The sequence below is a fragment of the Metapseudomonas cellulosilytica genome, from assembly GCF_049334135.1.
Lineage (GTDB): Bacteria > Pseudomonadota > Gammaproteobacteria > Pseudomonadales > Pseudomonadaceae > Metapseudomonas.
Genome location: NZ_JBHZGN010000007.1, coordinates 1 through 54180 on the forward strand (window position 1 = coordinate 1; position 54180 = coordinate 54180).

At 65.6% G+C, this 54180-nt stretch carries 56 protein-coding genes and 1 riboswitch (1 of these 57 only partly in view); of the genes, 38 read left to right on the top strand and 18 right to left on the bottom strand.

Translation table 11 applies throughout. The features are described from left to right. Positions 1 to 267: 267 nt before the first annotated feature. Positions 268 to 1593, bottom strand: coding sequence for a prephenate-dependent tRNA uridine(34) hydroxylase TrhP (gene trhP, locus ACFW0H_RS10660; RefSeq protein WP_422913872.1), 1326 nt, complete (start codon positions 1591 to 1593; stop codon positions 268 to 270). A gap of 184 nt (positions 1594 to 1777) precedes the next feature. Further along, positions 1778 to 3202, bottom strand: a complete 1425-nt coding sequence (zwf, locus tag ACFW0H_RS10665) for a glucose-6-phosphate dehydrogenase (RefSeq protein ID WP_422914095.1) — start codon at positions 3200 to 3202, stop codon at positions 1778 to 1780. Positions 3203 to 3399: 197 nt separating this feature from the next. Here zwf and hexR point away from each other — a divergent pair, with 197 nt between their 5' ends. Then, entirely contained in the window at positions 3400 to 4266 is an 867-nt protein-coding gene (gene hexR, locus ACFW0H_RS10670) for a transcriptional regulator HexR (RefSeq protein WP_422913873.1), read from the top strand. 166 nt (positions 4267 to 4432) lie between these two features. Beyond that, positions 4433 to 4654, top strand: coding sequence for a PA3496 family putative envelope integrity protein (locus ACFW0H_RS10675; RefSeq protein ID WP_422913874.1), 222 nt, complete (start codon positions 4433 to 4435; stop codon positions 4652 to 4654). On the opposite strand, the gene ACFW0H_RS10680 is transcribed toward ACFW0H_RS10675, so the two are convergent. Beyond that, entirely contained in the window at positions 4596 to 5558 is a 963-nt protein-coding gene (locus ACFW0H_RS10680; RefSeq protein ID WP_459077296.1) for a LysR family transcriptional regulator, read from the bottom strand. The genes ACFW0H_RS10675 and ACFW0H_RS10680 overlap by 59 nt on opposite strands. A 186-nt stretch (positions 5559 to 5744) precedes the next feature. On the opposite strand from ACFW0H_RS10680, the gene ACFW0H_RS10685 reads away from it, so the two are divergent. Both ACFW0H_RS10685 and oadA read left to right on the top strand, forming a co-directional pair. Beyond that, positions 5745 to 7160 carry an acetyl-CoA carboxylase biotin carboxylase subunit gene (locus tag ACFW0H_RS10685; RefSeq protein ID WP_422913875.1) on the top strand — a complete coding sequence of 472 codons (1416 nt, stop codon included), beginning with the start codon at positions 5745 to 5747 and terminating at the stop codon, positions 7158 to 7160. Between the two features lie 16 nt (positions 7161 to 7176). Then, positions 7177 to 8982: a sodium-extruding oxaloacetate decarboxylase subunit alpha gene (oadA, locus tag ACFW0H_RS10690; protein WP_422913876.1), complete on the top strand. Its 1806-nt coding sequence runs from the start codon at positions 7177 to 7179 to the stop codon at positions 8980 to 8982. 204 nt (positions 8983 to 9186) lie between these two features. Here the strand turns inward: oadA and ACFW0H_RS10695 are convergent, their stop codons facing one another. Then, on the bottom strand, positions 9187 to 10170 hold the full coding sequence (locus tag ACFW0H_RS10695) for an asparaginase (RefSeq protein ID WP_422913877.1): 984 nt from the start codon (positions 10168 to 10170) through the stop codon (positions 9187 to 9189). Between the two features lie 96 nt (positions 10171 to 10266). Next, complete coding sequence (locus ACFW0H_RS10700) at positions 10267 to 11715, bottom strand: alanine/glycine:cation symporter family protein (RefSeq protein ID WP_422913878.1); 1449 nt, start codon at positions 11713 to 11715, stop codon at positions 10267 to 10269. 178 nt (positions 11716 to 11893) lie between these two features. Between ACFW0H_RS10700 and ACFW0H_RS10705 the strand changes: the two genes are divergently transcribed. Continuing rightward, positions 11894 to 12712 (top strand): helix-turn-helix transcriptional regulator, encoded by an 819-nt coding sequence (locus ACFW0H_RS10705; protein ID WP_422913879.1) that lies wholly within the window; start codon positions 11894 to 11896, stop codon positions 12710 to 12712. Positions 12713 to 12917: 205 nt separating this feature from the next. Here the strand turns inward: ACFW0H_RS10705 and ACFW0H_RS10710 are convergent, their stop codons facing one another. Further along, positions 12918 to 13916 carry an AraC family transcriptional regulator gene (locus ACFW0H_RS10710; protein WP_422913880.1) on the bottom strand — a complete coding sequence of 333 codons (999 nt, stop codon included), beginning with the start codon at positions 13914 to 13916 and terminating at the stop codon, positions 12918 to 12920. A gap of 324 nt (positions 13917 to 14240) precedes the next feature. On the opposite strand from ACFW0H_RS10710, the gene ACFW0H_RS10715 reads away from it, so the two are divergent. From ACFW0H_RS10715 to ACFW0H_RS10730, 4 genes are all read left to right on the top strand, one after another. Continuing rightward, positions 14241 to 15539, top strand: a complete 1299-nt coding sequence (locus ACFW0H_RS10715; RefSeq protein ID WP_422913881.1) for a dicarboxylate/amino acid:cation symporter — start codon at positions 14241 to 14243, stop codon at positions 15537 to 15539. Positions 15540 to 15837: 298 nt separating this feature from the next. Then, complete coding sequence (locus ACFW0H_RS10720) at positions 15838 to 16977, top strand: acyl-CoA dehydrogenase family protein (protein WP_422913882.1); 1140 nt, start codon at positions 15838 to 15840, stop codon at positions 16975 to 16977. A gap of 137 nt (positions 16978 to 17114) precedes the next feature. Beyond that, positions 17115 to 17942: an amidohydrolase family protein gene (locus tag ACFW0H_RS10725; protein WP_422913883.1), complete on the top strand. Its 828-nt coding sequence runs from the start codon at positions 17115 to 17117 to the stop codon at positions 17940 to 17942. A gap of 22 nt (positions 17943 to 17964) precedes the next feature. Next, the gene (locus ACFW0H_RS10730; protein WP_422913884.1) at positions 17965 to 19146 is read left to right on the top strand and encodes a CaiB/BaiF CoA transferase family protein; all 1182 of its coding nucleotides are present in this window, start codon (positions 17965 to 17967) and stop codon (positions 19144 to 19146) included. A gap of 127 nt (positions 19147 to 19273) precedes the next feature. Here the strand turns inward: ACFW0H_RS10730 and ACFW0H_RS10735 are convergent, their stop codons facing one another. The 3 genes from ACFW0H_RS10735 to ACFW0H_RS10745 form a co-directional block, all read right to left on the bottom strand. Continuing rightward, on the bottom strand, positions 19274 to 19765 hold the full coding sequence (locus ACFW0H_RS10735) for a SprT family zinc-dependent metalloprotease (RefSeq protein ID WP_422913885.1): 492 nt from the start codon (positions 19763 to 19765) through the stop codon (positions 19274 to 19276). A 126-nt stretch (positions 19766 to 19891) separates the two neighbouring features. Continuing rightward, a complete protein-coding gene (locus ACFW0H_RS10740; protein ID WP_422913886.1) occupies positions 19892 to 20491 on the bottom strand; it encodes a Yip1 family protein in 600 nt (199 codons plus the stop codon). Positions 20492 to 20646: 155 nt separating this feature from the next. Beyond that, a complete protein-coding gene (locus ACFW0H_RS10745; protein WP_422913887.1) occupies positions 20647 to 21246 on the bottom strand; it encodes a DNA-J related domain-containing protein in 600 nt (199 codons plus the stop codon). Between the two features lie 100 nt (positions 21247 to 21346). Between ACFW0H_RS10745 and ttcA the strand changes: the two genes are divergently transcribed. From ttcA to ACFW0H_RS10785, 8 genes are all read left to right on the top strand, one after another. Continuing rightward, complete coding sequence (gene ttcA / locus ACFW0H_RS10750; protein WP_422913888.1) at positions 21347 to 22171, top strand: tRNA 2-thiocytidine(32) synthetase TtcA; 825 nt, start codon at positions 21347 to 21349, stop codon at positions 22169 to 22171. Between the two features lie 90 nt (positions 22172 to 22261). Beyond that, positions 22262 to 22933, top strand: coding sequence for a DNA-3-methyladenine glycosylase I (locus ACFW0H_RS10755; protein WP_422913889.1), 672 nt, complete (start codon positions 22262 to 22264; stop codon positions 22931 to 22933). Positions 22934 to 22998: 65 nt separating this feature from the next. After that, positions 22999 to 23763, top strand: coding sequence for an NAD-dependent deacylase (locus ACFW0H_RS10760; RefSeq protein WP_422913890.1), 765 nt, complete (start codon positions 22999 to 23001; stop codon positions 23761 to 23763). 79 nt (positions 23764 to 23842) lie between these two features. Then, complete coding sequence (locus ACFW0H_RS10765) at positions 23843 to 24469, top strand: C40 family peptidase (RefSeq protein WP_422913891.1); 627 nt, start codon at positions 23843 to 23845, stop codon at positions 24467 to 24469. Between the two features lie 141 nt (positions 24470 to 24610). After that, complete coding sequence (locus ACFW0H_RS10770; RefSeq protein WP_422913892.1) at positions 24611 to 25132, top strand: C40 family peptidase; 522 nt, start codon at positions 24611 to 24613, stop codon at positions 25130 to 25132. A gap of 7 nt (positions 25133 to 25139) precedes the next feature. After that, a complete protein-coding gene (locus tag ACFW0H_RS10775) occupies positions 25140 to 25790 on the top strand; it encodes an O-methyltransferase (RefSeq protein ID WP_422913893.1) in 651 nt (216 codons plus the stop codon). Between the two features lie 10 nt (positions 25791 to 25800). Further along, on the top strand, positions 25801 to 26121 hold the full coding sequence (locus ACFW0H_RS10780) for a hypothetical protein (RefSeq protein WP_422913894.1): 321 nt from the start codon (positions 25801 to 25803) through the stop codon (positions 26119 to 26121). Further along, positions 26122 to 26874 (top strand): SIR2 family NAD-dependent protein deacylase, encoded by a 753-nt coding sequence (locus ACFW0H_RS10785; protein ID WP_422913895.1) that lies wholly within the window; start codon positions 26122 to 26124, stop codon positions 26872 to 26874. Here ACFW0H_RS10785 and ACFW0H_RS10790 read toward each other — a convergent pair. Continuing rightward, a complete protein-coding gene (locus ACFW0H_RS10790) occupies positions 26856 to 27197 on the bottom strand; it encodes a type II toxin-antitoxin system RelE/ParE family toxin (RefSeq protein ID WP_422913896.1) in 342 nt (113 codons plus the stop codon). The two genes, ACFW0H_RS10785 and ACFW0H_RS10790, sit on opposite strands and share 19 nt — an antisense overlap. Continuing rightward, a complete protein-coding gene (locus ACFW0H_RS10795) occupies positions 27181 to 27468 on the bottom strand; it encodes a type II toxin-antitoxin system Phd/YefM family antitoxin (protein WP_422913897.1) in 288 nt (95 codons plus the stop codon). The genes ACFW0H_RS10790 and ACFW0H_RS10795 overlap by 17 nt, the downstream gene beginning before the upstream one ends. 120 nt (positions 27469 to 27588) lie before the next feature. Further along, positions 27589 to 27800: riboswitch (cobalamin riboswitch) on the top strand. A 66-nt stretch (positions 27801 to 27866) separates the two neighbouring features. On the opposite strand from ACFW0H_RS10795, the gene btuB reads away from it, so the two are divergent. Genes btuB through ACFW0H_RS10850 form a run of 11 tightly spaced genes read left to right on the top strand, consistent with a single transcriptional unit; the run spans position 27867 to position 38575 of the window. Further along, complete coding sequence (gene btuB, locus ACFW0H_RS10800) at positions 27867 to 29732, top strand: TonB-dependent vitamin B12 receptor (RefSeq protein WP_422914097.1); 1866 nt, start codon at positions 27867 to 27869, stop codon at positions 29730 to 29732. A 15-nt stretch (positions 29733 to 29747) separates the two neighbouring features. Next, positions 29748 to 30359, top strand: coding sequence for a cob(I)yrinic acid a,c-diamide adenosyltransferase (gene cobO, locus ACFW0H_RS10805; protein ID WP_422913898.1), 612 nt, complete (start codon positions 29748 to 29750; stop codon positions 30357 to 30359). 57 nt (positions 30360 to 30416) lie between these two features. Then, complete coding sequence (locus tag ACFW0H_RS10810; protein WP_422913899.1) at positions 30417 to 31715, top strand: cobyrinate a,c-diamide synthase; 1299 nt, start codon at positions 30417 to 30419, stop codon at positions 31713 to 31715. Next, positions 31712 to 32362 carry a 5,6-dimethylbenzimidazole synthase gene (bluB, locus tag ACFW0H_RS10815; protein WP_422913900.1) on the top strand — a complete coding sequence of 217 codons (651 nt, stop codon included), beginning with the start codon at positions 31712 to 31714 and terminating at the stop codon, positions 32360 to 32362. Before ACFW0H_RS10810 ends, bluB begins: the two co-directional genes overlap by 4 nt. Then, positions 32359 to 33267, top strand: a complete 909-nt coding sequence (cbiB, locus tag ACFW0H_RS10820) for an adenosylcobinamide-phosphate synthase CbiB (RefSeq protein ID WP_422913901.1) — start codon at positions 32359 to 32361, stop codon at positions 33265 to 33267. The genes bluB and cbiB overlap by 4 nt, the downstream gene beginning before the upstream one ends. Further along, positions 33260 to 34252 carry a threonine-phosphate decarboxylase CobD gene (gene cobD / locus ACFW0H_RS10825; RefSeq protein WP_422913902.1) on the top strand — a complete coding sequence of 331 codons (993 nt, stop codon included), beginning with the start codon at positions 33260 to 33262 and terminating at the stop codon, positions 34250 to 34252. The genes cbiB and cobD overlap by 8 nt, the downstream gene beginning before the upstream one ends. Continuing rightward, positions 34249 to 35718, top strand: coding sequence for a cobyric acid synthase (locus ACFW0H_RS10830; RefSeq protein WP_422913903.1), 1470 nt, complete (start codon positions 34249 to 34251; stop codon positions 35716 to 35718). The genes cobD and ACFW0H_RS10830 overlap by 4 nt, the downstream gene beginning before the upstream one ends. Further along, complete coding sequence (gene cobU / locus ACFW0H_RS10835) at positions 35711 to 36232, top strand: bifunctional adenosylcobinamide kinase/adenosylcobinamide-phosphate guanylyltransferase (RefSeq protein WP_422913904.1); 522 nt, start codon at positions 35711 to 35713, stop codon at positions 36230 to 36232. Before ACFW0H_RS10830 ends, cobU begins: the two co-directional genes overlap by 8 nt. Further along, on the top strand, positions 36229 to 37287 hold the full coding sequence (cobT, locus tag ACFW0H_RS10840) for a nicotinate-nucleotide--dimethylbenzimidazole phosphoribosyltransferase (protein ID WP_422913905.1): 1059 nt from the start codon (positions 36229 to 36231) through the stop codon (positions 37285 to 37287). Before cobU ends, cobT begins: the two co-directional genes overlap by 4 nt. Next, the gene (cobC, locus tag ACFW0H_RS10845; protein ID WP_422913906.1) at positions 37284 to 37850 is read left to right on the top strand and encodes an alpha-ribazole phosphatase family protein; all 567 of its coding nucleotides are present in this window, start codon (positions 37284 to 37286) and stop codon (positions 37848 to 37850) included. The genes cobT and cobC overlap by 4 nt, the downstream gene beginning before the upstream one ends. Next, entirely contained in the window at positions 37847 to 38575 is a 729-nt protein-coding gene (locus ACFW0H_RS10850) for an adenosylcobinamide-GDP ribazoletransferase (RefSeq protein WP_422913907.1), read from the top strand. Before cobC ends, ACFW0H_RS10850 begins: the two co-directional genes overlap by 4 nt. Before the next feature lie 136 nt (positions 38576 to 38711). Here ACFW0H_RS10850 and ACFW0H_RS10855 read toward each other — a convergent pair whose 3' ends face one another. After that, positions 38712 to 39080, bottom strand: coding sequence for an endonuclease domain-containing protein (locus tag ACFW0H_RS10855; RefSeq protein ID WP_422913908.1), 369 nt, complete (start codon positions 39078 to 39080; stop codon positions 38712 to 38714). 216 nt (positions 39081 to 39296) lie between these two features. Between ACFW0H_RS10855 and ACFW0H_RS10860 the strand changes: the two genes are divergently transcribed. From ACFW0H_RS10860 to ACFW0H_RS10875, 4 genes are all read left to right on the top strand, one after another. Then, the gene (locus ACFW0H_RS10860) at positions 39297 to 39710 is read left to right on the top strand and encodes a MarR family winged helix-turn-helix transcriptional regulator (RefSeq protein WP_422913909.1); all 414 of its coding nucleotides are present in this window, start codon (positions 39297 to 39299) and stop codon (positions 39708 to 39710) included. A 43-nt stretch (positions 39711 to 39753) separates the two neighbouring features. Then, positions 39754 to 40959, top strand: a complete 1206-nt coding sequence (locus ACFW0H_RS10865; RefSeq protein ID WP_422913910.1) for an MFS transporter — start codon at positions 39754 to 39756, stop codon at positions 40957 to 40959. A gap of 170 nt (positions 40960 to 41129) precedes the next feature. Continuing rightward, complete coding sequence (locus tag ACFW0H_RS10870; RefSeq protein WP_422913911.1) at positions 41130 to 41684, top strand: glutathione peroxidase; 555 nt, start codon at positions 41130 to 41132, stop codon at positions 41682 to 41684. Positions 41685 to 41958: 274 nt separating this feature from the next. Then, on the top strand, positions 41959 to 43263 hold the full coding sequence (locus tag ACFW0H_RS10875) for a Wzz/FepE/Etk N-terminal domain-containing protein (RefSeq protein WP_422913912.1): 1305 nt from the start codon (positions 41959 to 41961) through the stop codon (positions 43261 to 43263). A gap of 84 nt (positions 43264 to 43347) precedes the next feature. On the opposite strand, the gene ACFW0H_RS10880 is transcribed toward ACFW0H_RS10875, so the two are convergent. From ACFW0H_RS10880 to ACFW0H_RS10900, 5 genes are all read right to left on the bottom strand, one after another. Continuing rightward, the gene (locus ACFW0H_RS10880; RefSeq protein ID WP_422913913.1) at positions 43348 to 44616 is read right to left on the bottom strand and encodes an OmpP1/FadL family transporter; all 1269 of its coding nucleotides are present in this window, start codon (positions 44614 to 44616) and stop codon (positions 43348 to 43350) included. A gap of 190 nt (positions 44617 to 44806) precedes the next feature. Continuing rightward, the gene (locus ACFW0H_RS10885) at positions 44807 to 45286 is read right to left on the bottom strand and encodes a hypothetical protein (protein WP_422913914.1); all 480 of its coding nucleotides are present in this window, start codon (positions 45284 to 45286) and stop codon (positions 44807 to 44809) included. Between the two features lie 244 nt (positions 45287 to 45530). Further along, entirely contained in the window at positions 45531 to 46385 is an 855-nt protein-coding gene (locus tag ACFW0H_RS10890) for a sulfurtransferase (protein ID WP_422913915.1), read from the bottom strand. Between the two features lie 104 nt (positions 46386 to 46489). Continuing rightward, on the bottom strand, positions 46490 to 47665 hold the full coding sequence (metC, locus tag ACFW0H_RS10895) for a cystathionine beta-lyase (RefSeq protein ID WP_422913916.1): 1176 nt from the start codon (positions 47663 to 47665) through the stop codon (positions 46490 to 46492). Positions 47666 to 47869: 204 nt separating this feature from the next. Continuing rightward, the gene (locus ACFW0H_RS10900) at positions 47870 to 48346 is read right to left on the bottom strand and encodes an Lrp/AsnC family transcriptional regulator (protein WP_422913917.1); all 477 of its coding nucleotides are present in this window, start codon (positions 48344 to 48346) and stop codon (positions 47870 to 47872) included. 93 nt (positions 48347 to 48439) lie between these two features. Here ACFW0H_RS10900 and ACFW0H_RS10905 point away from each other — a divergent pair, with 93 nt between their 5' ends. Next, complete coding sequence (locus ACFW0H_RS10905) at positions 48440 to 48634, top strand: hypothetical protein (protein WP_422913918.1); 195 nt, start codon at positions 48440 to 48442, stop codon at positions 48632 to 48634. A 284-nt stretch (positions 48635 to 48918) separates the two neighbouring features. Here the strand turns inward: ACFW0H_RS10905 and ACFW0H_RS10910 are convergent, their stop codons facing one another. Further along, positions 48919 to 49980 carry an SMP-30/gluconolactonase/LRE family protein gene (locus ACFW0H_RS10910; protein WP_422913919.1) on the bottom strand — a complete coding sequence of 354 codons (1062 nt, stop codon included), beginning with the start codon at positions 49978 to 49980 and terminating at the stop codon, positions 48919 to 48921. A 415-nt stretch (positions 49981 to 50395) separates the two neighbouring features. Between ACFW0H_RS10910 and dapA the strand changes: the two genes are divergently transcribed. The 5 genes from dapA to ACFW0H_RS10935 form a co-directional block, all read left to right on the top strand. Further along, positions 50396 to 51250 (top strand): 4-hydroxy-tetrahydrodipicolinate synthase, encoded by an 855-nt coding sequence (gene dapA, locus ACFW0H_RS10915; protein ID WP_422913920.1) that lies wholly within the window; start codon positions 50396 to 50398, stop codon positions 51248 to 51250. Between the two features lie 111 nt (positions 51251 to 51361). Continuing rightward, a complete protein-coding gene (gene rnd, locus ACFW0H_RS10920) occupies positions 51362 to 52489 on the top strand; it encodes a ribonuclease D (protein ID WP_422913921.1) in 1128 nt (375 codons plus the stop codon). Between the two features lie 47 nt (positions 52490 to 52536). After that, the gene (locus tag ACFW0H_RS10925) at positions 52537 to 52830 is read left to right on the top strand and encodes a YcgL domain-containing protein (protein WP_422913922.1); all 294 of its coding nucleotides are present in this window, start codon (positions 52537 to 52539) and stop codon (positions 52828 to 52830) included. Then, positions 52830 to 53759 carry a D-2-hydroxyacid dehydrogenase gene (locus tag ACFW0H_RS10930; RefSeq protein WP_422913923.1) on the top strand — a complete coding sequence of 310 codons (930 nt, stop codon included), beginning with the start codon at positions 52830 to 52832 and terminating at the stop codon, positions 53757 to 53759. The genes ACFW0H_RS10925 and ACFW0H_RS10930 overlap by 1 nt, the downstream gene beginning before the upstream one ends. A 95-nt stretch (positions 53760 to 53854) precedes the next feature. Next, on the top strand, positions 53855 to 54180 hold the 5' portion of the coding sequence (locus ACFW0H_RS10935; RefSeq protein WP_422913924.1) for a YcgN family cysteine cluster protein. 124 nt of this gene lie beyond the right edge of the window; only the first 326 of its 450 coding nucleotides appear in the window; it begins with the start codon at positions 53855 to 53857; its stop codon lies off the right edge, out of view.

Here is a 54180-nt window from a genome sequence, read left to right on the forward strand (position 1 = left end):
GGCCGGAGCACTATCTACGTCGCAAGCTCGAGGCCTAAGGGTGGATACGGCTTCCTGACCCTCCCCCGATGATCAGTCGGGGACTATCGCTCTTTGAAAGGACGCTAGTCGAGATACAAGGGTGGATCGCGCTTTTCTGATCCACCAACGAGGCCCGGCATGACTCCGATGGTGGACCGGTGAAGCGTGGTCCACCCTACGGGACTCCGCATTGATGGGTATCGCTTCGCTCCACCCATCCTACAGGAGAGAATGCGAAGCGGTCCGTCAGGCGCTCGCGGCGGTGCGGCTGTTGCCGGTGCTGAACCAGCGCAGCAGCAGGGCGTTCTCCAGGGGCAGGTCCGCCGGCAGCGGCAGATAGAGAATGTGGCCATCCCCTGGGGCCACCACCTTGCGCTCACCGAAGCGGTTCTCCAGCGCCTCCAGGCGGAAGTCCAGGTTGCCCCGGGGCGTCATCAGCTGCACGCGGTCGCCCACCGCGAAGTGGTTCTTCACCCGCACTTCCGCCAGCCCCTGGCGTACGACTCCGGTCAGCTCGCCGACAAACTGCTGGCGCTCTGCGATGGAGTAGCCGTGTTCGTAGTTCTGGTACTCGTCATGCACGTGGCGGCGCAGGAAGCCCTCGGTGTAGCCGCGATTGGCCAGGGACTCTAGGTCGTCCATCAGGTCGCGGTCGAAGGGCCGCCCGGCGCGGGCGTCGTCGATGGCCTTGCGGTAGGCCTGGGCGGTGCGCGCCACGTAGAAGTGCGATTTGGTGCGGCCCTCGATCTTCAGCGAGTGCACCCCCATCCGCAGCAGCCGCTCGACATGGTGCACGGCACGCAGGTCCTTGGAGTTCATGATGTAGGTGCCGTGCTCGTCCTCCCAGGCGGACATCAGCTCGCCGGGGCGATTGGCCTCCTCCAGCAGGAACAGCCGCTCGCTCGGCGTGCCGCAGCCGAGGGTAGGCACCAACTGGCCCAGTTCGTCCTGCTGCGCGGGCGTGGCCCCGTACTGCCAGCGGCAGGCGTTGGTGCAGGTGCCCTGGTTGGGGTCGCGGTGGTTGAGGTAGCCCGACAGCAGGCAGCGCCCGGAATAGGCCATGCACAGGGCGCCATGGACGAAGACCTCCAGCTCCATGCCGGGTACCTCGCGGCGGATTTCGCCGATCTCCTCCAGGGACAGCTCGCGGGACAGGATCACCCGACTCAGCCCCTGCTGCCGCCAGAACTTCACGCTGGCCCAGTTCACCGCGTTGGCCTGCACCGACAGGTGGATGGGCATCTGCGGGAAATGCTCGCGAACCAGCATGATCAGCCCCGGATCGGACATGATCAGCGCATCCGGTCCCATGGCCACCACCGGTTCCAGGTCCTTGAGGAAGGTACGCAGCTTGGCGTTGTGCGGGGCGATGTTCACCACCACGTAGAAGCGCTTGCCGGCGGCGTGGGCCTCCTTGATGCCGAGGGCCAGGTTGGCGTGATCGAATTCATTGTTGCGCACCCGCAGGCTGTAGCGCGGCTGGCCGGCATAGACGGCATCGGCACCGTAGGCGAAGGCATAGCGCATGGCCTTGAGGGTACCGGCGGGGGAGAGCAGTTCGGGGCTGTGCATGGCGCGGCTCGCGGTGGGTGGGCGACGGACGCGCGATTCTAGGGAGGAGGCGGATGCGCTTTATTGCTCCAGAGCAATGGGCACGCCTCCCCACGGTGGAAATCCGCCACGCGGATTTCCACCCTACGCAGGTATGGGGATCATGTAGGGTGGAAAGCGCTTTTCTTTCCACCGTCGGGGCCTATCAGTCGTGCCAGGCCCGTCCGTGCAGCTCCAGCAGGCTGTGGGCCTGCTCCGGGCCGGTGGAGCCGGCGGGGTAGGGGCGCGGGCTCTGGTAATGCTCGTGCCAGCCGGCAAGGATCGGGTCCACCCAGCGCCAGGCGGCTTCCACCTCGTCGCGGCGCATGAACAGGGTGGAGTCGCCTTCGATCACGTCCAGCAGCAGGCGTTCGTAGGCATCCCAGCGGCGCTGATGGCTGAAGGCCTTGGCCAGGTTGAGATCCAGTTCCACCGGTTCGAGGTTCATGCCCTTGCCTGGGCTCTTGGCCATCAGCTGCAGGCTGATGCGCTCCTCCGGCTGCAGGCGGATCAGCAGGCGGTTGGCCTCGCCGTCGACGAACAGGCGGTGGGGCACCGGCTTGAACTGGATGACGATCTCCGAGTACTTGCGCGCCAGGCGCTTGCCGGTGCGCAGGTAGAAGGGCACCCCGGCCCAGCGCCAGTTGTCAATCTCTGCCTGGACGGCGACGAAGGTTTCGGTGTCGCTGTCGTTGTCCACGTTCTTCTCGAAGTAGTAGGCCGGCACGTCCTGGCCGCCGATCTTTCCGGCGCTGTACTGGCCGCGCACCGTCTTGTCGCGCACGTCCTGTCCGGAAATGGGTTTCAGGGCTTCGAGAATCTTCACCTTCTCATTGCGCACCGCCTCGGCATCGAAGCGCACCGGCGCCTCCATGGCCACCAGGCAGAGCAGCTGCAGCAGGTGGTTCTGCACCATGTCGCGCATGGCGCCGGAGCGGTCGTAGTAGGCGCCACGGTTCTCCACGCCCAGGGTCTCGCAGACGCTGATCTGCACATGGTCGACGTGTCCGGCGCGCCAGATCGGCTCGAACAGTCCGTTGGCGAAGCGCAGGGCCATAAGGTTCTGCACGGTTTCCTTGCCCAGGTAGTGGTCGATGCGGAACACCTGGGATTCGTCGAAGACCCGGCCGATGGCGGCATTGATCGCCTGGGCCGATTCCAGCGAATGGCCGATGGGCTTCTCCAGCACGATGCGTGAATGCGGGCCCGCCAGTCCGGCGATGGCCAGGTGCGCGGCGATGTCCTCGAACAGATCCGGCGCGGTGGCCAGGTAGTGCACCCGCCCACAGTCCGGCGCCGGCCCGAGGTGGCGGGCGAGGCGGCCGAAGTCGGCGCTCTGGGACACGTCCATGGCGAAGTAGTCCAGGCGTTCGGAGAAACCGCGCCAGGCCTCGCTGGTGAAGTCGGCGCGGGCCACCTGGGCCCGGCAGCGGCGCTCGGCGAGGGCGCGGTAGCCATCGCGGTCGAGGGTGTTGCGGGCCAGGGCGAGGATGCGCATCTTCGGATGCAGGCGCCCCTCGCGGTGCAGGTGGTAGAGGGCCGGGAGCAGCTTGTGCAGGGCGAGATCGCCGGTACCGCCGAAGACAAGCATGTCGCAGGAGCTGGTCAAGGATTCGCTCTCCCTTCCTTGCAGTCTGGTAAAGGTTGGTTCAACTGGGCGGAAAAGCGGCTCATGTAGTATAACTACAAGATCACTACAGCCTGGTTTTCCCGATCATAACCGACTCAGGTCCGGTCGCATGATGGAAGAATCCGGCGCAAACCCCCTTTCCAGACAGAGCCTGCCCTGTGAATCTGCTGCAACATATCGCCCAGTCGCGCCATCTGCTACGCAAGTCGGAACTGAAAGTCGCCGACCACGTCCTGCTCGATCCCGCCGCGGTCATGCACAGCTCCATGGCCGATCTGGCCCAGGGGGTCGGCGTCAGCGAGCCCACCATCGTCCGATTCTGCCGCGCCATCGGCTGCGGCGGCTTCCAGGACCTCAAGCTGAAGCTGGCGCAGAGCCTGGCTGCAGGCGCCAGCTTCGGCCAGTTCGCGATACACGAGGACGACTCGGTAGCGGACTTCAGCCTGAAGATCTTCGACACCACCCTGCACACCCTGATGGAAGTGCGCGAGAAGCTCGATCCGGAAGCCCTGCAGCGCGCCATTGGCGCCTGCGCCCACGCCCAGCGCGTGGAGTTCTACGGCTTCGGCGCATCAGGCGCGGTGGCGGCCGACGCCCAGCACAAGTTCTTCCGCCTGCTGCTCACCGCGGCGGCGTATTCCGACCCGCACATGCAGGCGATGTCGGCGGTGACGCTCAAGCCCTCCGACGTCGCCATCTGCATTTCCCAGTCGGGTCGTTCCAAGGACCTTCTGATCACCGCCAATCTGGTGCGCGAGGCCGGCGCCACCCTGATCACCCTCTGCCCGAGCCAGACGCCGTTGGCGGACCTGGCCACGGTGAATCTGGCCATCGACGTGCAGGAAGACACCGAGATCTACACCCCGCTGACCTCGCGTATCGCCCACCTGGTGGTCATCGACGTGCTGGCCATGGGCGTGGCCATGGCGCGTGGCCCGAGCCTGGTCAACCACCTCAAGAGCGTGAAGCGCAGCCTGCGCAGCCTGCGACTGTCGCCGAAGTCGGTGAAGGCGGCCGAGGACTGAACCCGCCGGCCACCCTCCTGCAAGAAATCCTCAGGCCTGCCGCGTCCGCGCGTGGGCGCGACAGCCTGACACCCCGTCTTCACCACAGATTCACCGCGTTGCCGCGAAAGCGTCATAGGCCTGGGAGATGCTCCGCCTACCGGACCCCACCCCAGGGAGAGATGCCATGCAACGCTTTCACGATGAACCGACCCATCTGGACAGCAAGACCCGGCGCAAACTGGAGGACCAGCGGCGTATGCAATTCCGCCGCGCCATCGAAGACCGGGTCGAGCAGCGCCGCCTGCAGGTGGAGTGTTCGGACTATCCCTACCCTGAATTGATCGCGGTTAACTACCTGTTGTCGTCAAAGGCAGCGCACCGGAAAATCGGTGGGAAAGTGCGCTGATCTGCGCGCGTTCTTCGCGGATAAAGGCTAGAAACGCCTGGGCGACCGGCGACAGCCGCTTGCCCTTGGCGTGCACCGCGCACCAGCTCCGGTAGAGCGGCAATTCTTCCACCGGCAGCTCGCGCAACAGGCCCGTGGCCAGTTCCAGACTCACCGCATGGCGCGGAATCAGGGCTATCCCCAAGTCCGCCACCACGCATTCCTTCTGCGCGTCCAGCGAGGCCACTTCCATGGTCTGGGCGAAGTGCGCGCGCTTCTGCTGGAAGTATTCCTCGCAAGCCTTGCGGGTGCCGGAGCCGGCCTCGCGCACCAGCAGCGTGTAGGGCTCCAGGTCCTTCAGGGTGAGCTTGGCGACATTGCTCAGGGGGTGGCCGGGGGGCGCCACGGCGACTATCGGGTTGTTCAGGAAGGGCAGGAACTCCAGCGCCATGTCCTGGGGCACCAGGGACATGATCACCAGGTCGTCGCGGTTGTCGGAGAGGCGCTTGATCACCTGGGCGCGGTTGGTCACCACCAGGTGCAGGCTGACGTCCGGGTGCTGTTCGCGGAAGGCGGCGAAAAGGTGCGGAACGAAGTACTTGGCACTGGACTCTACCGCCAGGTTGAGCTGGCCCTGCAGCGAGCCCTGGAGATCGGAGAGCTGCATGTCGAGGCTGGCCAGGCGCTGGAAGATGTCGTTGCTGGCGCGCATCAGCGCCTCGGCGGCGTCGGTCACGTAGAGCTTCTTGCCGACGTACTCGAACAGCGGCTGGCCCACCAGCTCTTCGAGCTGGCGGATCTGCAGGCTGACGGCCGGTTGGGTCAGTGCCATTTCCTCGGCGGCGCGGCTGTACGAGCGGCTTTCGAAGACCGCACGGAATACCTGGAGCTGGCGCAGGGTCATGCGCAGCAGGGTCTTGCGCATCGGTTTGGGCCTCACGGGACGGGGCAGGTGGCTGACTATAAGCTGATCCTAATGGATATCCCAATAATTATTGATTGGGGTTATTCCCGATCGCGGCGTAGGGTAATGACGCGACCGCAACACGATCAGCGGTCACTCAACGACCGGCCCAGCCGTTCGCCTGTTCACTTGGTCGAGGGAAAACTCGTGATCAAGAAAATCCTGATCGCCAACCGTGGTGAGATTGCCGTCCGCATCGTGCGCGCCTGCGCCGAGATGGGCATCCGCTCGGTGGCCATCTACTCCGATGCCGACCGGCACGCCCTGCACGTCAAACGCGCCGACGAAGCCCACAGCATCGGCGACGATCCCCTGGCCGGCTACCTGAACCCGCGCAAACTGGTGAACCTGGCGGTCGAGACCGGCTGCGATGCCCTGCACCCGGGCTATGGTTTCCTCTCCGAGAACGCCGAGCTGGCGGAAATCTGCGCCGAGCGCGGGATCAAGTTCATCGGCCCAAGCGCCGAAGTGATCCGCCGCATGGGCGACAAGACCGAAGCCCGCCGCAGCATGATCAAGGCCGGCGTGCCGGTCACCCCCGGTACCGAAGGCAACGTCGCCGACCTGGAAGAAGCCCTGCGCGAAGGCGAGCGCATCGGCTACCCGGTGATGCTCAAGGCCACCTCCGGCGGTGGCGGTCGCGGCATCCGTCGCTGCAACAGCCGCGAAGAACTGGAACAGGCGTATCCCCGCGTGATCTCCGAGGCCACCAAGGCCTTCGGCTCGGCGGAAGTCTTCCTCGAGAAGTGCATCGTCAATCCGAAGCACATCGAGGCGCAGATCCTCGCTGACTCCTTCGGCAACACCGTGCATCTGTTCGAGCGCGACTGCTCGATCCAGCGCCGTAACCAGAAACTCATCGAGATCGCCCCGAGCCCGCAGCTCACCCCCGAGCAGCGTGCCTACATCGGCGACCTCGCCGTGCGCGCGGCCAAGGCCGTGGGCTACGAGAACGCCGGTACCGTGGAGTTCCTGCTCGCCGAGGGCGAGGTGTACTTCATGGAGATGAACACCCGGGTTCAGGTGGAACACACCATCACCGAGGAAATCACCGGGATCGACATCGTCCGCGAGCAGATCCGCATCGCCTCCGGCCTGGAGCTGTCGGTCAAGCAGGACGACATCATCCACCGCGGCTTCGCCCTGCAGTTCCGCATCAACGCCGAGGACCCGAAGAACAACTTCCTGCCGTCCTTCGGCAAGATCACCCGCTACTACGCCCCTGGCGGCCCCGGCGTGCGCACCGACACCGCGATCTACACCGGCTACACCATCCCGCCGTACTACGACTCCATGTGCCTGAAGCTGATCGTCTGGGCACTGACCTGGGAAGAGGCCCTGGACCGTGGCCTGCGCGCCCTCGACGACATGCGCGTGCAAGGCGTGCGGACCACCGCGCCCTATTACCAGGAAATCCTGCGCAATCCCGAGTTCCGTAGCGCCGAGTTCAACACCAGCTTCGTGGAAAGCCACCCGGAACTGACCCAGTACTCGATCAAGCGCAACCCGTCGCACCTGGCCATCGCCATCGCCACCGCCATCGCCGCCCACGCCGGCCTGTAGGGGAAGGATTCAGAACATGAGCAAGAAGATCACCGTCACCGATACCATCCTGCGCGACGCGCACCAGTCCCTGCTGGCCACCCGCATGCGCCTGGAAGACATGCTGCCGATCTGCGACAAGCTCGACAAAGTCGGCTACTGGTCGCTGGAAGTCTGGGGCGGCGCCACCTTCGACTCCTGCGTGCGCTTCCTCAAGGAAGACCCGTGGGAGCGCCTGCGCAAGCTCAAGGCCGCGCTGCCCAACACCCGCCTGCAGATGCTTCTGCGTGGCCAGAACCTGCTCGGCTACCGCCACTACAGCGACGACGTGGTGCGTGCCTTCGTCGCCAAGGCGGCGGTCAACGGCATCGACGTCTTCCGCATCTTCGACGCGATGAACGACGTGCGTAACCTGCGTGTCTCCATCGAGGCGGTGAAGGCCGCCGGCAAGCACGCCCAGGGCACCATCTGCTACACCACCAGCCCGGTGCACACCATCGAGGCCTTCGTGAAGCAGGCCAAGGAAATGGCCGCCTTGGGCGTGGACTCCATCGCCATCAAGGACATGGCCGGCCTGCTGACCCCGTTCGCCACCGGCGAACTGGTGAAGGCGCTGAAGGCTGAACTGAGCCTGCCGGTGTTCATCCACTCCCACGACACCGCTGGCGTGGCGAGCATGTGCCAGCTCAAGGCCATCGAGAACGGCGCCGACAACATCGACACCGCCATCTCCAGCATGGCCTGGGGCACCAGCCACCCGGGCACCGAGTCCATGGTCGCCGCCCTGCGTGGCACCGAGTACGACACCGGCCTGGACCTGGAGCTGATCCAGGAGATCGGCGTCTACTTCTACGCCGTGCGCAAGAAGTACCACCAGTTCGAGAGCGACTTCACCGGTGTCGACACCCGCGTACAGGTCAACCAGGTGCCGGGTGGCATGATTTCCAACCTGGCCAACCAGCTCAAGGAGCAGGGTGCGCTCAACCGCATGAATGAAGTGCTGGAAGAGATCCCGCGCGTGCGCGCCGACCTGGGCTTCCCGCCCCTGGTGACCCCGACCTCGCAGATCGTCGGTACCCAGGCGTTCTTCAACGTGCTGGCCGGCGAGCGCTACAAGACCATCACCAACGAAGTGAAGCTCTACCTGCAAGGCCGCTACGGCAAGGCAGCGGGCCAGATCAACGAAGCGCTGCGTCGCCAGGCCATCGGCAACGAAGAGGTGATCGACGTGCGCCCGGCCGACCTGATCAAGCCCGAGCTGGACAAGCTGCGCGCCGACATCGGCAGCCTGGCCAAGTCCGAGGAAGACGTGCTGACCTTCGCCATGTTCCCGGACATCGGCCGCAAGTTCCTCGAAGAGCGCGCCGCTGGCACGCTGAAGCCGGAAGAACTGCTGCCGATTCCGACCGGTAACGGCGCGGCCCCGGTCGGTGGCCAAGGCACCCCGACCGAGTTCGTGGTGGACGTGCACGGCGAGAGCTACCGCATCGACATCACCGGCGTGGGAGTGAAGAGCGACGGCAAGCGTCACTTCTACCTGGCCATCGACGGCATGCCGGAAGAAGTGGTGTTCGAACCGCTCAACGAGTTCATCGGCGGCAGCGGCAGCAAGCGCAAGAGCGCCAGCGCCCCGGGCGATGTCAGCACCACCATGCCGGGCAATATCGTCGACGTGCTGGTGAAGGAAGGCGACCAGGTGAAAGCCGGCCAGGCCGTGCTGATCACCGAGGCGATGAAGATGGAAACCGAGGTCCAGGCGCCCATTGCCGGTACCGTCAAGGCCATTCACGTGGCCAAGGGCGACCGCGTGAACCCGGGCGAGGTCCTGATCGAAATCGCCTGATTGCTCCGGCGATAGTCCCCTGGGGGAGCCGCAAGGCTCCCCTTTTTTATGCCGGCTCGATTTGCAGGTGTAGGGGCGAATTTATTCGCCAAGCAGGCCGAAGGCCTGCCTTTCGGGTTCCCAAGGGGGCCGCTTCGCGACCCTTGGCGAATGAATTCGCCCCTACAAGAAAAAGCGCCCGCCGGATAGTGGGTGGCAGCAGGATCAGTCCACGAGCTCCCCGCACAGGTCCACCGCGAACCACTGCTCCGCCTCTTCCTGCCGGAGTCCGGCGCCGAGCAGGGCGAAGAGCTTGCCCAGGGCCGCCTCGCGGGTCATGCCGCCGGCGGGCACCAGGCCGGTGGCGAGCAGTTGGCTGCCAGCGGCGTAGACACCGGCCTGCACATGCCCGGCCGGGCACTGGCTGGTGGCAGCCAGCACCACGCCGCGCTGGTGGGCGGTGCGCAGGGTGTCCAGCAGGGCTTTGTCATCCGAGGGGCCGGTGCCGCTGCCGTAGCATTCCAGCACCAGCGCCTGCACGCCGCTGTCGAGCAGGGCTTGGACATGGCTGGCCTGAATTCCGGGGAAGAGCGGCAGCACGGCGAGGTTCACCGGTTGGCGCGTAGTGCGGTAATCGAGGCCGGCCGCAATGGTCGCGGCACGTTCGCCCTCGCGCAGGCGCGGCAGTTCGGCGAAGGCATCGAAGGCCTCCGAGCGCAGCTTGCTGGCGCGGGCGCCATGCAGCAGTTGGTCATTGAAGAAGAGGTGCACGCCGGGCGCGACGCCGCCTTGCAGCGCATCGATGGCGCCCAGCAGGTTCGGCCAGGCATCGCTGCCTTCGCTTCCGGCCGGCAGCATGGCGCCGGTCAGGACCACGGGCACCGGCAGGCCGAGCAGCAGGAAGCCCAGGGCTGCCGCGCTGTAGGCCAGGGTGTCGGTGCCGTGCAGCAGCAGCACGCCGTCATGGCCGCGTTCCACTGCCTCGACTATGGCGTCGCGCATGGCCAGCCAGTTGGCCTGGCGCATGTTGGCGCTATCGATCAGTGGCAGGAGCTCCTCGAAGTGCCAATCCAGTGCCATTGCCCGGCTCGCCAGCTGCTCGCGCATGCGTGACTCGAAGCCGCTGGCCGGGGCCAGGCCTTCCGGGGTCTGCAGCATGCCGATGGTGCCGCCGGTGTAGAGCACGAAGAGGTTCTTCACAGCATTCATGGTGCGCATCACATAAGAAAGTCAGGGTGCAGAAACGACGGTGCCGCTCCCCGCGTCAGCGGAGGGAGCGGCACCAGGTACTACCGGAACCCGCGATCAGCGGTGGCTTTGCGCCAGGCCGTGGGAGACGGTGACGGTGGGCGCATCGGCTGCCGGGTTGGCCGGCCAGGCGTCGCGGTCCAGGTTCAGGTCGGCGAACTTGGCCGAGTCGAACACCGGTTGGTCGATGCCGGCCTTGCGCTGCTCGTCGTAGTCGCCCATCACCCGCAGGCCGACCTTGATCAGCAGGGCCAGGGCCACCAGGTTGACGAAGGCCAGGCAGGTCATGGTGATGTCGGCGAAGGCGAACACGGTGCCCAGGTTCTGCATGGAGCCCCAGCAGATCAGCGCCAGCACCAGGCCACGGTAGCCCAGCAGGGCGGCACGGCTGCGGCCGACGAGGAACTGCAGGGCGTTCTCGCCGAGGTAGTAGTTGTAGAGGATGCAGGTGAAGACGAACAGGCTCAGCGCCACGCTGACGAAGATCCGGCCCCAATCGCCCACTACAGCGGCGAGGGAGTTCTGGGTCAGGACGATGCCGTCACCTTCGAAGCCCGGGGTGTAGAAGCCGGAGAGCAGGATCAGCAACGCGGTGCAGGTGCAGATCACGAAGGTGTCGAGGAACACGCTGAAGGCCTGCACCACGCCCTGCGCGGCCGGGTGCTTGACGGCGGCCACGGCGGCCACGTTGGGCGCGCTGCCCAGGCCTGCTTCGTTGGCGAACACGCCGCGCTTCACGCCCATCACGATGGCGCTGCCGAGCAGGCCGGCGAAGGCGGGCTCGAGGCCGAAGGCGCTCTTCACGATGGTCACCAGCATGCCGGGCACCAGCTCGATCTGGGTGAAAATCACGTAGAGGGTCACGCCGATGTAGACCAGGGTCTTGACCGGTACCAGCAGGTCCGACACCGAGGCGATGCGCTTGATGCCGCCGATGAATACCAGGCCCAGCAGCACGGCCAGGCCGATGCCGGTGTACTGCACCGGGAGGCCGAAGGCGTTCTCCAGGGAGTGGGTCACGGTGAAGGACTGCAGGCCGTTGAAGGCGAAGCCGTAGGTCACCAGCAGCAGGACGGCGAAGACCATGGCCATCCAGCGCAGCTTCAGGCCGTGCTCGATGTAGTAGGCCGGGCCGCCGCGGTACAGGCCGTCGCCGTCGGCGCGCTTGTAGACCTGGGCCAGGGTGCACTCGAAGAAGCTGCTGGACATGCCGACCAGGGCGGTCACCCACATCCAGAACACCGCACCCGGGCCACCCAGGGTCACGGCAATGCCCACACCGGCGATGTTGCCGGCGCCGACGCGGCCGGCGAGGCTCAGCATCAGGGCCTGGAAGGAGCTCAGCTGGCCAGCCTGGCCACGGATGGATTCCTTGAACACGCCGAACATGTGGCCGAAATGGCGGAACTGGACGAAGCGGGAGCGGAGGGTGAAATAGGTGCCGAGCCCGACGATGAGCACGATGAGCACTTTCCCCGAGAGGAAATCGTTGATCACTTCAAGCATGAGTGAGACCTCGATTCTTATTTTGTTCGCGTGATGGACGAACGGCTTCGAGCGGGCAGGGCTCGGCCGTGGCGCGCAGGGTGGGGGAACAGGGCGCGGATAACAATTTCGCGGGTTGCACCTAGGTGGCGCTACTTGGCGCTATAATCGCGCCACTAGCATCACGCAGGGCGGTGGCATGGCAGAGTATCTCGGCAACAATCTCAAGCTGCTTTGCGGCCACTACCGCTCTATCGCGGAGGTCTGCCGCAAGCTTTCGATCAATCGCGCCCAGTTCAACAAGTACCTGAACGGCCAGAGCCGACCGACCGCCTACAACCTCAAGCGCATCTGTGATTTCTTCGGCGTCGAGGATTACGAGATCCGCCTGCCGCCGGAGCAGTTCGCCCGCCTGCTGGGAACCCGCGCACCGGACCAGATAGACGGTGTTCGCAGCGACCCGCTGCTGGAACTGCTCGCCCCCTTGCGCGAGCAGTCCGTCAGTCTGTCGCGCTATTGCGGCTTCTATTTCGAGTACTCCAACTGCATGTCGGTACCCGGCACCGTCCTGCTGTCCCTGGTGCGATTGTGGGAGGAAGACGGCAATTTCTTCCTGGAGCGCCAGGAGCGCCAGGAACGTTCCAGCAGCACCAACGTCGAGGCCGAGGACTGGGTGCGCTGCTGCTACCGGGGGGTGGCCTTCCAGCTGCAGGACCGCTTGTTCCTGGTGGACTACGAATCGCTCACCCTCAACGAGATGAGCCAGACCATCCTCATTCCCAGCTACAAGAGTCGCATCACCCGCCTCAATGGCCTGAAGACCGGCGTTTCCAGCGGTGACCGGCGCAACCCCGCTTGCACGCGGGTGGTCTGGGAGTACCTGGGCCCGGAGATCAACCGCGTCGCCGCCTACCGCCAGGTGCGGCTCTACCGCCCGGACGACCCACGCATCGACGACGACGTGCGCCAGCGCCTGAATGTGGCGCCGCTGAAGAATGGACTGTTCGAGATCGAGTGAAGGGTTGGGCAGGCCTGCGGCCTGCTTGGCGAATGAATTCGCCCCTACAGGAGCTGCCCTGCCGTTGTAGGGGCGAATTCATTCGCCAAGCAGACCGCAGGTCTGCCCTGCAAGCCTGAAGGGGGCAGCTGCGCTGCCCTTGGCGAATGAATTCGCCCCTACAAGTTCATTCTCCCCTTATGGTGTTCTCCCATGCCGGGACCGATCAGGCCTCCTGCGCCCGATACGCCCCCGGGGTCAGCCCTGTCCACTTCTTGAACGCCCGATGGAAGGCCGAGGGCTCGGAGAAACCGAGCTGCTCGGCGATGTCCTGGATCGACAGCTCGTCCCGTCCCAGGTGGTAGATGGCCAGGTCGCGGCGCAGATGATCCTTCAGTTCCTGGAAGCTCGAACCTTCTTCCCGCAGATGCCGGCGCAGGGTCTGCGGGCTGATGTGCAGTTGCTGCGCCACGGTTTCCAGGTCCGGCCAGGTGCGGCAGTCGCGCCCGAGCAGGCGGCGGATCTGGCTGGTCAGGCTGTCGCCGCCATCGGGGCGGGCCAGCAGGTCGGCCGGGGAATCTTCGAGGAAGTGCTTGAGGGTGCGCTCGTCCTGCAGCAGCGGCATGGCCAGGTAGCGGGCGTGGAAGCGCAGTCCGGTACGGGGCGCGTTGAAACGGCGGGCGGTGGGGAAGAGCAGTTCGTACTCGCTGGCGTGGGTCGGTTCCGCGTAGTCGAAGGTGGCTTCCTCCAGGCGGATGCGCTGGCCGATCAGCCAGCTGCCCAGGCGGTGCCAGATCATCAGCAGGCTTTCCACCAGGAAATGGTCGGGGTCCAGGAGTGCGGAGTCATTCAGCGTCAGCATGACGAAATCGCCGTCCCGTTCCAGTCGGATATCCGGTGGGTAGGGGAACAACCCATAGAAGAGGGCGCCCCGCGTCAGGGCCTTTTCCAGGGTGCGGCAGTGGATGATGGCGTGGCACATCATGGCGAAGGTGCCGCGCTTGCTGGGTTGCCGGGCCAGCCCCATGAATTCGTCGTCCAGGGTTTCCCAGATCAGCTGCATGAGCCGCGCGAACTGCTCCGGGGCGACCCGGGCCCGGGGCTCTTCCAGCAGCGCCGGCTGGATCCCGGCGCCTCGCAGCAGGGCCCCGCAATCCACGCCATTGCGTACGGCGCCACGCAGGGCGGCCCGGACGAAATGACTGGCGATGGTGCGTTCGCGCATGGGCTCTGATCCGTGGTCGGGGAGGCCGATGGTAGGGCGGCGATTGTGGCGGCCACAAGGGCGCAAGTGGCGGAAATCCCCCTGGGGGCGTGGCGGAAATCCGCCCGAGCAGGGATGAAAGGCAAGCCTGCTATCTATTTAAGTGTTTGAAAAATAAGGATTTATTTGATTTTTATGACTTGGCACAGCGACTGCTATAGGAACAGTGCCGTCCATTCGACTGGATCGCACAACAACAAAAGTCTCCCGGAAAGGGAGATATGTCGATCACGGTGACGCCGGACCTTACGGAACAGGTCGGGATCACTAGAAAGGAACACTGCCATGTCCCGCCAACCGTTCTACAAGAGCTTGTACGTCCAGGTCATTGTCGCCATCGCCATCGGCATCCTCCTGGGCCACTTCTATCCGGAAACCGGCGTCGCGCTCAAACCCCTGGGTGATGGCTTCGTCAAACTGATCAAGATGGCGATCGCGCCCATCATCTTCTGCACCGTGGTCAGTGGCATCGCTGGCATGCAGGACATGAAGGCAGTGGGCAAGACCGGCGGCTACGCGCTGGCTTACTTCGAAATCGTCTCCACCGTGGCCCTGATCATCGGCCTGGTGGTGGTCAACATCGTCCAGCCGGGCGTCGGCATGCATGTCGACCCGTCCACTCTGGACACCAAGGGCATCGCCGCCTTTGCCGCCGCCGGCGAGCAGCAGAGCACCATCGCCTTCCTGCTCAACGTGATCCCCAGCACCATCGTTGGCGCCTTCGCCACTGGCGACATCCTGCAGGTACTGTTCTTCTCCGTGATCTTCGCTTTCGCCCTGCAGCGCATGGGTGACTACGGCAAGCCGGTGCTGGAGTTCATCGACCGCATCGCCCATGTGATGTTCGGCATCATCAACATGATCATGAAGGTCGCCCCCATCGGTGCCTTCGGCGCCATGGCCTTCACCATCGGCCAGTATGGCGTCGGCTCGCTGGTGCAGCTCGGCCAGCTGATGCTGTGCTTCTACATCACCTGCGTGTTCTTCATCCTCGTGGTCCTGGGCGGCATCGCCCGTGCCCACGGCTTCAGCATCCTGCGCTTCATCCGCTACATCCGCGAAGAGCTGCTGATCGTGCTCGGCACTTCCTCTTCCGAGTCGGCCCTGCCGCGCATGCTGAACAAGATGGAAAAGCTGGGCGCGAACAAGTCCGTGGTCGGCCTGGTCATCCCCACCGGCTACTCCTTCAACCTGGACGGCACCTCCATCTACCTGACCATGGCCGCGGTGTTCATCGCCCAGGCCACTGACACCCCGATGGATATCACCCACCAGCTGACCCTGCTGGCCGTACTGCTGGTCGCCTCCAAGGGCGCTGCTGGCGTCACCGGCTCCGGCTTCATCGTGCTGGCCGCCACCCTGTCCGCCGTCGGCACCCTGCCGGTCGCCGGCCTGGCGCTGATCCTCGGCATCGACCGCTTCATGTCCGAGGCCCGCGCCCTGACCAACCTCATCGGCAACGGTGTGGCCACCATCGTCGTCGCCAAGTGGTGCAAGCAGCTGGACGAGAGCACCCTGCAGAGCGAACTGGCTTCTGGTGGCAAATCCGCCGAGCAGCCTGCAGCTCCGCAGACGGCTGCCTGATCGACTAAAGCGTTCTCCTCCTGCTGAGGAGGATTTCTCAAGCCCGGCCCCCGTAGCCGGGCTTTTTTTGTCCGCGATTTCCCCCCTGTAGGAGCGAATTCATTCGCGAAGCGGACCGAAGGGCCGCCCATGGCTCCCAGTGGAGGCCACCATCCCTCACCCCAACCCTTCTCCCGGAGGGAGAGGGGCTTTTCAGCCCTGACCGATTGCGTCAATTCCCCTGAGCGCTCGCGTCATTGAGGGCGTGCGGCGCTGGCGCCTAACCTGCGGCACGACTTCGGCCCAGGGAGGCAACGCGATGCAGCGCATTCATTTCGAGACCGAGCACAACCTGTTTCGCGAGGCCTTCCGCGCCTTCCTGCAGAAGGAGGTGGTGCCGCACCAGGAAGCGTGGGAGGACGCCGGGGTGGTCGACCGAAGCGTCTGGAAGACGGCGGGTGACATGGGCTTCCTGCTGCCCTGGGCGGACGAGGCGTACGGTGGCGCCGGGCTCAAGGACTTCCGCTACGAACAGATCATGGCCGAGGAACTGGCCTACATAAACGAGCCGGGCTTCATGATCCCGCTGCATTCCGCCCTCTGCGGCCCCTATATCGCCGAGTACGGCAACGCCGAGCAGAAGGCGCGCTTGCTGCCGGGGATCATCCGTGGCGAGACCATCCTCGCCGTGGCCATGACCGAGCCTTCGGCAGGGTCCGACCTCGCGGGCATGCGCACCACGGCGGTGGACAAGGGCGATCATTTCCTGCTCAACGGCTCCAAGGTGTTCATCTCCAACGGCCTGCTGGCGGACGTGGTGATAGTTGCCGCCAAGACGGACCCATCGAACAAGCACGCCATGGGCCTGTTCCTGGTGGAGCGGGGCATGGAGGGCTTCGAACGCGGGCGCAATCTGAAGAAGCTGGGCATGAAGAGCCAGGACACCGCCGAGCTGTTCTTCAATAACGTCAAGGTGCCGAAGGAAAATCTGCTGGGCGATGCCAAGGGCGGCTTCTTCTACCTGATGAACATGCTCGCCCAGGAGCGCCTGACCAATGCCTGCGGCGCGGTGGCTGGGGCTGAGGCGGCGCTGCGGACCACTATCGATTACGTGAAGGAGCGCAAGGCCTTCGACCGGCCGGTGGTGCAGTTCCAGAACACCCGCTTCAAGCTGGCCGAGATGCGTACCCAGATCGACGTGGCCCAGGTCTTCACCGACCGCTGCGTGATGGACCACAACCAGAAGCAGCTCACCCCGGAGGTTGCGGCCGAGGCCAAGCTGTTCACCACCGAACTGCTGGGCAGGGTGGTGGACGAGGGCGTGCAGCTGCACGGTGGCTGGGGCTACATGTGGGAATACCCCATCTGCAAGATGTACGCGAACGCGCGCATCCAGCGTATCTTCGCCGGCACCTCGGAGATCATGAAAGAGATCATCAGCCGTGGGATGAAGCTCTGAGGCCATTGCCAGCCACCTGATGGTGGATCGATGAAGCGTGATCCACCCTACGCAGGGCCGCTTCCCGTAGGGTGGAAATCCGCGTGGCGGATTTCCACCGCAACCACAGCGCAGATGAACCAACGGAGGAGTTGACCATGTCCAGAACCGGCGCCATCGACGCCTGGGCCCAACTGGCCACCGGCCGCACCCGCGAGCTGATTCCCGAAGCCGTGCGCTTGTTCGAGAAGTCCGGGACCACGGCTCTGCTCGACAAGGGCCTGAGCCCGGAGGAAACCGTGGCCGAGATGGACAAGGCCGGTATCGACAAGCTGATGGTCAGCGCCTGGTGCCGGCCCGAGCGCTGGGTCAGCACCAACGACGAAGTGGCCGAATACACCCGCGCCTATCCTGACCGTTTCGTCGGTGTCGCCGCGGTGGACATGAGCAAGCCCATGGCTGCCGTGCGCGAACTGGAACGGGCGGTGAACGAGCTGGGCTTCAAGGCGCTGCGGGTGGTGCCCTGGCTGTGGAGGCTGCCGCCCAATCACCGGCTTTACTACCCGCTCTATGTGAAGTGCATCGAACTGGACATACCGTTCTGCACCCAGGTCGGCCACACCGGCCCGCTGATGCCGTCGGAAACCGGCCGGCCCGTGCCCTATCTGGACGAGGTGGCGCTGGACTTCCCCGAGCTGCGCATCGTCGCCGGGCATATCGGCCATCCCTGGACCGAGGAAATGATCGGTGTCGCCTGGAAGCACGACAACATCTATATCGATACGTCCGCCTATTTGCCGCGCTACTACCCCCAGGCCCTGCTGCAGTACATGAGGAGCTACGGCCAGGACAAGGTGCTGTTCGGCAGCAACTTCCCGCAGCTGTCGCTTTCCCGCTGCATGGAGCAGGTGACAGAACTGGGCCTGTCGGATCAGGTGCGGGAGAAGTTCCTGCATGCCAACGCGCGCAGAGTGTTCAAACTCTAGGGGCACGATTCAAGGAGTTGCCATGAAAGGCCCGCTGTCTTCGCTGAAAATCCTCGATTTCTCCACTTTGCTGCCGGGGCCGTTCGCCTCGCTGCTGCTGGCCGACATGGGCGCCGACGTGCTGCGGGTGGAGTCCCCCTCGCGCATGGATCTGGTGCGCGTGCTGCCGCCCCATGACGGTGGTGTCTCCACCAGCCACGCCTACCTCAATCGCAACAAGCGCAGCATCGCCCTGGACCTGAAACAGCCGGAGGCGGTGGAGCTGGTCAAGCAGTTGGTGGGCGAATACGACATCGTCCTGGAACAGTTCCGTCCCGGCGTGATGGACAGGCTGGGTCTGGGCTACGAGGCGCTGAAGGCGGTCAATCCGAAGCTCATCTATGTCTCCATCACCGGCTATGGCCAGACCGGTCCTTACCGTGACCGTGCCGGGCATGACATCAATTACCTGGCCCTGGCTGGCATCGCCAGCTACACCGGGCGCCGCGACAGCGGACCGCTGCCGCTGGGCGTGCAACTGGCGGATATCGGCGGCGGTTCGTTGCACGGGGTGATGGGCCTGCTGGCAGCGGTGATCCATCGCCAGGCCACGGGGGAGGGGCAGCAGGTGGATGTGAGCATGACCGACTGTGCCTTCGCCCTGCACGGCATGGCCGGCGCGGCCTACCTGGGGGCCGGTGTGGAGCCGGACATGGAGAACCAGGTTCTCAATGGCGGCAGCTTCTACGACTACTACCGTACCCGCGATGGCCGCTGGTTCTCGGTGGGCAGCCTGGAGCCGCAGTTCATGCAGCAGTTCTGCGCGGCGATCGGCCGGCCGGAGCTTGCGGCCAAGGGGTTGTCACCCAAGGGTGAGGACCAGCGTGAGCTCAAGCGCGCCATCGAGATCGAGTTCGAGACGCGCGACTTCGCCGAGTGGCTGGATCTTTTCGCTGCGCTGGATGCCTGCGTGGAGCCCATGCTGCCGCTTTCCGAGGCGGTGGAGCATCCGCAGATCAAGGCCCGCGGGCTGGTGGTGGAGGTCCCGCGGGACGGGCTGCCGCCGCAGAAGCAGATCGCCTGTCCGATCCGGTTCTCATCCGGCCTGCCGGCGCCGCGTCATGCCGGTGGGGCGGTGGGGTCGCATACGGCCGAGGTGCTCGCCGAACTGGGATTGAGCCCTGAACGGATAGCGGCGCTGATGGCGGCGAAGGTGGTGGGATAACGCGTGGGGAAACCCTGTAGGGGCGAATTCATTCGCCAAGGGTTGCGCAGCGACCCCTTTCAGCCTGGCAGGGCAGACCTTCGGCCTGCTTGGCGAATGAATTCGCCCCCACTGAAGAGCGCAGATCTCACACCTGCCTCTGTTCCCCACTGAACACCAGGGTCACCCGGCAGCGCCGGCAGTAGTAGCGGCGGCCGCGGGCCACCAGGGCGTGGCGCTGGGCCGAAAAGGGGTGGCCTTCGGGGCAGGCGCAGCGATAGAGGTAGCGGGTGACCTTGCGCCGATTCACTTCATAGTTGTGGCAGCGGTTGGGCGGCAGCTCATAGACCCCGCGCATGATCAGCTGCCATTCCTCGCCATGGGGCTGGATGCGCGGGCCGAACAACTGGTGGGCCACCAGGTGCGCCACTTCATGGGCCACCGTCTGGCGCAGGAAGTCTTCGCGGTTCTCACGGTAGAGCTGCGGGTTGAAGCGCAGTTTGTTTTCGTCGAGATGGGCGACGCCGGCCTTCTGCCCGCGCAGCTTGAAACTGACTTCGGGGCGGGGGAACCGGCATTTGAAAAAGTCTTCGGCCTGCTGGTAGCAGGATTCGACACGGGCAAGTAGCTGCTCGGGCATAGGGCACTCCGTTGGCGCGGAATTATGCCGCAAAGCCAGGGCGGGCCGGTGCGGATGACGCCGAGTGGTCATTGCCGGCCAAAACAAAAGGCCGCCCGCAGGCGGCCTTGTTTTCAGCGAGTGTTGTCAGCTGGTGTACACCGGTCCCAGGCCGAAGCCCCAGAGAATGACCGCCGAGGCGATCATCGCCACCAGCACCACCAGGCCCACCGCCAGCACCGAGCTGGAGAACAGGAAGCCTTCGTCCCTGGGAATGCTCATGAACGTCGGTATGCCTACGTAGAGCAGATAGACCGTGTAGCAGATGGCCAGGGTGCCTACCGTCGCGCCGAACCAGAGGTGCGGGTAGAGCGCCGCGAGGCCACCGATGAACAGCGGGGTCGCACAATAGGCGGCGAATACGATGCACTCGGTGACGCTCGGACTGGCGTCGTAGGTGCGTGCCATCCAGTGGATGAAACCACCCATCACCGCTACGCCGGCCAGCATCGCCAGGTAGGACATGATGGACATCTGCAGGGCGCTGGCCTGGGTGAGCATGACGGGATCGCTCTTGCCCAGGACCCAGCCCACCTGGGTAGTGCCGATGTAAGCGGAGATCACGGGAATTGCAGCAAGGATCAGGACGTGGGTTAGGTACATGTGGCTGACGCTTTCCTCTTCGCCACGAATCTCCTGCCACTCTTGATCGGGATGGGTGAAGAGCCCCCAAACGTGGTGGATCATGCTGAACACCTCCTCATTATTATGAGGCCGCCCCCCAGCGAAGTGCCCGCAGCGCGTGGACAGCGCTGACCGGTACCCGACCGACCTATGCGACCTTATGTCGCAGTATAGGCAGGCTGTCCGGCGAAGCCTTAGAGCGAATCGAAGAATCGGCCTCAGCTGTAATAGCGTTGAAGTATTTCCATGGCTTTGTTGATCGATTGCAGGCGCGAGGTGCTGCCACCGCGATCGGGGTGGTGCTGGCTCACCAGTTGGCGATAGCGCTGCTTGATCACGGCCAGGCTGAGGGGCTGGTTGCCGTTGTGCAGGCCGAACAGTTCCAGCGCCGCGAGTTTCTCTTCACCGCCTTGCATGCGCGTCCAGAAGCTCGCCAGCAGCCGTTCCACGTCCTCTTCCGTGGTGTCCCGCAGGTTCTTCAGGTCCAGGTAGTACGCCCGCAGCGGGTCCAGTTCGCTGAGGGTCGTCGCCGTGCCCGCTTCGTACGGCAGCAATTGCACGCACAGCGGGCTGATGGCGAGCAGGGCCACGCCTTCGCCGTTGAGCTGGTCGCGCAGGCGGTACAGGGCGTTGAACACGAGGAAATGGGTGCGGAACAGCACCAGCTTGTCGGTGAGTTCCAGGTGGGGGATATGAGTGGAGTGGCGGGCCTTGAGAGCCTGGATCAGCTGATGCTCGCTCAGCCCCTGGGGCGCTCCACGCAAGAGTTCGTGGAGTTGTGCGCTGAGGTCCAGGGAAGGGTCAAGGTCGCTGTTCATGCGGCGGAGACTAGCACAGGCTGACGATGGGGCTGGGGCCGCGCGCGCTTTGTGCGTAAAATAGCCAGCTTTTCGCATCTCCCCCGGATTTCAGAGCACCATGGGCACCCTTTCGGTCAACCAGAACAAACTGCAGAAACGCATCCGCCGCCTGGCCGGCGAGGCCATCGCCGACTTCAACATGATCGAGGACGGCGACAAGGTCATGGTCTGCCTGTCCGGCGGCAAGGACAGCTACACCATGCTGGACGTGCTGCTGTACCTGCAGAAGGTCGCGCCGATCAAGTTCGAGATCGTGGCCGTGAACATGGACCAGAAGCAGCCCGGTTTCCCCGAACACGTGCTCCCGGCCTACCTGGAGTCCATCGGCGTGGCGTACCACATCATCGAGAAGGACACCTACTCGGTGGTGAAGGAGAAGATCCCGGAAGGCAAGACCACCTGCTCGCTCTGCTCGCGCCTGCGCCGTGGCACCCTCTATACCTTTGCCGACGAGATCGGTGCCACCAAGATGGCCCTGGGACACCACCGCGACGACATCTTGGAGACCTTCTTCCTCAACATGTTCTACGGCGGCACCCTCAAGGCGATGCCGCCCAAGCTGCGCGCCGACGACGGCCGCAACGTGGTGATCCGCCCGCTGGCCTACTGCAACGAGGCCGATATCGAGGCGTACTCCATCCTCAAGGAGTTCCCGATCATTCCGTGCAACCTCTGCGGTTCCCAGGAGAACCTGCAGCGCCAGGTGGTCAAGGAAATGCTCAACGAGTGGGAACGCAAGTCGCCGGGCCGTACCGAGATCATGTTCCGCGCCCTGCAGAACGTGGTGCCCTCGCAACTGGCCGACCGCAACCTGTTCGATTTCGTCAACCTGCGTATCGACGAAACCGCCGCGCCGCGCACCCTGGACGTGGTCAATATCTGATCCTGCCCTTGTGGGAGCGAGCTTGCTCGCGAAGGTTCGCCAGCAAGCCGACTCCTACCGGGAACCGCCTCCGCATCGAAAGGACACCGCATGCGCGACTACCGCTGGCTTCACGAATATTGCCTGAACCGCTTCGGCTCGGCCGAGGCCCTGGAAGCGCGCCTGCCGCAGCCGCGCAGCGATGCCGAACTGCGCGACCTGAGCGATGACCGCTACCTGTCGCTGATGGCCCTGCGGGTGTTCCGCGCCGGCCTGAAGCACAGTCTGGTGGATGCCAAGTGGCCGGCCTTCGAAGAGGTGTTCTTCAGCTTCGATCCGCAGAAGGTGGTGCTGATGAGCGCCGAGCACCTGGAGCGGTTGATGCAGGACACTCGGCTGATCCGTCACCTGGGCAAGCTCAAGAGCGTGCCGCGCAATGCCCAGTTCGTGCTGGACGTGGTGCGCGAGCATGGCAGCTTCGGTGCGCTGATCGCCGACTGGCCGGTGACCGACATAGTCGGACTATGGAAATTCCTCGCCAAGCGTGGCAACCAGTTGGGCGGGCTGTCGGCGCCGCGCTTCCTGCGCATGGTCGGCAAGGACACCTTCATCCCCACCGACGACATGGTCGCCGCGCTCAAGGCCCAGGACGTCATCGACAAGGCGCCCACCAGCCAGAAGGACCTGGCCCAGGTCCAGGCCGCATTCAACCAGTGGCACGCCGAAAGCGGCAGGCCCCTCTGCCAGCTGTCGGTGATGCTGGCACACACCGTCAATCACTGATCACACGGTTGCGCCGGTCTTTGCCGTGGGCGGACACTGGGTGCCGTCAGGAACGGGGGTGGCAAATGTCGGACATTCAGCGTGTGGCGGCGGTGCTCAAGGCCGCCGAGAGAATTCTGGTCATCACCGGGGCGGGTCTGTCGGCAGACTCCGGCCTGCCCACCTACCGCGGGCTTGGCGGGCTCTACAACGGCGTGACGGAGGAGGGGCTGCCCATCGAAGAGGCGCTCTCCGGGCCCATGCTGCGGCGCAACCCGGCGCTTTGCTGGAAATACCTCGCCCAGTTGGGGCGCGCCTGCATGGGCGCCCGGCCGAATGCCGGCCATGAAGCCATTGCAGAGCTGCAGCGGCAGAAGCCCGGCTGCTGGGTGCTGACCCAGAACATCGACGGCTATCACCGTCAGGCGGGCTCGCCGCCGGAGCGGCTGATCGAGATCCATGGCGAGCTCTCGCCGCTGTATTGCCAGTCCTGCGGGGCGGAAAGTTCCGACCTGGTCCGACATCTGGCAGGGGAAATGCCTCCCAAATGTCATGAGTGTGGTGGTATTCTCCGTCCGCCCGTGGTGCTGTTCGAGGAAATGCTCCCTGAGCAGGCCATCGACAGCCTCTACGCCGAGCTACGCAAGGGATTCGATGCGGTGATCTCGGTGGGAACCACGGCGAGCTTTCCCTACATCATCGAGCCTGTCATCCGCACCCGCGCAGCCGGCGGTTTCACCGTAGAAATCAATCCGGCGCGCACCGACCTCAGCCCCGTGGTCGATGTTCATCTGCAAGGAAAGGCCTTAGATGTCCTGCAAGGACTGCTAAGTCACATTTCGGGCGATTAAATTTGCAAATGAGGATGATAGAAGGCATAGTCGCGCCTTCTTCATTTTTCATTCCATTTAATTCGACACGGTCGTGCCCATGCTGAAGCGCTTCGCACCCCTCGTGCCTGTCACTTTCGCCCTGTTTCTCGCCGCTTGCGCAGGCAATGTGCAGCAGCAATCCCAGTTCCAGTCCCAGGTCCCGATTGCCGATGGCGCCCCCGATTCGCTGCTGAATGAGCGCGAACCCACCGCCCTTGACCTCGCCAACCTCACTGACGACGAGCCCTACCAGATGCCCTCCCTGGCCGATGGCCTGCTGGAGCGCGGTTTCGAACTGGTGGGTACGCCTTACCGCTTCGGCGGCCGTTCGCTGAAGACCGGCTTCGATTGCAGCGGCTTCGTCGGTTACCTGTTCAAGGAGGAGGCGGGCATCCAGTTGCCGCGCTCCACCCGCGAGATGATCAACCTGGATGCACCGGTGATCGCGCGCAGCGAGCTGAAGCCCGGCGATATCGTCTTCTTCAACAACCGTGGCCGCGGCCGCGTCAGTCACGCCGGCATCTATATAGGCGATGACCAGTTCATCCACTCCAGCAGCAGCCGTAGCGGCGGCGTACGCGTCGATAGCCTCGACGATCGCTACTGGAACGCCAGCTACATGGAAGCCAAGCGCGTCCTGGCAATGAACACCGCCACTTCGAGTCGCCATCAGTTGCATCGCTGATCGGGCGGGTTTAATCGAAAAGCCGAGGCCGTCTCAATGACCGCCTCGGCTTTTTTCTGCCCGGCCCTGCAGCTTTCGCTTGCAATATCACCGTGAGATCAGCAAATTAGCGTGCATTCCTCAAGTCAGGACTGACTTGCCATGCTCGCACCGGAACGCCTCGCCATCCTTGCCCTGGCTGCGCTGCTCACCGCTTGCGCGAGCAAGGCGCCGCCACCCCCTCCCGTCGTCACCGCCCCCATTCCGCAGTTCTCACCTGCTGCGGATGATGTGCTGTTCCGCGCCCTGGGTCTGGTCGGCACGCCTTACCGCTGGGGCGGCAACACGCCGGACAGCGGTTTCGATTGCAGCGGCCTGATCGGCTACGTCTATCGCGATGCTGCGGGCATCAGCCTGCCGCGTTCCACCCGCGAGATGATCGTCATGGGCGCGCCCAGCATCGGCATCGATGCCCTGCAAAGCGGCGACCTGGTGTTCTTCGCCACCAACGGTGGCGGGCAGGTCAGCCATGCGGGCATCTATGTGGGTGAAGGGCGCTTCGTCCACGCGCCACGTACCGGCGGAACGGTGCGTCTGGACAGCCTGTCCAACAGCTACTGGCAGAGAAGCTACCTGAGCGCCAAGCGCGTACTATTCGATCCACGCCTGGCCCGCACCCCCTGAGGTCTCCATGACCAACCGCACGCTGAACCTCGACGATGCCCTCTACGGCTACCTGCTCGATGTCTCGCTGCGGGAAACCCCGCTGCTCGAACGCCTGCGTGCGGAAACCCGGGTCATGCCCATGGCCCGCTGGCAGATCGCCCCGGAGCAGGGGCAGTTCATGGCGCTGCTGGTGAAGCTGACCGGCGCTCGGCGCATCCTCGAAGTGGGCACCTTCACCGGCTACAGCGCGTTGTGCATGGCGGCGGAAATGCCCGAGGACGGCCGCATGATCTGCTGCGACCTGCCCGGCGACTACAACGCCGTCGCCCGGCGCTACTGGCAGGAAGCCGGCCTTGCCGAGCGCATCGAGCTGCGGCTGGCGCCGGCGCTGGAGACCCTGGCCGGCCTCGAATCCGGCAGCTTCGACCTGATCTTCATCGACGCCGACAAGGCCAACTACCCGGCCTATCTCGAAGAGGCCCTGCGCCTGGCGCGCCAGGGCGGACTGATCCTCTTCGACAATGTGCTCTGGAGCGGCCGTGTGCTGGAGGCCGAACCGGACGATCCCGATACCCGCGCCATCCAGGCCCTGAACCGCGCCCTGAAGGTCGATCCGCGCCTCGACCTGTCGCTGCTGCCGGTAGGCGATGGCCTGACCCTCTGCCGCAAACGCTGAAGGGCAGGGTATGCCCGAGCCGATTCGCCTGCCGCCCCAGCCCGACGCCTGCGAGCTTTGCGGTCGCGCGTCGCTGCTGACCCGCCATCACCTGATCCCCAAGGCGCTGCATGACAAGCCCTACGTGCAGAAGCGCTTCGCCAAAAGCGAACGCATCACCGCCACCCTCTGGGTCTGTCGGCCCTGCCACAACCAGATCCACAAGCTGTTCAGCGAGAAGGAGCTGGCCCTGACCTACAACAGTCGTGAGGTCCTGCTGGGCGACGAGCGCCTGCGCAGCTTCGTCGACTGGCTGGCCGGCAAGCCGGCGGGCTTTACTCCGAGGCACTGAATGGCGAGCATCCCCGACGACTTGATCCGGCGCCTGCAGGGCGCCCGCCACCTGGTGATCTTCACCGGCGCCGGCGTTTCCGCGGAAAGTGGCATTCCCACCTTCCGCGATGCCCAGACCGGCCTCTGGGCCAAGTACCGTCCCGAAGAGCTGGCCAGCCCGGAGGGTTTTCGTGCCGCTCCCCAGACTGTCTGGGACTGGTACGCCTGGCGCCGTGAATGGTGCCTGGCGGTGCAGCCCAACCCCGCGCATCTGGCCATCGCTGAGCTGGAGCGGCGTCTGCCGCGGGTGACCCTGATCACTCAGAATGTCGACGGCCTTCACCAACGCGCCGGCAGCCGTGCGCCCCTGGAGCTGCACGGTAGTATCCATCGGCTGAAATGCTTCAAGTGCCGCCGTGATGTCGGCGACTGGCCCGCCGACGCCAGCGACATTCCAGTCTGCGAATGTGGCGGCCTGCTGCGCCCCGCCGTGGTCTGGTTCGGCGAAAGCCTGCCCGAGGCGGTGCTGGATGCGGCAGCCGGTGCCAGCCAGGATGCCGACCTCTTCCTCAGCGTCGGCACTTCCAGCCTGGTCTATCCGGCGGCCGAGTTGCCCTTCCTGTCCAAGCGCTGTGGCGCCTTCGTGGTGGAGATCAACCCGCAGCCGACACCCCTCAGCGCGCGGGCCGACCTGTGCCTGCAAGGGGCGGCGGGGGAGGTGATGGGGCGACTGATTGGAAGCGGCTGGGGAAATCAGCGCATCAGGCAGTAGTTGATCAGCTGCTCTTCGATGCTCTGGCGCTGGCGCAGGAACAACGCAACCATCACCAGGTCCGCGGGCTCATCGAAGCGGTAGAGAACGCGGTATTCCCCAAGGTGCAACTCCCGGTAACCGACTACGCCCAGCAAGGCGGCCTGTTCGCAGACAGGCGCGGCCAATGGATGGGATTTCAAGCGCTTCTCTGCGCTCCTGACCAGCTCGATCAGGCTGGCCTGGGCCTGTTCGACGCCAAGGTAGGGCGCCAAGTGGTGAATCTGCGAGATCAGGCTTTCCTCTGCCGTGCTCGCATAGGCGATTTCAATCGTCCTGCTCATCGGGCGTGGCTCCTGCCGTGCCGTCGGTCATGGGGCTGCGTTGCTTGAGGCGTTCCAGCAAGGTCGTGCCGGAAATCAGGCGCCCCTCGGCCTTGTCTCGCTCGGCGAAGGACAGCAACTTGATCAGTGCCAGCGCCTCGTCGCGTCGTTTGCGCTCGGCGTAGGACTCGACCACGTAGGCCGGCACACCGTTCTGCGTGATGACCATGGGTTCGCTCAGGTCCAGCGAGGCTGCGTGCTGCTTGAGGTAGCTGATGGTTTGGACTTTCATCGCCAGCTCCAGTGGGAAAGGGGAAATGGTACTCGGCGGTGGTCTGTATATAGTCCGAATTCAGACCGATGGCAATCCGGGATGCTGGCCGCAGTTTGACGCTCCCCCGGCAACCCTCTAACCTTCGCCGCTGCCTCAGGTGCCCCTTGGCTTCGGTCCAAGGGGTGAAACAGGGAAGCCGGTCCATTCGAACGAAGAATCCGGCGCTGCCCCCGCAACGGTAGGCGAGTAGAACGCCGCAATCGGCCACTGTGCCCAGGCATGGGAAGGCGCGGCAAGGGAGCGAAGCTCCACTCGCAAGCCCGGAGACCGGCCTGGCGCGTACAGCGCACGCGGAGCCTTCCGCATGCAGTTCCCACAGATGTCGCGCGGGTGGCACGACGGAGATCGAGACTTTGATTCGCAAGCCTTTCATCGGGCCAGCGGCGTTTGCGCTGCTCGGCACTTCAGCCCTTTCCTCCAACGTGGCCGCTGCGGCCCTGACCCTCGACGAGCAGGCGGTCACCGCCACTCGCAGCGAGCATCCGGTGCGTGCCAGCCTGGCGGCGACCAGCGTGATCGACCGCGAAGAAATCGAGCTCAGCCAGGCGCGCTCGGTACCGGAACTGCTGCGCAAGGTGCCGGGCGTGACCGTCAGCAATAACGGTGGTCCGGGGAAGCAGACCACGGTGTCCATTCGCGGGACGGAATCCGATCACGTGTTGGTGCTGATCGACGGCGTCAAGGTGGGGTCGGTCAGCAATGGCCTTACCGCGTTCCAGGACTTGCCGATTGAGTTGATCGAGCGCATCGAGGTCGTTCGCGGCCCCCGGTCGAGCCTCTACGGCTCGGAAGCCATCGGCGGCGTGATCCAGATCTTCACCCGCAAGGGCGGGCAGGACGGCGCCAAGCCCTGGTTCTCCGCCGGGTACGGCACCCACGACAGCTATGACGGCAGCGCCGGTGTTTCCGGCGGCGACGGCAAGGGCTGGTACAACCTCGGCCTCAGCAGCCAGGACACCGACGGCATCGACGCCCTCAATGCACGGAGCAGCTACCACGAGCCCGATGCCGACGGCTACCGCAACCTGTCCGGCAGCCTGGGCGCCGGCTATCGCTTCGACAATGGCCTGGAACTCGACGGCACGCTGATGCGCGTCAAGGCCCACAACGACTACGACCTGGTCAGTCCGTACAATCCCGGGGGAGGGCGGAACGCCAACGCCGACAACGAGCAGCGGCTCATCGGCGGGCGTGCTCGCTTCAGCCCGCTGGAGCTTTGGGATGTGACCTTGCAGGCTGGCCAGAGTGAAGACCTTAGCCGCGAAGAAACGGGCGGGCAGTTCTCCTCACGCTTCGATTCGCAGCGGAACTCGGCTTCCTGGCTGAACGACGTGACCCTGGCCGAAGGCCATGTGCTGACCCTGGGCTACGACTGGCAGCGGGACGAAGTCAGCAGCTCCACCGTCTTTGACAAGGACTCACGGCTGAATAACGGCTGGTTCGCCCAGTACCTCGGCGAGGCTGGTCGCCAGGACTGGCAGCTCAGCCTGCGCCGCGACGACAACGAGCAGTTCGGCACCCACGACACCGGCAGCGCCGCCTGGGGATACGCACTGACCGACGCCGTGCGCTTCAGCCTTAGCTACGGCACCGCGTTCAAGGCGCCGACGTTCAACGAGCTGTACTTCCCCGACTACGGCAACCCCAACCTGGACGCGGAAACCTCCGAGACCTTTGAAGTCGGCCTGGCCGGAGAGCATGACTGGGGGCGCTGGTCGGCAAATGCCTTCCGTACCGACGTGGATGATCTGATCGTCCATGACGCGAACTCCGGGCTCGGGCCCTTCGGCAGCCCCAACAACATCGGCAAGGCGCGCATCGATGGCCTCGAGCTGGTGCTGGGCAGCCGGTGGCTGGGCTGGGACTGGCAGGCCAACGCCACCTTGCTCGATACCGAGAACCGGGCGAACGACGCCAATCACGGTAATGAGCTGCCGCGCCGTGCCCGGCAGGTGTTCAACCTCGACCTGGATCGGCGCATCGGCCGGTTCGGCGTGGGCGCGACCCTGCACGCGGAAGGACGGCGCTTCGACGATATAGAAAATGATCAGCGCCTTGCCGGCTACGCCACCGTGGACCTGCGCGGCGAGTACTGGCTGACCGAGGAATGGCGCCTGCAGACCAAGGTGACCAACCTGCTGGACGCCGATTATGAAACCGCACTGGACTTCAATCAGCCCGGACAGGCAGTGTTCTTCACTGTCCGCTATCAGGCCATTTGACCCCGAGGAATTCCCATGAGCGAATCCGCCGAACGCGACGCCCGCCACAAGGCCCGCATGCAACGCAAGAAGGCCGTGATCGACGAAAAGATCGCCCAGGCCCAGGACGAATACGGCCTGCTGCTGGTGCACACCGGCAATGGCAAGGGCAAGAGCAGTTCGGCCTTCGGCATGGTGGCCCGCGCCCTGGGCCATGGCCTCAAGGTGGGGGTGGTGCAGTTCATCAAGGGCGGCATGTCCACCGGCGAAGAGAATTTCTTCAGGCGCTTCCCCGAAGAGGTCAGTTACCACGTGATGGGCGAGGGCTACACCTGGGACACCCAGGACCGCCAGCGCGATATCGAGAAGGCCCGCGCCGCCTGGGCCGTCGCCCGCGCCCTGCTGGACGACCCGCAGGTGGGCCTGGTGGTGCTGGACGAGCTGAACATCGCTCTCAAGCATGGCTACCTGGAGCTGGACGAAGTGCTGCGCGATATCGAATCCCGCCCCGAGCACCAGCATGTGGTGGCCACCGGCCGTGGCGCCCCCCAGGGGCTGATCGACGCCGCCGACACCGTCACCGAGATGACCGTGGTCAAGCACGCCTTCAAGGCCGGCGTGAAAGCCCAGAAGGGTGTGGAGTTCTGATGGCTCTCCCACATTCCCCCTCTCCCTTCAGGGAGAGGGCTGGGGAGAGGGCTTCCCATGGCTGAGCGCGCCAGACACTGCCCCGCGCTGCTCATCGCCGCCCCCGCTTCCGGCCAGGGCAAGACCACCGTCACCGCAGCGCTCGCCCGCCTGCACGCCCGCAAGGGCAAGCGGGTGCGGGTGTTCAAGTGCGGGCCGGATTTCCTCGATCCGATGATCCTCGCCCGCGCCTCCGGAGCGCCGGTCTACCAGCTGGACCTGTGGATGGTGGGCGAGGCGGAAAGCCGCCGCCTGCTCTGGGAAGCGGCGGGGGAGGCCGACCTGATCCTGATCGAGGGCGTGATGGGCCTGTTCGACGGCGCGCCCTCGGCCGCTGACCTGGCGCGGCGCTTCGGCGTACCGGTGCTCGGCGTGATCAATGGCGCGGCGATGGCCCAGACCTTCGGCGCCCTGGCCGTGGGCCTGGCCACCTACCAGCCGGACCTGCCCTTTGCCGGCGTGCTCGGCAACCGTGTCGGCAGCCAGCGCCACAGCGACCTGATCCGCGGCAGCCTGCCCGACTGGATTCGCTGGTACGGCTCCTTGCCGCGCAGCGCGGAGGTCGAGCTGCCCAGTCGCCACCTGGGACTGGTGCAGGCCGATGAGCTGGCCGACCTGGACGCACGCCTGGACGCCGCCGCCGACGCCCTGGTCGCCAGCGCGGAAGTGGCGTTGCCGCCGGCGGTGCCTTTCGCCGCGCCGGAGCCGCAGCAGCTGGGCGACTGGCTGGCCGGTGTGCGCATCGGCGTGGCGCGGGATACCTCCTTCGCCTTCCTCTACCAAGCCAACCTCGACCTGTTGCAGCGCCTGGGTGCCGAACTGGTGTTCTTCTCGCCATTGTCCGATGAGCAACTGCCGGCGGTGGACAGCCTTTACCTGCCCGGCGGCTACCCCGAGCTGCACCTGCGCCAGCTCTCCGGCAATCGCGCCATGGCCCAGGCCATCCGTACCCACCACGAGGCCGGCAAGCCGGTCCTCGCCGAGTGCGGTGGCATGCTTTACCTGCTGGACGCCCTGACCGACGCGGGCGGCGAAACCGCCGAGCTGGTCGGCCTCCTGCCCGGTCGCGCCACCCTGCAGAAACGCCTGGCGGCCCTGGCGCTGCAGGAAGCGCCGTTGCCGGAGGGCAGCCTGCGTGGGCACACCTTCCACCATTCCCTGCTGGATTCTGCACTGGAGCCCCTGGTTCGAGGGCTCTGCCCGAACGACAAGCCGGTGGCCGAAGCGGTGTTCCGCATCGGCCGGCTGACGGCTTCCTACATTCACTTCTACCTGCCGTCCAATCCCCGGGCGGCCGCGGAGCTGTTCCGACCATGAGCGAACACGCCTTCAGCATCGAGGAGCGCGCGGCGGTCTACCGCGCCATTGCCGAGCGTCGCGACATGCGCCATTTCAGCGGCGGCGAAGTAGCCCCCGAATTGCTGGCGCGGCTGCTGGAGGCCGCCCACCAGGCACCCAGCGTCGGGCTGATGCAGCCCTGGCGTTTCATCCGCATCGCATCGCAAGAACTGCGCGATGGCATCCATGCCCTCGTGGAAACCGAGCGCGTGCGCACCGCCGAGGCGCTGGGCGAGCGCTCGGACGCGTTCATGCAGCTCAAGGTGGAGGGCATCCGCGACTGCGCCGAATTGTTGGTTGCGGCCCTGATGGACGGCCGCGAGGCTCATGTATTCGGCCGTCGTACCCTGCCGGAAATGGACCTGGCCTCGCTCTCCTGCGCCATCCAGAACATGTGGCTTGTGGCCCGGGCCGAAGGGTTGGGCATGGGCTGGGTATCGCTGTTCGATCCCGTCGCACTGGCCGACCTGCTGGGCATGCCCGCAGGCAGCAAGCCCCTGGCAGTGCTCTGCCTGGGGCCGGTCACCGAGTTCTACCCGGCGCCGATGCTGGCCCTGGAAGGTTGGGCCCAGCCGCGACCGCTGGCCGATCTGGTGTTCGAGGACCAGTGGGGGCGGCGCCGATGAGCCTGGGATTCCTGACTATCGGCGCTGTGGCGCTGGATGCCCTGTTCGGCGAACCCAAGGGTTGGCACCCGCTGGTGGCCTTCGGCAAGCTCGCCACCCGCCTGGAGCAGCGCTTCAACCCCGGCGGCCGAGGCTGGCGCAGCCATGGCGCGAGCGCCTGGGCGCTGGCGGTGCTGCCGCTTACGCTGCTGGCCTGGTTGCTGTCGGAGCTGCCCTATGTCGGTTGGCTGGTGGGGGTAATCGCCCTCTACGCCGCCATCGGCCTGCGCAGCCTCAACGAACACGCCGAGCCCGTGGCCAATGCCTTGCAGGCAGGCGATCTGCCGGAGGCGCGCAAGCGCGTGGGCTACATGGTCAGCCGCGAAACCCGCGAACTGGACGAATCCGCCGTCGCCCGCGCCGCCACCGAATCGGTGCTGGAAAACGGCAGCGACGCGGTATTCGCCGCGCTCTTCTGGTTTGCCGTGGCCGGTGCGCCGGGGGTGGTGCTCTATCGGCTGTCCAACACCCTGGATGCCATGTGGGGCTATCGCAACGAGCGCTTCGAGCGCTTCGGCTGGGCTGCTGCGCGAATCGACGACGTCCTCAATTTCATCCCGGCCAGACTGGTGGCTCTGACCTACGCATTGCTCGGCAAGACCAGCCTGGCCCTGCGCTGCTGGCGCCGCCAGGCGCCGCAATGGGACAGCCCCAACGCCGGTCCGGTGATGGCCGCCGGCGCCGGCGCCCTGGGCGTGGCCCTGGGTGGCGCGGCGGTCTACCACGGCGAACTGCACCAGCGGCCGGTGCTGGGCGAAGGCCCGGCGGCCCGCGCCGAAGACATTGGCCGGGCCATGGACCTGGTGCGTCAGGGTGTGCTGCTCTGGCTGGCGGCACTGATCATCGGAGGCTGGCTCCTTGCTTGAACATGGCGGACGGCTGCGCGCAGCGGCGCAGCGCTACGGCATAGCCGAGGCCGACTGGCTCGACCTCTCCACCGGCATCGCCCCCTACGGCTGGGCGCTGCCGGCCATTCCGAGCGCTGCCTGGGCGCGCCTGCCCGAGCGGGAGGACGGCCTGGAAGCGGCGGCGCGGCGCTTTTACGGCTGCGTTTCGCTGCTGCCGGTGGCCGGCTCCCAGGCGGCCATCCAGGCCTTGCCGCGCTTGCGGGCGCGCAGCCGAGTCGGGGTGATCTCGCCCTGTTACGCCGAACATGCCCATGCCTGGCGCCGCGAAGGCCATGAACTGGAAGAGTTGGATTCCGCCACCGCCGAGCGTGAGCTGGACCGTTTCGACGTGCTGCTGGTGGTCAATCCGAACAACCCAACCGGCCAGCGCCTGGCGCCCGAGACCCTGATGGAATGGCGTGCGCGCCTGGCGGAGCGGGGTGGTTGGCTGCTGGTGGACGAAGCCTTCATGGACTGCACGCCGCAGCAGAGCCTGGCCGGCCATTGCCCGCTGCCGGGGCTGGTGGTGCTGCGCTCCTTCGGCAAGTTCTTCGGCCTGGCGGGCATCCGCCTGGGCTTCGTGCTGGCCGACGCGGCGCTGCTGGGGCGGCTGGAAGAGCTGCTCGGCCCCTGGTCCGTGAGCGGCCCGGCGCGGGAGCTGGCCAAGGCCCTGTTGCAGGACGAAGCGGGGCAGGCGCGTCAGCGCCAGGCCCTGCTGCGGGACGGCCAGCGCCTGGATAGCCTGCTGCGGGACTGCGGTCTCGCACCCGCCGGCGGTACCGCGTTGTTCCAGCGACTGGTTCGCGACGACGCCGTGGCCCTGCACGAATTCCTAGCTGCCCGCGGCATCCTCACCCGCCTGTTCGCCACACCGCCCAGCCTGCGTTTCGGCCTGCCGCCGGACGAGGCGGGCTGGGCACGCCTGGGCCAGGCCCTGATCGACTATTCCAAGGAACATCCATGACCACCCTGATGGTGCAGGGCACCACCTCCGACGCCGGCAAGAGCACCCTGGTGACCGCCCTGTGCCGCTGGCTCAGGCGCCAGGGCGTGGCGGTGGCGCCGTTCAAGCCGCAGAACATGGCACTGAACAGCGCGGTGACCGCCGATGGTGGCGAGATCGGCCGCGCCCAGGCGGTGCAGGCCCAGGCCTGCGGGCTGGCACCCCACACCGACATGAACCCCGTGCTGCTCAAGCCCAATACCGACATAGGCGCCCAGGTGATCATCCATGGCCGCGCCGTCACCAGCATGAATGCCGCTGCCTATCACGACTACAAGAAGGTCGCGATGCAGGCCGTGCTGCAGTCCCACCAGCGCCTTTCAGCCCAGTACCCGGTGCTGCTGGTGGAGGGTGCCGGCTCGCCTGCGGAGATCAACCTGCGGGCCAACGACATCGCCAACATGGGCTTCGCCGAAGCGGTGGACTGCCCGGTGATACTGGTGGCAGACATCGACCGGGGTGGCGTCTTCGCCCATCTGGTGGGCACCCTGGAGCTGCTGTCGCCCAGTGAGCAGGCGCGGGTGAAGGGTTTCGTCATCAACCGCTTCCGGGGCGATATCGCCCTGCTGAAGCCGGGCCTGGACTGGCTGGAACAGCGCACCGGCAAACCGGTGCTGGGCGTGCTGCCCTACCTCACCGACTTCCACCTTGAAGCCGAGGACGCCATCGACCCGCGCCAGGCGGCCAAGGCCGGCGAAGCGCTGCGAGTGGCGGTGCCGGTGCTGCCGCGCATCAGCAACCACACCGACTTCGACCCCTTGCGCCTGCATCCGCAAGTGCAGCTGACCTTCGTCGCCCCCGGCCAGCCGATTCCGCCGGCGGACCTGATCATCCTGCCCGGCTCCAAGAGCGTACGCGCCGACCTCGCGCGGCTACGCGAACACGGCTGGGACCAGGCCCTGCAGCGCCACCTGCGTTATGGCGGCAAGGTGCTGGGCATTTGCGGTGGCTACCAGATGCTCGGCCGCGAGATTGCCGATCCCCATGGCCTGGAAGGCCCGGCGGGGACGAGTGCGGGCCTCGGTTTGCTGGATATCGACACGGTCCTGGAGCCGGAGAAGCAGCTGCGCAACGTCGCTGGACGTCTGTCGTTGGCCGATGTCCCCGTGAGCGGCTATGAAATCCATGCCGGCGTCAGTACCGGCGCCGGCCTCGAACGTCCCGCGGTGATGCTGGCCGATGGCCGAGCCGATGGCGCTTGCAGTGGCGATGGCCAGGTCATGGGCACTTACCTGCACGGCCTGTTCGAATCCTCTGAAGCCTGCGCCGCCATCCTGCGCTGGGCGGGCCTGGACAGCGTGCAGCGGGTGGATTACCACGCCCTGCGCGAGCGCGATATCGAGCGCCTGGCCGATCAGGTCGAGCAGCATCTGGACACCGGCCTTCTCGCTGAACTCTGTGGCATTGAGGAGCACGCCCATGCCTGAACTCATCCTCGGCGGTGCCCGCTCCGGCAAGAGCCGGCTGGCGGAGAAGCTCGCCGTCGACAGCGGCCTGAAGGTCATCTACATCGCCACCAGCCAGCCCCTGGATGGTGAAATGAGCGCGCGGGTCGCCCATCACCGCGCCCGCCGCCCCGACCACTGGGGGCTGGTGGAAGAACCGCTGGAACTGGCCCGCGTGTTGCGTGAGCAGGCTGCCGCCGACACCTGCCTGCTGGTGGATTGCCTGACCCTCTGGCTGACCAACCTGCTGATGCTGGACGACCCTGCGCGACTGGATGAAGAACGCGAGGCCTTGCTCGGCTGCATCGCCGGACTGCCCGGCCGCGTGCTGTTGGTGAGCAATGAAACGGGCCTCGGTGTCGTGCCCCTGGGCGAGTTGACCCGTCGCTATGTCGACGAAGCCGGCTGGCTGCACCAGGCTCTGGCCGAACGCAGTGAACGGGTGATCTTCACCGTCGCCGGCCTGCCCATGATTCTCAAGGGAGAAGCCCTATGACCCCCCTGCAATGGTGGCAGGCCCCCTGCCAGCCGCTGGACCCCATCGCCCGTGCCAAGGCCCAGGCTCGCCAGGACCAGTTGACCAAGCCGCGCGGCGCCCTTGGCCAACTGGAAGACCTGGCCATCACCCTGGCCGCCCAACAGGGCCGGGAGCGGCCGCGCGTCGACCGCCCCTGGTTCGCCGTGTTTGCCGGCGACCACGGCGTGGTGGAGGAGGGCGTATCCGCCTACCCGCAGGCCGTGACCGGCGAGATGCTGCGCAACTTCGTTCGTGGCGGCGCCGCCATCAGTGTTCTGGCGAAGAGCCTGGACGCAACCCTGGAACTGGTGGACTTGGGCACCGCCGTGCCGCTGGAGCCGCTGCCCGGTGTGTTGCACCTGCATGTCGGGGCCGGCACGGCGAACTTCGCCCGGGAGCCGGCGATGACTGCCGCCCAATGCCTGATCGCGCTGCAGGCGGGCCGTGCCAGCGTCGAGCGCGCCCAGGCGGCCGGAGCTGAGCTCTACGTCGGCGGCGAGATGGGCATCGGCAACACCACCACCGCCAGCGCCCTGGCCTGTGCCCTGCTGGGTTTGCCGGCCACCGCACTGGCCGGCCCCGGCACCGGTCTGGATGGCCAGGGCGTGGCCCACAAGATCCAGGTGATCGAGCGTGCCCTGGCGCTGCATCGGGACGGCTGCGACAGCCCCGGGGAAATCCTGCGTCGTCTCGGCGGCTTCGAGGTCGCGGCACTGGCCGGCGCCTACCTGGGCTGTGCCCAACTGGGGCTGCCGGCCCTGGTGGACGGTTTCATCTGCAGCGTGGCGGCGCTCTGTGCCGTGCGTCTGAACCCCGCCTGCCGCGAGTGGCTGCTGTTCGCCCACCGTTCCGCCGAGCCCGGCCACCTGGCCGTGCTGGAAGCACTGGAGGCCGAGCCGCTGCTGGATCTGGGCCTGCGCCTGGGGGAAGGCAGCGGTGCGGCGATCGCCTTGCCGCTGCTGCGCCTGGCCTGCGAGCTGCACGGTGGCATGGCCACCTTCGCCGAGGCCTCGGTATCGGACCGGCCGGCATGAACCTCGACCTGCTGCGCCATGGCGAAACCGAACGGGGCGGCGGCTTTCGCGGCAGCCTGGACGACGCCCTGACCGCCAGCGGTTGGGCGCAGATGCGTGCCGGCATCGACGGGGCGGGGCCCTGGGATGTGCTGGTGAGTTCTCCCCTGCAACGTTGCGCCGCCTTCGCCCGGGAGCTTGCGCAGGAGCTTGGCCTGCCGCTGCATTTCGACGCCGATCTGCGCGAGCTGCACTTCGGCCAGTGGGAAGGCCGCAGCGCCGCCGAACTGATGGTGGATCAGGCCGAGGGCCTCGGTCTGTTCTGGAATGACCCCTACAGTTTCACCCCGCCCGAGGGTGAAACCCTGCTGGCCTTCGAGGCGCGGGTAGTGGCCGCCGGCGAGCGCCTGCGTGAGCGCTTCTCCGGCCAGCGGGTGCTGCTGGTCACCCATGGCGGGGTGATCCGCTTGCTGGTGGCCCGGGCCCGGCAGTTGCCGCGCGCCCAGTTGATGCAGGTGGAAGTGGCCCACGGTGAATTGTTCCGCCTGGCGTTCGATGATCCTGGCTTGCGGGAAAGGCCATGACGCCCTTGCTCATCGCCCTGCAATTCCTCACCCGCCTGCCGGTACGTCTGCCTGGCATGCCCGAGCCCCGGCAGATTGGCCGATCGTTGCTGTGGTATCCGCTGGTCGGGGTTCTGATCGGGCTGTTGTTGCTTGGGGCGGCGTATCTGCTGGATGAGCGCTCGTCGTTGCTCTCGGCAGCGTTGCTGCTGGCGCTCTGGGCAGGGCTATCCGGCGGCCTGCACCTGGATGGCCTGGCCGACACGGCGGATGCCTGGGTGGGCGGCTACGGCGACCGTGAGCGCACCCTGGCGATCATGAAGGACCCGCGCAGTGGCCCCATTGCGGTCGTGGTTCTGGTGCTGGTGCTGCTGTTGAAGTTCGCCGCCCTGGTGGCGCTGCTGGACGCCGGCCAACTACTGCCATTGCTGCTGGCGCCCTGGTTGGCGCGGGGGCTGTTGCCTCTGCTTTTCCTCACCACCCCCTACGTCCGTCCCGGCGGCCTTGGCCAGGCGCTGGCCGAACACCTGCCGCGGCGGGAACTGCCGCTGTGGCTGGCGGGGCAGGGTGCGGTCATGCTGGTGCTTGGCTGGCAAGCCTGGGTTGCGCTGGCGGTGGCGCTGCTGGTGTTTGCGTGGTTGCGAGCGAGGTTTCTGCAGCGGCTAGGTGGGACCACCGGGGATACTGCGGGGGCGATGGTGGAGGTGGTGGAGGTAGTGGTGCTGATGGCGATTGTACTGGCCTGATGCACCCTCACCCCCAGCCCCTCTCCCTGAAGAGGAGAAGGGAGTTGCTCCGTGCCGGCTTCGACCTTGTCGCTACGCCTGACTCCGAGTTCCGGGGAAACATGAGGGACGCAGGCGCGAGTCACCCCTCGCCCTTTCAGGGAGAGGGGCCGGGGGTGAGGGGATTCCCGGGAAATGCGCTGTCCGCTGCCAACCGTATTGCGTCCAGGACCGCCTCCGTCTGCTGCAGAACGTCGTGGTTCCAGAAGCGCAGAACTTGGAATCCCTTGGCGCTCAGCCACTGGTCCCGCGCCTGATCAGCAGAGTTCTCCAAATGCTGTCCGCCATCCAGCTCTACCACCAGCATCCGCTCGAAGCAGATGAAGTCGACAATATAGCGGCCGATGGGTCTCTGCCTTCGAAACTTCAGGCCGAGTAGTTGTCGGCAACGCAGATGCTGCCAGAGCAGTCTTTCCGCATCCGTCTGTGTCGCCCTGAGCTGCCGTGCAAACGCGTGCTTCTCCATAAGCTTCCATTCCTGTCTCGGAAAAGCCCGATTGTCCAAGCAGCCCGCTTCGGAATGGTCCGATTGCGGCCAGCGAATGCTCGTTTCTCACTGGTCAGTCCGATCACTGAACTCGTAGGTTTCAGCTCGTCTTGTGAGCCCTGGCGACCGGCCAGCCATCGTCAACCAGCAGCATCCGATTGACGTCAATCTATATGCGGGTATATACACGCATCCATGTTGCCGACCCAATGCCTTTGCACCAAACTGCGCCGCGCCACGCGCAACGTGACGCGGCTCTATGACGATGCCCTTGCTGGCGTCGGGCTGAACGTCGCCCAGTATTCGCTGTTGAAGAACCTGTCGCGGCTCGATCAGCCGAGCATTACCAGCCTGGCCGAGGCCATCGGGCTGGACCGCAGCACCCTGGGGCGCAACCTCAAGGTGCTGGAGGCCAAGGACCTGGTCCGGCTGGAGGGAGGAGAGGACCAGCGCAATCGCCTGGTGTCCCTGACGCCGGCCGGCCGCGCCAGCCTCGGCGAGGCGCTGCAGGCCTGGGAACGGGTGCAAGTGCAGATGGGGCAGCGCATGGGGCTGGAGAAGCGGGCGGCGTTGATGGCGCTGCTGGATGATCTGGAACATATGGACTGAGTTTTCGCTGAAAAGCGGGTATCTACCCGTAAAGGATTTTTCTATGACATCGGTATGGCGTACGAGTGGCTGGATTCTTCTTGGGGCGTCACTGATCCTGGCGCTGTCCTTGGGCATTCGCCATGGCTTCGGACTGTTCCTTGCGCCCATGAGCAGCGAATTCGGTTGGGGCAGGGAGGTGTTCGCCTTCGCCATTGCCCTGCAGAACCTGATCTGGGGCCTGGCGCAGCCCTTCACCGGGGCGCTGGCCGATCGCTTCGGCGCGGCGAAGACGGTGATCGTCGGGGGTGTGCTCTACGCCCTGGGCCTGGTGCTGATGGGCTTTTCCGACTCGGCCCTGTCGTTGTCCCTCAGTGCGGGCCTGCTGATCGGCATCGGCCTGTCGGGCACCTCATTCTCGGTGATCCTCGGGGTAGTGGGCCGCGCCGTACCGATGGAGAAGCGCAGCATGGCCATGGGCATTGCCGCGGCGGCCGGCTCCTTCGGCCAGTTCGCCATGCTGCCCGGCACCCTCGGCCTGATCGGCTGGCTCGGCTGGTCCTCCGCCTTGTTGGCGCTGGGCCTGCTGGTGGCGCTGATCGTGCCGCTGGTGGGACTGCTCAAGGATAATCCGCTGCCAGCACAGGGTCATGAGCAGAGCCTGGGCGAGGCCCTGCGCGAGGCCACTGGTCACTCGGGGTTCTGGCTGTTGGCCCTGGGGTTCTTCGTGTGTGGTTTCCAGGTGGTGTTCATCGGCGTGCACCTGCCGGCATACCTGGTGGACCAGCACCTGCCGGCCTCGGTGGGCACCACGGTGCTGGCGCTGGTGGGGCTGTTCAACGTGTTCGGCACCTACATCGCCGGTTGGCTGGGCGGTCGCCATGCCAAGCCGAAGCTGCTCACCGCGCTCTACCTGCTGCGCGGTGTGGTGATTGTGGCGTTCGTCTACTCGCCGCTGACCATCTGGAGCGCCTATGCCTTCGGCATGGCCATGGGGTTGCTGTGGCTGTCCACGGTTCCGCTGACCAATGGCACGGTCGCCACCCTGTTCGGCGTGCGCAACCTGTCCATGCTCGGTGGTATCGTCTTCCTGTTCCACCAGTTGGGCGCCTTCCTGGGCGGCTGGCTGGGTGGCTATCTCTATGACCACACGGGCAGCTACGAACTGGTATGGCAGATTTCCATCTTCCTCAGCCTGATGGCCGCCGTGCTGAACTGGCCGGTGCGCGAACAGCCGGTGGCGCGCCTGCAGCCCGCCGGAGCCGCATGAGGCTGGGTCTGGCCTGGGCGTTCGGCGCGCTGCTGGCCGGCCTGCTCCTGGCTCTCGGCTGGTGGGGCTGGCAGCAGGGTGGCCTTGCGCTTATGCAGTTGGGGTTCAATTGCTAGGCGAGGCACTTGGCAGTAGCGTAGGTTGATTACCCGATTGCGCTGGAGCCTGCCATGAACGCCTTGTCCGCCCTGCCTCTGACGCTGCTCGCCCTGTTCGGTGGCCAGGCCCTGGCCGCCGAGTGTCCCGCGTTGCTGCTGCATGAACTGCCGCAATTGCGCTCCAAGGCAACCATCGACCTCTGCCAGCGCTTCGCCGGCAAACCGCTGCTGATCGTCAACACCGCGAGCCATTGCGGTTTCACCCCGCAGTTCAAGGGCCTCGAAGCGCTCTACAAGCGCTACAAGGGCCAGGGCTTCGAAGTGCTGGGCGTGCCCTCGGACGACTTCAGGCAGGAGGCCGCCACCACCGAGGAAACCGCCAAGGTCTGCTACGTCAATTACGGCGTGACCTTCGCCATGACCCAGCCTCAGCATGTCACCGGCGATGAGGCGACGCCGCTCTACAAGGAGCTGATCGCGCAGTCCGGGCAGACACCGCGTTGGAACTTCTACAAATACGTGGTGGATCGCCAGGGCAAGGTGATCGCTCATTTCTCCAGCCTGACCAAACCGGATGATCCGGACCTCCTGAAGGCGGTGGAGCAGGCCTTGGCGAGCCGGCCCTGAAATCGTCTCTCTGCAGATGGGACGATGGTCTTGAAATCTTGATCTACTCTTCTGGACGTCCCGGCCAATAGTGCCAGCGGCAGGGGGAGGCTGGCTGGAGTCGGTCGCGAGGAACCCCGCGAAAGCGAGGTCGCTTGACCCTATTGCCCGGACTCCCCTCTTCGCGAATGGCAAGCCGGTATCGGGGCAGCAGTCTCGGCCCGGGAATACCCTGCAGCACGCTTCACGGATGCACACACCATCAGTGGCCTACATCGAGCATGGAAGGTAGAGCATGAATGCGCCCGTACCGAATCGATACCGGAGTGTCGACGAAATCGACTTGCTTACGCTGTTCAAGTTGCTGTGGCGGCAGAAGATCCTGATTGCCGCGTGCGTCCTGGGGGTGCTCATTACAGCCGCAGCCTATGTCGTCCTGGTAACGCCCGAGTACCAGGTACAGAGTCTCCTGCGACCCGCCGCGCTCAAGGACCTCGACGAGCTCAACGAAACCAAGCTGTACGAGCTCAAGCCGCAGACCGCCCTGAAGCACGTCGGGGATGCCCTGGAGTCATACAGCCTGAGGCTCCGGTTCTTCCAGGATCATCCGGAGCTGATTGCCCCCGCAAAGCGCGAGGGTGAATCTCTGGAGCAGACGTTGGAGCGGCTGAATCGGGAAAATTTCTCGGTGATACGCCCTGACCCCAAGAAGACAGGCTCCTTCTATGCGGGCCTGACTCTGAACTACCCCGAGGGCATGGATGGCGTCGCGATCGTCAATGGCCTGGTCGATGCTGCGGTTGAGGATGAACTGGCCAAGGTGCGTGAAGATTTCACGGTATTCAGCAAGAACCGGGTAGCCCAGGTCCAGGGGCAGATCGCGGCCGAACGTGCAAGCTACCTGGCAGGGAAGGAAGCGCGAATCGCGTCCTTGCTGGAGGCCGATCAACTGAAGAAGGAGCAGCTTCAGGATGAGCTCCAGGTATTGCGCCAGCAGCTGAAAGGCCGCCGCCAGGACCGTATCAGGCAATTGGATGAAGCCATCCAGATCGCGACCCAGTTGGGTATCGCCAAGCCGACCACGCCATCAGCCCTGGGCGATAGCGTCCATGCCGGGCCGGGCAGTGTGATCCGTACCGAGGTGAACAATCAGCAGATCCCGCTCTATTTCATGGGAACCGACGCATTGAAAGCCGAGCGCTCGGCATTGCTGTCCCGCGATTCCGACGACTTCACGGAACCGCGCGTCGGCGAGATCCAGGCGCAGCTGAAACTGCTGGCGAACAACCGCGAAGTCGAGGTCCTCAAGCAACGGGAAAATGAAGACCTGTTTCTCTCCAACCTGGCCAAGTTGCGTCGGGAAATTGCGCGTCTAAAGGGGCTGCAGGTGGATTTCAACAAGGTGCAGCTGGTGCGTGTCGACCAGGTCGCGACCGTTCCGAGCAAACCTGTAAAGCCGCGCAAGGCCCTGGTTCTCGGGATGGCTCTGGCGGCTGGTCTGGTCCTGGGGATTTGTGCGGCGATGATCCGGGCAATGGCCTTGCGCTCGAGGGAAGTTGAAGAGGAACAGCAGCCGGCCGCCCTCGTCGGATTGGGTTGAGGCGATGACCTTGGTTTTTGAGTTGAAGACTACCCATGAAAAAGCCCGGACAAGTCCGGGCTTTTTTGTGTCGGTCGATCCCACTCAGAAGCGGTAGGTCACCTGCGCGCCCAGGCCGTGGGCGCTGTTGTTGAAGGTGGAGCGGTAGGCACCCTTGGTGGCGCTGACCTGGTTGATGTCGGCGTCGTCTTCCTTCAGATAGGAGTAGGCGACGTCGATGGTCATGTCGTCGTTCGGGCTCCAGGCGGCGCCCAGCGCGAGGATCTTGCGATCGTCGCTGGGGATGCGCGGCGAGCGGAATTCGTTGCGGGTCGGGGACTGGTCGTAGGCCAGGCCGGCGCGCAGGGTCCACTGCCGGTTCAGCTTGTAGGCGGCGCCGACGGCGTAGGACCAGGTGTCGCGCCAGTCCTGCTCTTCGGTGATGGTGCCGAGGGCCGGGGCCAGCAGGCCGCGAACGCCCTTGTTTTCCACCTTGATCTCTTCCAGGCGGCTCCAGCGGGTCCAGGTGCTGCCGGCGTAGAGCGTCCAGGCGTCGTTCAGGTCATGGGTGACGGAGAAGTCGACGGATTCCGGGGTTTCCAGGTCCAGGGATGCGTCGTACTTGCCCGCAGAGCTGCCCAGTACGGGGCCGCTGCCGGATACGGTGGTGTCGCCGCGCAGCGTGTAGTCCACCTTGGAGTGGTAGGTCAGGCCGAAGCGGGTGCGCGGGTCCAGTTCGAAGAGCACGCCGGCGTTGAAGCCCAATGCGGTGTCGTCGCCCTTGACCTTCACCTTGCCGTCATTGCGGCCGGGGGACAGCGGATTGACCACCGCGGAGGTCAGCTCGCCGTCGATGCGGTTGATGGTGGGGCCGAAGCCGACGGACAGCTGGTCGTTGATGCGGTAGCTGACGGTGGGCTGGACGGTGATCACGCGCACTTCGCTCTTGTCGGCGTAGTAGCGGCCGGCGAAGCCGCTCTCGTAATCGGTGATCAGGCCGAAGGGCACGTAGACGCCGACGCCGAAGGCCCATTTGTCGTCCACCGGCTTGACGTAGTAGCCCATGGGGGCGACCACGGTCGGGACCATGTCACCGTCGTTGCTGCCACCGAAGGTGCTGCGCGCGTCGTCGATGTCGGTCTTGGCGAGAATCGCCGCGGCGCCGGCGCTGATCTGCTCGCGCTTGAGGCGCGCCATGCCCGCCGGGTTGCCAAATACGGTGGTGGCGTCATCGGCCGAAGAAGAGCGACCGGCGAAGGCAGTGCCCATGGCGCTGACGCTCTGTTCGTTGATGGCGAAGCCGCTGGCCAGGCTGTAGCTGGAAGCGGCGCTGACGGCCAGGGCAAGGGCGGTCTTGAAGACTCTACTTATCACGGTGGACTCCTGAACGATGGTGCAAGGGGCGGCACGCTAACAGGAATCCATACGTCTTTCCAGTTCTGGAAGATGGGCGAAGATGGCCGGTTTTTTGTCGAACAATCCTACAAGATGATGGCATTTAGGCAGATGTTGCCATTTCTCCATGCACCATGGTTCCTGACTGGTCGGTCAGTGTGCGGATTGCCTAGGCGACCTGGCTGAGAATTCCTACATGGCGTTGCCAGGCGTCGATGAATTCCCGTGGACTGCCCTCGGGATGGAAGACCTGGCGCCAGACCATGGCCATGCCGAGCAGGTCATCGGCGGCGGGCAGCACCAGCATGGTCGACTCCACCAGCATCCAGGCGATGGCGGTGGCGTAGCGCAGGTTGACGGTCAGTTCCAGGTGGGGCGCGGCGAGGAAGGCGTGCTGGCTGGCCAGCCCGCGGACCTGGCTGGCAAGGTCCGGGTCCTGGGCCAGGTGCTGGTCCCAGAGTTGCTGGTGACGCGCATCGCTGATGCGGTAGAGGCCTCGGCCCCGGTCGCAATCCAGGGCGGCGCCGAGGGCCGACTGGCAAGCGGCGGCGCCCAGCAGCAGGCGTTCGGCGGTGGAAGAGGGGCGCTGCAGGTAGAGCAACGTCGGTCGTATCACGTGTTGGCGGAGATCGCAGGCGGAAATTCCCATATGGCCCTCGTGAAGAGTGCCGGCGGGGCCGGGGCGTTTTGGCAGCTTCTCATCGTTCTAGGAAAGAGCCCCACCGGGAGCGGAGTTAGCCGCTCGATTTGAAGTCTAGTGCGATATTTGTGCTGTAAAGGCCTGTTTTTAAACTGTTTCGGGCTTCTGGTTATTGTCTATATAGCGGCTTGTGATTAAAAAAAAGCCAGCGCGAAAGAGCGCTGGCTTCTCGTACTCCCGGATATTTCGGGGCTTATTCGCCCTTGGCCAGCGGGCGGTCCGGGTTGGTGATCCACTCGCTCCAGGAGCCGGCATAGAGCCGCGCCAGGGGGTACCCGGCCAGGCTCAGGGCGAAGAGGTTGTGGCAGGCGGTGACGCCGGAGCCGCAATAGGCCACCAGCTCATCCAGCGGACGGTCGCCAAGCATCGCGGCAAAGCGTTGCTTGAGTGCGTCGGCCGGCAGGAAGCGGCCGTCGGCGCCGAGGTTGTCGGTGAAGGCGGCGCATTGGGCGCCGGGTATGTGTCCGGCTACCGGGTCGATGGGTTCCACCTCGCCTTTGAAGCGTGGCAGGGCGCGGGCGTCCAGCAGCGTCAGGCCGGCGTTGCCCAGTCGTTGCTGCAAGGTGTCGGCGTCGACCAGCAGGCTGGCGTCGGGCTGTCCCTGGAAGTCGCCCGGCTGCACCGCCGGTTCCACGGTGGTCAGCGGCAGTTCGGCATCACGCCAGGCTTTGAGACCACCATCGAGCAGGAACACGCCTTCGCGTTTGCCCAGCCATGCCAGCAGCCACCAGGCGCGGGCGGCAAAGGCGCCAGGACCGTCGTCATGGAGGACGATGGTGCTGTCGGCGCGGATGCCCCAAGCGCGCAGTCGCTCGATCAGTGCGGCCGGCTCCGGGAGAGGATGGCGGCCGGTCACGCCTTTGCTCACCGGCCCGGAGAGGTCGCGTTCCAGGTCGGCGAAGCGGGCCTTGGGAATGTGGCTCTCGACGTAGCTGCGCTGGCCGTAGGCCGGATCGTCTAGAGAGAAGCGGCAGTCGAGAATGATCAGGCCCGGTTCGTCCAGGCGGGCGCTGAGTTGGGCAGGGCTGATGAGTTGCGCGAGCGACATGGCGGGTTCCTTGTCGTGACCGTTGTTGTGACAGGCATCATAAGGACGTCCGCACGGGCTGTCGCGCGCTATCGAAGGCGGCGCGAGGGCGCGCCACCAGGGGCTCAGCGGCAGGCGGCACGCAGGCGCTGGAAACCGGCCTCGAGGTCGGCGATCAGGTCGTCCGGATGTTCAAGGCCGATGTGCAGGCGCACCAGCGGACCTTCGGCCTTCCAGGTGGTGGCGCTGCGGTGGGCGCTGGGATTGGTGAGCAGGATCAGGCTCTCGAAGCCGCCCCAACTGAAGCCCATGCCGAACAGCTGCATGCCGTCGAGCATGGCGCGGACGGCCTGTTCCGGCATCGCCTTGAACTCCACGCCGAAGAGCCCGCAGGCACCGTTGAAGTCGCGCTTCCACAGATCGTGGCCGGGCGCGCCGGGCAGGGCGGGGTAGAGGATGCGTTCCACTTCCGGCTGCTCGGCCAGCCAGTGGGCGATCTTTTCCGCATTGCGCTGGTGGCGTTCCAGGCGCGTGGACAGGGTGCGCAGGCCACGCAGGGCCAGGTAGGCGTCGTCGGCGCTGACGGAAAGACCGAGTTGCTTGTAGAAGCCGCGCACCTGCGGGAACAGCGCCTCGGTGGTCATGATCACACCCATCAGCACATCGGAGTGGCCGACGATGTATTTGGTGGCGGCATGGATGGAGATGTCCACGCCATGCTTGAAGGACGGGAAATTCACCGGGGTGCCCCAGGTGTTGTCGAGCATCACCAGGGCGCCGTGGGCGTGGGCGACCTCGGCGATGCTGGGCACATCCTGCACTTCGAAGGTCAGGGAGCCGGGGGATTCGAGGAAGACCACACGGGTATTGGGACGCATCAGTTCGGCGATGCCGCCGCCGATCAGCGGGTCGTAGTAGGTGGTCTCGATGCCGAAGCGCGTGAGGGTTTCGTCGCAGAAGGCGCGGGTCGGGTCGTAGACCGAGTCGGTCATCAGCAGGTGGTCACCGGGCTTCAGGGTGGCCAGCAGGGCCGTGGTCAGCGCACTCAGGCCGCTGGGGGTGAGCATGGCGCCGTAGGCACCTTCCAGCTCCGCCAGGGCGCGCTCCAGGGAGCGGGTGGTGGGGTTGCCGTGGCGGCCGTAGGTGTTGAGGGTGCCGTGCTGGGCGTGCAGGGCTTCCACGGTCGGGAAGAGCAGGGTGGAGGCGCGGTAGACCGGGGTGTTCACGGTGCCGCCGACCTGGCCCCGTTCGCGGCCCTCGTGGGCCAGCAGCGTTTCTAGATGCAGTTTGCGGTCGTCCACCTGGGTGTTCCTCTGGATCCGAATAGAGCGGGATAGGGCGGGGCCTGCCGGGCAGGAAGGCCTCTGGAATGGGGAAAAGATTACCGATGGGCGCGGGGAATTTCTTTGCTTTGATGGGCCGGGATGCATCTGGTGCTAGTAAATAAATCTACCCAACACGGTTGTGTTGGAAATAATTTTCTATTGATCGCCGCGGCGAGCAAATCATGGGTCGCCCGGTTGCGCCAGGTGATCCAGGGGGAGGGCCGTGGTGTGTTTGATCACTTCCATGGCGAAGCCGGAGCTGACGTCGGACAGGTCCGCGACGCGGATCAGTCGCTTGTACACCGCGTCGTAGCCCTTGATATCGGGCACCACGATTTTCAGCAGGTAGTCGACGTCGCCGGTCATGCGGTAGATCTCGACGATCTCGGGGATGTCGCGGGTGCCTTCGATGAATTGCCGGGTCCAGTCGTCGCTATGGCGACTGGTGCGAATGGTGACGAAGACCGTGACCCCGAGCTTGAGCCGCTCGGCATCGCAGAGCGCCACCTGCTTGGTGATCACCCCGTCCTCGCGCAGCTTCTGCAGGCGCCGCCAGCACGGCGTGGGCGAGAGGTTCACCGCCTCGGCGAGCTCCGCAAGGGAGACGGAGGCGTCCTGCTGCAGGAGGGCGATGATCTGCAGGTCTTTCTTGTCCATGGGCTGGGGTCCGTGCCGGGTGCGTTTGGTCAGGTGCCTAGCGGGCCACCTGTGTCGAAACGATGACAGTCGGCATCATAAGGTCCCCCGCGCTTGAAGTCGCGCGGGCAGAAGATGGAGGTGCATATCGGTGTGCCCATCGATGCCGGCCAGTACAGCGTCGAGAGGCTCGGCGAGCTGATGGCCGATACCCGTGGGCGGATGCAGGAGCTGCTGGGGCAGGCGTCGAGCGAGGTGGCGGTTCTTGTAGGGGCGAATTCATTTGAACTTGGGAAACCACGTCCTTAGGACGTGGTCATGAGTCACCGGCTCTGCCTGTGACGATTCGAATTCCCGGGCTAGCAGGATGAAGCCGATCCGGTAGGGTGCGCCGTGCGCACCGGCGGTTTGACGGGGTGCCGAAGCCGATCCCGGAATCGGTGCGCACAGCGCACCCTACGGTCCACGCCAGGCGAAAGGGGCGGCCTTGTGCACGGGGGAGGATTCGCCCCCTTCCAGGGGGCTGCCGCAAGTCCACGTTCTACGAGCGTGGATGTTTACTCGCCAAGCGGGCCGCAGTTCCGCCCTGGCTTTCAACGAATCTTCAGCTTGCCGATCCGGTCGTTGTCCAGGCTGCCCAGGTAGAGGTAATCCCCCACCGGCTTCACCGAGGTGACCATGCGCAGGTGGGTGCCGCTGGTGTCGTGCAGGCTGTGGATGATCTCGCCATTCTCGTTAAGTTGCAGTACCAGGCCGTAGGGCACCGGCTTGGGCCAGAACATGCGCGGCAGCTTGGCGATCTGCGCCTTGAGCCAGGGCTGGGTGTGCAGGAAGTCGGCATCGGCCTTGCGCGGCGAGGGCAGGGCGACCCAGAAGTTGCCCTGGTGATCGCCCTGGAGGTTGTCCGGCAGGCCCGGCAGGTTGTCGATGAAAACGTCATGGCTGCCAGCCTTTTCCCCTGTCAGCCAGTAGCGGGTGATGCGGTAGCGGTAGGTTTCGTTGACCAGCACGAAGTCTTCATTGGTCGACAGCGCCACGCCATTGGCGAAGTAGAGATCCTTGAGCAGTACCTCGGTCTTGCCGGTGGCCGGGTCGAAACGCATCAGGCGGCCGTGGGGGCGGGCTTCCAGCAGGTCGAGCAGATAGTCCGGCTGCTGGAACTTGCTGGAGGCGTCGGTGAAGTAGATGCGGCCGTCGCGGGCGATATCCAGGTCGTCGGTGAAGCGGAAGGGCAGGCCATCGGCTTCGGTCGCGAGCACGCTGACCTGGCCTTGCGGGTCGATGCGCAGCAGGCCCTTGTAGGCGTCGCCGACCACCAGATTTCCGGCGGCGTCGAAGTCCATGCCCAGCGGGCGGCCGCCGGTGTCGGCGAAGGTCTCCACTTTGCCGTCCGCGCCGATACGCACGATGCGCCCGTCATGCAGGCCGGCATACAGGCGGCCCTGGGCGTCGACGGCGGTGTCCTCCGGCCCATGCAACTGGCCCTGGGCGATCAGTTCGGCCTTCATCAGGGTGTCGTTGGGCTCCAGCACGCCGGTCATGTCGGGCGCCTTGGGTGCGTCCCAGGCCAGCGGGTCGATGGGGGCGGGCGTGACGGCGAGGTAGACCGCCAGGGCGGCGACCAGCAGGGCGACCAGGCCCAGCAGCTTCTTCATCTTCTTGTATCCCTTGAGGTGGTGTGATCGGCCGGAGCCTGGCGCTTCTGCGCGCGGGCTTTTTAGCAGCCGCCCACGCGCGGCGCCAGGGCTGAATGTCGCGGCATCGGTCAGGCCGCAGTTGACAGTTGCGGGGCGGCCTGCGCAGTATCGGGGCCTTCGTCGCATTCACCGAGCTTTCAATGCCCGCTATCGCCTCCTCCGCCGCTGTCGTCGTGAGCCTCCCGGCCCGGGCGCGGGCATTTGGCGTTGCCGCGGGTAAATCGAAGAAACAGTCGCTCATTTGACCGGGGCGCGCTGTCCCGTCAGATGGGCTGACAGGACAGTGGGCGCGAATCAGGTCGAACCTCCCTCGAATTTCCCCTCCTGCATCTCTCCGACGGTGACTCTGACGGTCAGCCAAAGGAGATCTGCAATGCCTGTGTTTTCCGGAATCTGGGTTGCCCTGGTGACCCCCTTCAACAACGGTGCCGTCGACTTCGCCGCACTGCGCCGCTTGTCCCGGCACCTGCTGGATGCCGGCGTCGCCGGGCTGGTGGTCTGTGGGACCACCGGCGAGGCCGCGGCACTGTCCAAGGATGAGCAATTGGCAGTGCTGGACGCGCTGCTGGAGGAGGTGCCCGGCGACCGTCTGGTGATGGGGCTGGCGGGCAACAACCTGGCCGAGCTGCTGGCTTTCCAGCGCGAGGTGCAGCGCCGCCCGATCGCCGGGGTCCTGGTGCCGGCGCCTTACTACATCCGCCCGTCCCAGGAGGGGCTGCTGGCCTGGTTTGGCGCCATCGCCGATGCCTCCGACGTTCCCGTGATCCTCTATGACATTCCCTACCGCACCGGCGTGCGCCTGGAGCTTGCGACCCTGCGGCAGCTGGCGCGGCATCCGAAGGTGGTGGCCATCAAGGACTGCGGCGGCAACCTGGAAACCACCCTGGCGCTGATCGCCGATGGCGAGCTTGACGTGCTGACGGGGGAGGACGGGCAGATCTTCACCACCCTCTGCCTGGGTGGACAGGGCGCGATCGCCGCCTCGGCGCATATCCAACCCCGGGAGTTCGTGCGCCTGGCCGATTGTGTCGCCAAGGGTGAACTTGAAGCCGCGCGCGGGATCTTCCAAAGACTACAGCCGCTGATTCGCCTGGCCTTCGCCGAGCCCAACCCGGCGCCGGTGAAGAGCCTGCTGGCCATGCAGGGGCTGATTGCTGACGAGCTGCGCCCGCCCATGCAGCGCAGTTCAGACGCCCTGTTGCAACGCCTGCGCGCCGAGCTGGCCTAGGCGCGTGCTCGCCCCGTGCGGATTGGCCGCGACGGGGCGGGAGCGATGCAAGGGGCGAAGCGAGGACCCGGCGCGATATATACTGCGCGCCACTGATTCAAGGAGAGCCCTGTGGCCATCGACATTTTCTGGATCCGCGACGACGCCGCGCTGGCCAAACACTGCGCCGATTGGCGGCGCCTGCCCTTCGTGGCCCTGGACACCGAGTTCATGCGGGTCGACACCTTCTATCCCAAGGCCGGCCTGGTGCAGGTCGGCGACGGCGAGCGGGCCTACCTCATCGACCCGCTGCTGATCGGCGACTGGTCGCCCTTCGCCGAGCTGCTGGAAGATGCCGCCGTGCTCAAGGTGCTGCACGCCTGCAGCGAGGATCTGGAAGTCTTCCTGCGCCTGACCGGCGCACTGCCGCAGCCGCTGCTGGATACCCAGCTGGCCGCTGGCTACCTCGGCATCGGCTACTCGATGGGCTATTCGCGCCTGGTGCAGGCGGTGCTCGGCATCGAGCTGCCCAAGGACGAAACCCGTTCCGACTGGCTGCAGCGTCCCCTCACCGACATGCAGGTGCGCTATGCCGCCGAGGATGCGCAGCACCTGGCCGAGCTCTATGCCGCCCTGGCACCGCGCCTCACCGAGCCCAAGCGTTCCTGGGTGCTGGAAGATGGCGCCGAGCTGGTGACCAACATGCGCCGCGAGGTCATCCCCGACGAGCTCTATCGCGACGCCAAGCTGGCCTGGAAACTGTCCCGCGCGCAGCTCGCCGTGCTCCGTGAACTCTGCGCCTGGCGCGAGATCGAGGCGCGCCTGCGGGACCAGCCGCGCAACCGCATCCTGCGCGAGAACAGCCTCTGGCCCCTGGCGCGCTTCCAGCCCGACAACCTGGTTTCCCTGGCGCGAATCGACGACATGCACCCGCGCACCGTGCGCCAGGACGGCAATGTCCTGCTTAAATTGATCCGCGAGGCCGCCGAAACGCCGCCCGAGCATTGGCCCGAGGCGCTGCCTGAGCCGCTGCCGCCGGATGCGTCGCCGCTGCTGAAGCAGCTCCGCGCAGTTGGCCAGGTCGAGGCCGAGCGCCTGGGTATGGCCCCGGAGCTGATGCTGCGCAAGAAGCACCTGGAAGCCCTGCTGAAAAGCGGTTTTCCCAATGGCCCCTACCGCCTGCCCGAAGGCCTGCGCGGCTGGCGCCGTGAGCTGATGGGCCAGGCCCTGCTGGACACCCTGGCCACCGCCGGCCAATGAACCATTCCGCCGTGCCGTCTGGCACGGCACGCCCCACGAGCCCGACCATGAAACGTATCTGTTCCATCTACAAAAGCCCGCGCAAGAACGAGATGTACCTCTACGTCGACAAGCGCGAAGCCCTGAGCCGTGTGCCCGAGGCCCTACTGAACGCCTTCGGCGCCCCGCAACATGCCTTCGACCTGGTGCTCACTCCCGAGCGCCAACTGGCTCGCGAGGACATCGGCAAGGTGCTGGAAAACATCGAGAAGCAGGGCTTCCACCTGCAGATGCCGCCGGCGCAGGACGAGTACATCGAGCACCTGCCTGAAGAATTGCTGCGGATGAACGACCCCCTCTGATGAAGATCCTGATCGTCGAAGAAGAGTTCGCCTACTACGCCGACCTGCTGCGCACCGAGTCCGGCCTGCAACTGCACGGCGGCAGCGAGGTGGGGCGGCTGGTGGAAGCCGCGCGGGAATGCCCCATCTGGCTCGGCGAGCCCGACCTGATGGCGTACCTGCTGCGCAAGGGCTGCAAGCCGGAGTGGATGCAGTCCACCTGGGCCGGCATCACGCCGCTGCTGGCCGACGACCTGCCCCAGGACTACCAGCTGACCCGCGCCGTGGGCATTTTCGGCCAGGTGATGGCCGAGTACGTACTCACCTACCTGCTGGCCCACCAGCGGCAGCTCTTCTCGCGATTCAGCGCCCAGACCGAGAAGCGCTGGGACAACCGCCTGCCGCGCAGCCTGGAAGGCAAGCGGGTACTGGTCGTCGGCAGCGGCGACATTGGCCAGAGCGTGGCGGGTTTCCTCGAACCCTTCGGCGTCGAACTCCATGGCATCGCCCGCGAACCCCGGCCGTTGGAACCCTTCGAACGGGTCTTCGGCATGGAGGTGCTGGCCGAACAGGTCGCCTGGGCCGACTGCGTGGTGAACCTGCTGCCGGACACACCCGCTACCCGCGACATCTACGACGCCGCGATCTTCGCGCGCATGCGCCCCACCGCGCTCTTCATCAACGCCGGGCGTGGCGTGGCGGTGGTGGACCATGACCTGGTGACGGCGCTTGCCGCCGGCCAGTTGGCTGGAGCGGTGATCGACGTTTGCCGTGAGGAACCGCTGCCCGCCTGGCATCCCTTCTGGACCGCGCCCAACCTGCTGGTCACCGGCCACAGCTCCGCGCCCACGCTGCCCAGCGCCATGGCGGGGCTCTTCGTTGACAACCTCAATCGCTATCGCAGCGGCGAAGCCTTGCGCGGCCGGGTGGATTTCCAGCGCGGCTACTGAGAGCCGGCCGCGCTGCAACCAATGGTCAGCTATGCTTGGCCGACACCCCGGAGCCGACTAGACTACGCGCCCCCCGAATCAACCCCCCGCACGCCATGGCCGCCAAAGTCGAACCTTTCTGGAAGCGCAAGACCCTCGATCAGCTCGATCAGCAAGAGTGGGAGTCCCTCTGTGACGGCTGCGGCCTCTGCTGCCTGCAGAAGCTCGAGGACGAGGATGACGGCAGCGTCTATTACACGCGCATCGCCTGCAAGCTGCTGGACCTCAAGACCTGCCGCTGCACCGACTACGCCAATCGCCGCCAGTTCGTCGCCGACTGCATCCAGCTCACGCCGGCCCAGGCCGACGAGTTCCGCTGGCTGCCGCCGACCTGCGGTTACCGCCTGGTGGCCGAAGGCAAGGACCTGCCGCCCTGGCACCA

Excerpts from the sequence above, each read along its gene's own strand:
- cbiB (WP_422913901.1), top strand. The coding sequence starts at position 32,359 with ATGAGCCTGGGATTCCTGACTATCGGCGCTGTGGCGCTGGATGCCCTG.
- ACFW0H_RS10875 (WP_422913912.1), top strand. The coding sequence starts at position 41,959 with ATGAATGCGCCCGTACCGAATCGATACCGGAGTGTCGACGAAATCGAC.
- ACFW0H_RS10900 (WP_422913917.1), bottom strand. The coding sequence starts at position 48,346 with ATGGACAAGAAAGACCTGCAGATCATCGCCCTCCTGCAGCAGGACGCC.
- ACFW0H_RS10710 (WP_422913880.1), bottom strand. The coding sequence starts at position 13,916 with ATGCGCGAACGCACCATCGCCAGTCATTTCGTCCGGGCCGCCCTGCGT.
- cobO (WP_422913898.1), top strand. The coding sequence starts at position 29,748 with ATGAGCGAATCCGCCGAACGCGACGCCCGCCACAAGGCCCGCATGCAA.
- ACFW0H_RS10810 (WP_422913899.1), top strand. The coding sequence starts at position 30,417 with ATGGCTGAGCGCGCCAGACACTGCCCCGCGCTGCTCATCGCCGCCCCC.
- ACFW0H_RS10695 (WP_422913877.1), bottom strand. The coding sequence starts at position 10,170 with ATGAATGCTGTGAAGAACCTCTTCGTGCTCTACACCGGCGGCACCATC.
- ACFW0H_RS10910 (WP_422913919.1), bottom strand. The coding sequence starts at position 49,980 with ATGAAGAAGCTGCTGGGCCTGGTCGCCCTGCTGGTCGCCGCCCTGGCG.
- ACFW0H_RS10720 (WP_422913882.1), top strand. The coding sequence starts at position 15,838 with ATGCAGCGCATTCATTTCGAGACCGAGCACAACCTGTTTCGCGAGGCC.
- zwf (WP_422914095.1), bottom strand. The coding sequence starts at position 3,202 with ATGCTTGTCTTCGGCGGTACCGGCGATCTCGCCCTGCACAAGCTGCTC.
- ACFW0H_RS10715 (WP_422913881.1), top strand. The coding sequence starts at position 14,241 with ATGTCCCGCCAACCGTTCTACAAGAGCTTGTACGTCCAGGTCATTGTC.
- ACFW0H_RS10705 (WP_422913879.1), top strand. The coding sequence starts at position 11,894 with ATGGCAGAGTATCTCGGCAACAATCTCAAGCTGCTTTGCGGCCACTAC.
- oadA (WP_422913876.1), top strand. The coding sequence starts at position 7,177 with ATGAGCAAGAAGATCACCGTCACCGATACCATCCTGCGCGACGCGCAC.
- ACFW0H_RS10890 (WP_422913915.1), bottom strand. The coding sequence starts at position 46,385 with ATGTCGCTCGCGCAACTCATCAGCCCTGCCCAACTCAGCGCCCGCCTG.
- ACFW0H_RS10730 (WP_422913884.1), top strand. The coding sequence starts at position 17,965 with ATGAAAGGCCCGCTGTCTTCGCTGAAAATCCTCGATTTCTCCACTTTG.
- ACFW0H_RS10850 (WP_422913907.1), top strand. The coding sequence starts at position 37,847 with ATGACGCCCTTGCTCATCGCCCTGCAATTCCTCACCCGCCTGCCGGTA.
- ACFW0H_RS10795 (WP_422913897.1), bottom strand. The coding sequence starts at position 27,468 with ATGAAAGTCCAAACCATCAGCTACCTCAAGCAGCACGCAGCCTCGCTG.
- ACFW0H_RS10740 (WP_422913886.1), bottom strand. The coding sequence starts at position 20,491 with ATGATCCACCACGTTTGGGGGCTCTTCACCCATCCCGATCAAGAGTGG.
- ACFW0H_RS10755 (WP_422913889.1), top strand. The coding sequence starts at position 22,262 with ATGCGCGACTACCGCTGGCTTCACGAATATTGCCTGAACCGCTTCGGC.
- ACFW0H_RS10735 (WP_422913885.1), bottom strand. The coding sequence starts at position 19,765 with ATGCCCGAGCAGCTACTTGCCCGTGTCGAATCCTGCTACCAGCAGGCC.
- cobC (WP_422913906.1), top strand. The coding sequence starts at position 37,284 with ATGAACCTCGACCTGCTGCGCCATGGCGAAACCGAACGGGGCGGCGGC.
- ACFW0H_RS10885 (WP_422913914.1), bottom strand. The coding sequence starts at position 45,286 with ATGGGAATTTCCGCCTGCGATCTCCGCCAACACGTGATACGACCGACG.
- ACFW0H_RS10700 (WP_422913878.1), bottom strand. The coding sequence starts at position 11,715 with ATGCTTGAAGTGATCAACGATTTCCTCTCGGGGAAAGTGCTCATCGTG.
- ACFW0H_RS10855 (WP_422913908.1), bottom strand. The coding sequence starts at position 39,080 with ATGGAGAAGCACGCGTTTGCACGGCAGCTCAGGGCGACACAGACGGAT.
- ACFW0H_RS10680 (WP_459077296.1), bottom strand. The coding sequence starts at position 5,558 with ATGCGCAAGACCCTGCTGCGCATGACCCTGCGCCAGCTCCAGGTATTC.
- ACFW0H_RS10775 (WP_422913893.1), top strand. The coding sequence starts at position 25,140 with ATGACCAACCGCACGCTGAACCTCGACGATGCCCTCTACGGCTACCTG.
- ACFW0H_RS10830 (WP_422913903.1), top strand. The coding sequence starts at position 34,249 with ATGACCACCCTGATGGTGCAGGGCACCACCTCCGACGCCGGCAAGAGC.
- ACFW0H_RS10780 (WP_422913894.1), top strand. The coding sequence starts at position 25,801 with ATGCCCGAGCCGATTCGCCTGCCGCCCCAGCCCGACGCCTGCGAGCTT.
- ACFW0H_RS10865 (WP_422913910.1), top strand. The coding sequence starts at position 39,754 with ATGACATCGGTATGGCGTACGAGTGGCTGGATTCTTCTTGGGGCGTCA.
- ACFW0H_RS10770 (WP_422913892.1), top strand. The coding sequence starts at position 24,611 with ATGCTCGCACCGGAACGCCTCGCCATCCTTGCCCTGGCTGCGCTGCTC.
- ACFW0H_RS10790 (WP_422913896.1), bottom strand. The coding sequence starts at position 27,197 with ATGAGCAGGACGATTGAAATCGCCTATGCGAGCACGGCAGAGGAAAGC.
- ACFW0H_RS10725 (WP_422913883.1), top strand. The coding sequence starts at position 17,115 with ATGTCCAGAACCGGCGCCATCGACGCCTGGGCCCAACTGGCCACCGGC.
- ACFW0H_RS10930 (WP_422913923.1), top strand. The coding sequence starts at position 52,830 with ATGAAGATCCTGATCGTCGAAGAAGAGTTCGCCTACTACGCCGACCTG.
- cobU (WP_422913904.1), top strand. The coding sequence starts at position 35,711 with ATGCCTGAACTCATCCTCGGCGGTGCCCGCTCCGGCAAGAGCCGGCTG.
- ACFW0H_RS10785 (WP_422913895.1), top strand. The coding sequence starts at position 26,122 with ATGGCGAGCATCCCCGACGACTTGATCCGGCGCCTGCAGGGCGCCCGC.
- trhP (WP_422913872.1), bottom strand. The coding sequence starts at position 1,593 with ATGCACAGCCCCGAACTGCTCTCCCCCGCCGGTACCCTCAAGGCCATG.
- ACFW0H_RS10860 (WP_422913909.1), top strand. The coding sequence starts at position 39,297 with ATGTTGCCGACCCAATGCCTTTGCACCAAACTGCGCCGCGCCACGCGC.
- ACFW0H_RS10675 (WP_422913874.1), top strand. The coding sequence starts at position 4,433 with ATGCAACGCTTTCACGATGAACCGACCCATCTGGACAGCAAGACCCGG.
- dapA (WP_422913920.1), top strand. The coding sequence starts at position 50,396 with ATGCCTGTGTTTTCCGGAATCTGGGTTGCCCTGGTGACCCCCTTCAAC.
- ACFW0H_RS10870 (WP_422913911.1), top strand. The coding sequence starts at position 41,130 with ATGAACGCCTTGTCCGCCCTGCCTCTGACGCTGCTCGCCCTGTTCGGT.
- ACFW0H_RS10925 (WP_422913922.1), top strand. The coding sequence starts at position 52,537 with ATGAAACGTATCTGTTCCATCTACAAAAGCCCGCGCAAGAACGAGATG.
- ACFW0H_RS10760 (WP_422913890.1), top strand. The coding sequence starts at position 22,999 with ATGTCGGACATTCAGCGTGTGGCGGCGGTGCTCAAGGCCGCCGAGAGA.
- cobT (WP_422913905.1), top strand. The coding sequence starts at position 36,229 with ATGACCCCCCTGCAATGGTGGCAGGCCCCCTGCCAGCCGCTGGACCCC.
- ACFW0H_RS10745 (WP_422913887.1), bottom strand. The coding sequence starts at position 21,246 with ATGAACAGCGACCTTGACCCTTCCCTGGACCTCAGCGCACAACTCCAC.
- ACFW0H_RS10765 (WP_422913891.1), top strand. The coding sequence starts at position 23,843 with ATGCTGAAGCGCTTCGCACCCCTCGTGCCTGTCACTTTCGCCCTGTTT.
- ttcA (WP_422913888.1), top strand. The coding sequence starts at position 21,347 with ATGGGCACCCTTTCGGTCAACCAGAACAAACTGCAGAAACGCATCCGC.
- bluB (WP_422913900.1), top strand. The coding sequence starts at position 31,712 with ATGAGCGAACACGCCTTCAGCATCGAGGAGCGCGCGGCGGTCTACCGC.